This is a genomic window from Clostridium sp. SGI.024 (assembly GCF_050315195.1).
Taxonomy (GTDB): Bacteria; Bacillota; Clostridia; order Clostridiales; family Clostridiaceae; genus Clostridium.
Window position 1 is genome coordinate 57,672 of record NZ_JBNPON010000001.1, and the last position, 57,671, is coordinate 115,342.

Below are 57,671 nucleotides of genomic sequence, written 5' to 3' on the forward strand. Positions count from 1 at the left end.
TTTATTGTCAATACAAATTAGCTAAGCTTCTCTATACTTTATTAATATAAATGTTATAATATTTTATATAAAATATTTTTTAGTTTTTTATTAAGGAGTTATTATGGATAGAATCGGTATTATTGACATAGGCCCAAGCTCTCTTAGACTTATGTTAACTGAGGTTAATAAAAATGGATACTTTAAAATAATTGATGAACTTAAAACATCAATTAGGTTATGTCATGACTTAGTTAAGGATGATGGTATTTGTAACGAAAATTTTACTACTATACTTTCTACTTTAAAAGCATATAAATCATTATGTACAGTTTCTGGTGCAAGCAAAATTTTTGCCGTAGCAACTGAGTCTTTAAGAGAAGCTAAAAACAAAGATATATTGTTACCTCTTATAAAAAAAGAGTTAAATATAGACATACGAATTTTAAGCTGTGAAGAGGAAATACTATATAACTTTCTAGGTGTAAAAAGAAGCATATACATAGAAAATTCTCTTTTAGTTGAAGTAGCTGGAACTGATACTCATTTAGCTTGGGTTAAAGATAATAAGATAATTAAAAGTATAACCTTACCTATAGGTAGTGTTAACTTAAGTTATAAATTTGAACTAAATGATAGAATACTTCCTAATGCTTTAACCAGTACCTTTGAATATTTATATGATTTACTTGAAAGCATTCAATGGCTAAAAGAAACAAAATTTGAATCTATAATAGGAATAGCTTCTACCATAAGAACTATCGGTAAAATAGATAGAGTAAGAAAAAGATATCCTCTTGAAATAATTCATAATTATGAGCTTACGGATATTGATGTTAAAGAAATTTTTAATTTATTGAAATGTAAAGACTATAAACAAAGGCAAAAACTTGATGGAATAGATCCAGAACTTGCAGATATTATAGTTGGAGGTACTGCAATTTTTAAAAAAATTGCTAATATGGTGCAATGTAGTAAAATAATTATTTCTGGAAGAGGCTTACGTGAAGGTTTACTATATGAATATTTAAATGAAAATTATTCACTAGAAAAAGATATATTAGATTATAGTATTAATGGGGTATTAGACACACTAAATGGAGATAAAAGTCATGCTAAAAACGTATTTAATATAACTTATTATTTATATAATGCTTTAAAAAGTATACATCATTTAGGTGATGAATTTTATCATATTATAAAAACTTCATCAATGCTTCATGATTGTGGAATAAGTATAAATTATTACAGTCATCACAAGCACTCTTTTTATATAATTTTAAATTCCTCAATTAATGGACTTACTCATAAAGAACTACTTATGAGTGCTGCTATTGCTGCATCTCACAGATTTAATAGTTATCAAACTCCAATATCACCATTTTCATCTATAATAAATCAATTAGATTTAAAAACAATTAAATATATTGGTGCTCTTGTTAAAATTGCTGAAGGCTTAGATAGAAGTTTAGCTGGTGCAGTAAAAAATCTTAATGTTTCTTTTGATGAAGATAAGGTTATCATAAATGTATATTCTAATATAGATGTTGACTTTGAAATTCGTCAAGCTTTAAGAGCTAAGGAAATATTTAAAGAAGTTTATGGAAAAGATTTAGTTATTATAAGCTGTAGCAACAGTATCTAATTGAAAATTTATAATGTAAAATTATTTTAGGGGCTGCCTAGGCAGCCCCTATTTAAAAATTTAAAAGAATATTCCTAAAAACACTTTAGCAGTTACAAAAAATAAATTGTATATAAGCGCAACAGGATAAGTTAAAATGTAGCTTCCTAAAGCTACAACAGCTACAAGAATTAATATTTGATATTCATACATTTTACTTCCATATTTATAGAAATTCTTAGGACTAAGTTCTCTAAATAAATCGAAACCTGCAAGTCCTGGTATAGGTAATAAATTAAATATAAATAGACTTATATTTATAGTACAAATACTTCTTAACATCATTCCTATAATAGAATATGTTGAAGTTGATACTAAATTATATGCACTATTCATCCAAAGTTGAAATATAAACATACCTACAAATGCAACTATTAAATTTGCTAGTGGTCCTGCTATTGTTACCTTTATTTCATCCTTATAACCTCTTTTAAAAGCACTTGGATTAGTTTCCACTGGCTTAGTCCATCCAAATCCAGTTATTATAATCATTACAAATCCAATTAAATCTATATGTGCTAGTGGATTTAAAGTTAGTCTCCCATTAAATCTAGGTGTTTTATCTCCTAATTTATCAGCTACTTTTGCTCTTGCATAGCCCTGTGCAACAAAAGCAATTAGTATTGCAGGAATTGTTATTATCTTCATTAATATTTGATTCTGCATTTCAGTCCTCCCTTTATCGACTTTTTTTCAATTATATCATATATAATTATTATATGTTTACTAAAAAGTGGAATGAAAATACACATCATTCCACTTTTATTACTATTCTTATAAATCTTTATTTATTATTTTATGGTTGAGTTGTTTGATTTTGTTGACCTCCAGTTGCTGGATTTACTGGTGTTTCTTGACCTCCTGGTGTTTGTTGATTCTCACCTGTTCCTGCATTTCCATTTCCTTCAGTGCCTGTATTTCCACTTCCACCACTTCCAGTACTTCCTGTTCCTGTGCTTCCATTATTTCCATTTCCATCATTCCCAGATTCTCCTGTCCCTGCATTTCCATTTCCAGCATTTCCAGTTTCAGATCCTGTATTTCCAGTAGTTCCTGTTCCTCCTGTATTTCCACTATTTACAGTTCCCTGTTGACTTTGCCCCTTATTATCATCCGTTCTTGGAGGTATTGGATTTGTATCTTTTTCTTGTTGTGTATAATCTTCTGGTTTTATATTATATAAAGAATTATACCTAGCTTCTTTAGCATTATACTCTGCAGCCACATTTAATACTGAGTCCAAATCAAATTCATCTGGATTTGGTGACTTATTCTCAAATATAAATTCATGCATTATCTTTGAACTTTGTTTAAGATCTATAAGTAGGCACCAACCTCTATCTTTATAATAATAATCTCTTGCAATAAGTTCTGCTTGAGGTATTTGTAATTGCTCAAAATCTAAAGAAGGTAATTTATATATTGTATATGCTAAATTTAAAGCTTCTGGTATATCCATATTAGTTTTTACTTGCTTTGACAAAGTATTAGCAATAGAAACGTATTTTAAAGGATTAACTTCCTTTAATTTATTTGCAATTTGGAATAAAACTTTACTTTGTCTTTCACTTCTTTCAAAACCACCATTTCCAACATATCTTATTCTTGCATAAGAAAGAGCTTGTTGTCCATTTAAGGTTTGTAATCCTGTTTCTGTTATTGGTGGAGATTTTACTCCAGTAGATTCACCTATATATTTATTAACCTCATCTATTTCATAGTCTTTTATATCTGCTTCTATTCCACCAATTTCATCTATTATTTCTTCAAATCCCCAAAAGTTAACTATAACATATTTATCTAAATGAATATTAAAATTATCTTCTATAGTCTCCATAAGTAAATCTGCTCCGCCTTCAAATCCTCTTAGCTTTCCCTTATCATTCAATTCTGAAGAGCCATAGAAAAAGGCTGCATTTATCTTGTCTTCGCCATACTCTGGAATCTCTACTACTGTATCTCTAATTATAGATGTTAACTTAATTTTTTTATTGTTATTATCTAAAGTTGCAATAATTATGGAATCAGCTCTAGCTGCTTCATCTTCAGTTCTACCATCAGTACCTATTAATAAAACATTTGTAATTCCTTCAACTTCTTCATAATCAACTTTATTTTCTTCAGTAGCTTTAGGTGTAGATTTAATATAAACTCTATTTCTAATTTGAATGTAATATCCAAATATAACTGCAATTAAAATAGCTAGTACCCCTAAAGTAGAAATTAATATAATTTTCTTTTTTCGTTTTTTATTAGATTTATTTTTTTTCAATGATTCATTTTCACTCATTAATAATCCTCCCTTTACCTTCCTAATTATATAACTACTATAACAAACAATCATTAATAGAATCTTCTCTATTATACACAAATTATAAAAAATTTTCATTACAAAATAATAACAATATTATCTTTTCTAATTTCTACATTAATATAATATCCATTTTTAAAATTTTTAGATAGTTTATGTTTACTTTATATAATTTTTGTCAATAATTTTAGCAAGGAGTGATAAATATGGATAATATGAATAATAATTCTTCAAAAGAAAATTTAAATAAAAAACAAAAATCAGCTATTTTAGTTGCTATTGTAACATTATTAGCTATTTCTTTTTGTGGAAGCTATTATATTACTAATTACTTAACTAGAAATAAAAATGCTGAAGCTAAAAATAAAAATGTATTTGCAAATAACGAATATTTAAATGATGATATTTTTATAACATTAAAAACAAATGATAATGTAGATATGATAGATAATTTTTTTAATATAAAGAAGAAATTAAATTTAAAAGAAAAATTAACAGAAGGTGAATTATCTGTAGAACTTTCTAAAGAAGGCTATAAACTTTCTGAAAAAGATGAAAAAAAACTTACTTATATTCGTGATAAAGAAATAAAAAGTAATGTTTTGGAAAGTAATAAGTACTATTTAGGAGAAGATAATGGATATATTTCTATATTCAAAACTGATAATAACGGAAAAATAATTGAATCTGAAAAAAAGGTTTATACCGACTCCAAACCTATTAGTAATCTTCCAGAAACAGATCAAAGTTATATAAAAGAGCATAAATTTTCTTTTGATTCAAAAGATGAAGCTCTACAAAAACTTAGTGAAATGATATCTTAATATGCTATTTCAAAATGTAAAATTAAAGAATAAACTGCGCTAGGAGTTTCTAAAAAACATATATTTTTATTCTACATTTTTAATAAAGGAGCTGCTACCACAGCTCCTTAAATTAACATATTTTAATTCGCAATAGTTTAAAATTGTTCATTATTTTCCATTTGAAATTAATTTTATTATGAATAAAATTAGAAATCTGATAATTACTATAAATGCAGATATGAATGAAATAAATACAATTATTATTTCATAAAATCCACTCATTTGTGAATCATCCCTAAATAATCTTGAAATCTTTGCATCTGTGTATTTAACATCAATTATTGTACTTTTTTCTTCCCCACCATCTGGTGAAATAATTGTACCATGAATTACATAATCACCCAATAATATTGGGTCATTTACTACTCCATATGGTAGGTTTCCTGTTAATTCAATATAAAGTGGTTCTATATCTTTATCAGGATATTTCTCCTTTAATATCTCCTTAAGTTTAGCTTTATCTTCAGCAACTTTAAAAACTGGTCCTGTATTTCCTCCAGCCCTTTCGACTTTTATACTAATATCTTCACTTGTTAATGGAACCTTTGGTGTTATTCTCATTGGAATCAAATAGAATGTTAATATTCCTATACTAATCAGTAAGATAATAATTGAACCCTTTTTCATCTTTTTCATTTTATCAATTCCTCTCACTATCCATTAAATATATAAAACTACTCTTAAATTACTATTTATGTATTAGTTTATTTAGACCTAATACGCAATTGTTTAATATTATTCATTTGTAACTATGACTTTTATAGTATAAGATACATGTCCTTGTGTCCATTCCCCAAAGACTTCATAAATATAAGTCCCTTTTTCTTGAGGAACAATAAGTTTATCATTATCATAAGTATATTTATTCTCTTTAGATTCTCCCCAAGCAATAATTTCAACATTTTTGGGTTTTTCTGAAAAAGACAAGAGTAGTTCTGATTTTGGCTTTACTTTATTTCCACTCATAGTGTCAGCAATTTGTTCAGGACTTGCTGAATCAGCAGTAACGGTTTCTTTTTTAGAAAAACCAACATTATTAGTCCATTCATATCCACCCCTGGAAACTAATATTTCAGCCCCATCAACAGATACTTTTAAATCTGGAATATTAGTTTTTCGATTGCTATTGCAGCCAACAAATAGTAATAAGGTTAAAGAAATTAAAATATAGAATGATTTCTTCATAAAATTCTCCTATCTTAATGAATATTAAAATACAATTGCGTAATAATACATATTTTTATTATACATTCACTTGGAATATAATTCCATAAGAAATAGAAATAATATACCCTTGTTGAAAAAAGTTAATAATTATCAACATTCAAATTAAAATTATCATTTAAAAATTATTACGAATTTTCACATTTTCAGACAAATTTTATATTAATATAATATGTAAATTTTAATTTTTATTAGATATTCATAAAAAAAATATTTTTTCTAAAGAAAGTTTATTTTTTTATTTACATATTCACTTTAAGCTATTAATATATATTTATTGCCCTAAAAATTATTATTCACTTGGAGGTTTGTTTTATGAAAATAAGTATTATTGATATGCCTCTATTCTATGGATGTGATAATCCTGGAGTAGAAAAAGGCGCAAAAGTTTTAAGAGAGAACAACCTTCTAGATATCTTTAATAAAAGCCATGAAGTCTGTGATATGGGCGAAGTTCATGTAAAAAATGTTTCTTCAAATGATAAATACGCAGCAAACGCAAAAATGAAGTATTTAGATGAAGTTGTGAGATCAAATATTGGACTAGCTGATAAAGTTTATGATTCCCTAAAAAATTCTTATCTACCAATAACTATAGGTGGAGATCATGCATTAGCAATAGGTAGTATTGCAGGTTCAAGTAAATTTTTTAAGGAAGATCTTGCAGTTGTTTGGGTGGATGCTCATGGTGATATAAATACGCCGGAAACTTCCCCATCAGGAAACATTCACGGAATGCCTTTAGCGAGCTCTATGGGAATTGGATATGAATCTTTGACTAACCTTTATTTCCCAGGACAAAAGGTGAAACCTGAAAATGTATTTTTATTAGGTTGCAGAGACTTAGATTTAGGTGAACTTGAATTAATCAAGGAGTATAATCTAAATGTATGGACCATGAAAGATATTAAAACAAAGGGCATAAATACAGTATTAAAGGAATTAGTAGAAGCTTTAAATAAAAATAATGTTAAAAATATTCATTTTAGTTTCGATATTGATAGCTTAGATCCAACTTATGTACCTGGTACTGGAACTCCAGTTGAAGATGGTTTATCTTTCTCTGAAGGAAAAGAAGTTATTAAAACTATAATAAATACTTCTTTAGTTAGATCTATGGATTTTGTAGAATTCAATCCTGTATTGGATGATAACAAAAAAACTTTAGAAACATGTCTTGAATTGCTAAAAGTTATTTCTAAGTCCTTTGAAGGAAAATAATGTGGGTGTCATCACTGAATATAAAATTAATAATTAGAGGCTGCTTTGCAGCCTCTTTTGGATTTATTAAATTTTTATGTTATTATATAATTTGTAAAAAATATTTTATATTTAATTACTTTAAATGGTGCTGTAGCACTTTAAAATATTAATTAAGTAGTATATAATATACAAAAATTAGGAGGATATAATGAAGCTATTATTTTTTGATACAGAAACTACAAGTATAAAACCAGGAAATATATGTCAATTAACTTATATAGTAGTTGATGCTTCAACTAAACCACAAAAAACTACTGGTAAAAATTTTTTCTTTACTGTAGATAGCATGGATGAAGGTGCTCAAGCTATACACGGTTTTTCATTAGAAAAACTTTATGAACTATCTGATGGAAATGATTTTATAGAATTTGTTCATGAGTTTATGCCAGATTTTTTTGATGCAGATTTCATCATAGGGCATAATGTTCAATTTGATATTAAGTTTTTAAAACACGAATTACAACTGTTATGGGAAGCTGGCCTTATAGATACTACTTGGGAACCTAAAAACACTTTTTGTACTATGGCTTATTATAAATCCATATGCAATATAATTAATCCTTCTGGATCAGTAAAGAATCCTAAGCTTTCAGAAGTAATAGATTTCTTAGAAATAACAGAAGAACAAATTACAAATAAGGCAAATGAACTTTTTGAAGGAAGTGGTAACTATCACGATGCTAGGTTTGATACTGCCGCAACTTATTTAACTGTAATTCAAGGTATGAAAAAAGGATTAATTCCACCTGGATATTTTACAAAGCTTCTTAAAAAATAAATTTATTTAATTATTTTACATTTTAAATTAATATAAAAAATAAAGGAAATTATAAAAAATTTATTATCTTTTTATAATTTCCTTTATTTTATGTTAAAATTCATTAGTATTCACTAAAAAACTTATCTTTAAGTTCTTTACATAGGTCCTTATCCATAGCTGGAACACCTTCTAATCTATATTTCATTTTCATATTTTCATATTTATTTACACCTAATAAATGATATGGTAGCAACTCTACTTTTTCAACATTGTTTAAGGAGTCAACAAATTTCTTTAAAGATTTCATATAAGCTTCACTATCTGTTTTACCAGGTACAACTACTTGCCTTATCCATAACTTAGTACCAGCTTTTCTCACAGCTTCTATAAATTTATTAGTTTCATCAATTTTATTCATAGTCATATCCAAATAACCTTCTTCAGTTAAATGTTTTACATCATATAGGACTAAGTCTGTATATTTCAGTATTTCATCATAATCTCCAAAACCAACTCCTGATGTGTCTAAGCAAGTATGTATTCCTTCTTCCTTGCAGCCCTTTAAAACTTCTAAAAGAAATTCTGGTTGTCTTAGTGGATCTCCACCTGAAAAAGTAACCCCTCCATTTGATGCTTGAAAATAATTTTTAAACCTTTTTATTTTTTTTAGTAAATCTTCACTACTATATTCAATACCTTCTTTTTCACTCCAAGTATCAGGATTATGGCAATATAAACATCTTAATTTACATCCTTGAAAAAAAACTACAACTCTGATTCCTGGTCCATCTACTAAACCCATAGTTTCTATGGAATGAATTCTACCTTTTATCATATAATCTTCCCCTTTGTTTTGAACAATTATAAGAATCTTGAATTTCTTAATTTATTATAATGTGTATATAATAAATTGTCCAACATAATATATTAGTACTGATATAAGAATCCTATTTCTCTAGCTACTTTATCAGAAACTTCATATCCTGATATTTTTCTAATTATATTTACACACAACTTTATATTCCCTATTAAATTACAAGAAATCATTATCTTTCCATTATCAACAAAATCTTTATTAGCTATATTAACTCCATTTATTATATATTTAGAATCGGGTATTGAAATACCCTCCATATTTATTAAATGACTCAATAAATATACTCCATTAGAAAGTGTAGCTATATACTCACAATGACTATAAACTTTATTTAAATATTCTATAATATTTTCATTATCAAAAATATTTTCCTTTTCACTTCCACCAGGTATTATTAGAATATCAGGTAATATATTATTATATTTAATGTTGCAATCTATACCTATAAACCCATCTTTTATTTTTACAGAGTCAACATTAGATACTGAATATACATAAAAATAATCTTCCTGTAGAATTTCATTTCCTTTACTAAAAATATTACAAGCTATAGCATATTCTGTTATATCAACATTATTATATAACAAAATACCAATTTTAATCTTTTCATTAGCCTTGCAACTTATAAAATTATTTTTAGTTAGCTTATAAGTTCTTTGCTCCCTAATATTATTTAATTCTTCAAATCCAATCTTTTTTAATAAAGCTATACTTTCATCAGTCTTAACTGAATCTATGATAGCTTGTCCTCCAAATTCAAAAAAATAATACTCAAGTAATAATCTTAAAGCTTCTTCTCCGTAACCTTTTCTTCTATGTTCATAATGCACTTTTATATTAATCCTTGCAACCTTTGTAGCAGAATTATATCCATGAAAACTAACTTCTCCTATAGGATTATCATTTAAATCATAAATCAAGCAATAAAAATTTTTTCCATCTGTTGGGTTTACCATCTTTTTATAAAACATTTCCCACTTTTCTTTTGGGAATGAATATACTTCTCCAAAGTCCCCCATATTTTTTTTATTTCCCCATAACTCTTCTACAAAAGCTAATTCCTTAAAATCAGGCATTTTAATATAAATTAACTTTCCATTCCTTCTATATAAATTAATTTCACCCTTCATTATATCACCTATAATTATTTTCTTTTTTTTAAAGTAGATATATTAATAAATATCTCATAAATAACTACATTAATCAAGGAATAAGAGTCTCATATGTGAATTATGTAATTGAAAATTAATTTTTTTATTATCTATACTAATTACTTATAATAAATTATTTTTTTTCAGATATTGATTATATCTATAATCATAAAGAACAACGAATTTTCCAACAATTATTCTGTTCTAAAAAATATTTAGTATTTCTAAACTTCAAATGTTGTTTTATTAAACTACATTTTTAATAATCATGATTAACCTCAATGATATCAATGATTTTAGAAGAAATTTTTTTTGTGTTTTTTTATAAAAAATATTGATTTTTTATTTGCAAATATATATAATTACAATTGTTTGTTTAGTAATTTTAAACATAAGGTTTAGTATTAGAAAATATTGATATGGAAGGTGTAATTGTGGAAATCGGTGAAAAAATACGTAGGTTACGTATTGAAAAACAATTAACTCAAGAAGAATTAGCCAATAGATGCGAATTATCTAAAGGCTTTATATCACAAGTTGAAAATGATTTAACTTCTCCTTCAATAGCAACTTTAATAGATATATTAGAAATCTTAGGAACTAACCTAAGAGAGTTCTTTAGTGATGCTAGTGAAGAAAAAGTTACTTTTACATATGAAGATATGTTTGAAACTGAAAATGAAGACTTAAAATATAAGCTAATGTGGCTTATACCTAACGCACAAAAAAATGAAATGGAACCAATTATGATAACTTTAGAACCTAATGGGCAATATATAGAAGAAGAACCCCATGAAGGTGAAGAGTTCGGTTTTGTCTTATCTGGTACAATAATATTGCATCTAGGTAAAAAGAAATTTAAAGTGAAAAAAGGTGAAAGTTTCTATTTTAAGCCTAGATCAAATCACTATATATCAAATTCGGGAAAAACCCAAGCTAAAGTAATTTGGATAAGTACTCCCCCATCATTTTAAATCTATAGAAAGAGGTGTTTATTTTGGAACAAAATATTATAGAAATTAAAGGTGTTTCTAAAACCTTTGAAGATAATTGTGTTTTAGACAACCTTTCATTAAACATTAAAAAGAATGAATTTTTGACATTGCTAGGTCCTAGTGGATGTGGAAAAACAACAACATTAAAAATAATTGCTGGATTTGAAGAAGCAGACAAAGGTGAAATTTTATTTAATGGAAGTGATATTTCATCCTTACCCCCATATAAGAGGCCTGTAAACACCGTATTCCAAAAGTATGCTCTATTTCCTCATATGAATGTCTATGATAATGTAGCTTTTGGATTAAAAATAAAGAAAACTCCCAAAAATGAAATAGACTCAAAAGTTAAGGAAATGCTAAAATTAGTATCTTTAGAGGGCTTCGAAAAAAGAAAAATTGAGTCTTTAAGTGGTGGTCAGCAACAAAGAGTAGCAATTGCTAGAGCACTTATTAATGAACCTGAAGTACTTCTTTTAGATGAGCCTTTAGGAGCTTTAGATTTAAAACTTAGAAAAGAAATGCAAATAGAACTTAAGAGAATACAACAAAGATTAGGAATTACCTTTATTTTTGTAACTCACGACCAAGAAGAGGCATTAACTATGTCAGATACAATAATAGTTATGAACAAAGGTAAAATTCAACAAATGGGATCACCAGAGGATATTTATAATGAACCAGCTAATGCTTTTGTTGCTGATTTTATTGGTGAAAGTAATATATTAAATGGAAAAATGCTTGAAGATTGTAAAGTTGAATTCTGTAATAGAATTTTTGAGTGTGTTGATAAAGGATTTAATAGTAATGAATTAGTTGATGTTGTTATTAGACCAGAAGATATAAAAATAGTATCAGCTGAACAAGGAATGTTAAAAGGAAATGTAAAGTCAATTATATTTAAGGGAGTTCATTATGAAATAGAAGTTGAAGAAGGAGATAATATTTGGATTCTACATAATACTAAATATGCTGAAGTAAATTCTATAATAGGTTTAGATATTTATCCTGAAGATATTCACATAATGAGAAAGGTTTCAGGCAATGAGTAAATTAAAAGGATCTAGAAGAAATCTAGCTGCTTATCCATTTATATTTTGGAGCTCTCTATTTATTGTAATTCCTTTATTAATAGTATTATTCTTCGGCTTTACAGTTTCATCTCCTGATGGAAGTTATTCTTTTTCAGCAGAGAATTTTTTAAGATTAATTCAACCACAATATATTAAAGTTTTTGAAAGAAGCTTATGGCTTGCTTTTCTATCAACTTTTTGGTGCTTAGTTTTAGGTTATCCTATTGCTTATATAATTTCAAAAATGAAACCTTCAAAAGGTAATATTTTAATTATGTTATTCATAGTTCCAATGTGGATGAATTTCTTACTTAGAACTTATGCATGGCTACCTATACTAGGTAAAAATGGTTTTATCAATAATATACTTGGCTATTTAGGTTTAGGACCATTTAATTTCTTATATAATGATGGTGCCGTAATATTAGGTATGATATATAATTTCTTACCATTTATGGTTTTACCTATATATACTGTTTTAACTAAAATTGATACTGATTTATTAAATGCAGCATCTGATTTAGGTGCTAATAGAAAGCAAGTGTTTATGAAAGTTGTTCTTCCTTTAAGCATGCCAGGCGTAATTTCTGGTATTACAATGGTATTTATGCCAGCAGTTTCAACCTTTGTAATTTCTAGATTACTAGGTGGTGGTCAATATATGCTTTTAGGTAACTTAATTGAACAACAATTTACAACAATGGGTGACTGGAACTTTGGTTCATCAATTTCAATATTTATGATGGCTATTATATTAATATGTATGGCTGTAATGAGTTTATTTGATAGTTCAGAAGCTAAAGAAGGAGGTGGACAATTATGGTAAAGTCTTTAGAAAATTTTATTAAAAAGTTTTATTTAATATTAGTTTTTATCTTCTTATATATGCCTATTGCTGCCTTAATAATATTTTCCTTTAACGATTCAAAAACTATGGGAAAATGGTCTGGATTTACTTTAAAATGGTATGTTGAATTATTTAATAATGAAAATATTATAAAAGCTCTTTTCTTCACAGTAGTAATTGCTATTATTTCTTCTTTGGTAGCTACAGTAATAGGAACTTTAGCAGCTATTGGAATTAACAAAATGAAGGGGCCAAAAAAAGCACTATTATTAAATATAAACTATTTACCAGTATTAAATCCTGATATTGTAACAGGTATTGCATTAATGAGCTTATTTATATTCTTAAGACCTCTTACTAAGTTAGATTTTGGTTTTACTACAATGTTACTTGCACATATTACCTTTAATATACCATATGTAATACTTGCAGTTTTGCCTAAGCTTAGACAATTACCTGAAAATATTGAAGAAGCAGCTTTAGATTTAGGTGCTACACCATCTTATACACTAAGAAAGATAATATTACCTCAAATTAAACCTGGTATCTTTGCTGGTATGCTAATGGCCTTTACAATGTCAATTGACGACTTTGTTATAAGTTTCTTCACTGCTGGACCAGGAGTTACAAATCTTTCAATTGAAATTTTTGCTATGGCAAGAAGAGGTATTAAACCTGAAATTAATGCTCTTTCTACATTGATGTTTGTAACAGTACTAACCCTTTTATTAATAGCTAATAGAAAGGAATTTACAAGAGGTGATAAAGTTGAAAAAGCTTAAGAAGTTTGTAGCTATCTTATCTTCATTAATATTTATATCTTCAGCTTTTGTTGGTTGTAAAAATAATAATGAAAGTGGAAAAAGAACTTTAAATGTATTTAACTACGGTGATTATATAAATGAGGATTTAATAAAAAAATTTGAAGATGAAACTGGCATAGATGTAATTTATGACACTTATGAATCTAACGAAATAATGTATCAAAAGGTTAAGAATAGCCCTGGTACTTATGATTTAATCTTCCCTTCAGACTATATGGTTGAAAAAATGAAAAAAGAAGATATGTTAGAAAAAATAGATTTTAACAATATACCAAACTATAAATATATAGGAGAAGATTTTAAAAATTTATCTTATGATCCAAGCAACGAATACTCTGTTCCATATATGTGGGGTACTATAGGCATTATATATGATGCTGATAGAGTTGATGAGGTTGTAGATAGCTGGGATATATTATGGAATGAAAAGTATAAAGGCGAAATATTTATGTTTGATTCTATAAGAGATACCTTAGCAATATCATTAGTTAGACTTGGATACTCAATGAATTCTGTAAATAAACAAGAATTAGATGAGGCAGCAAATGAATTAATAAATCAAAAACCTTTAGTTCAATCTTATGTTATGGATGAAGTAAAAGATAAGATGATAAATGGTGAAGCTATCTTTGCAACTGTATATTCTGGAGATGCTATATACATTCAAGAAGAAGCTCTAGATTTAAACCTTCAATATGTTGTTCCTAAAGAAGGTTCTAATAAATGGTTTGATGTTATGGTTATACCTAAGGGAGCAAAACATAAAACAGAAGCAGAAGAATTTATAAACTTCTTATCTGATCCTGAAAACGCCAAAGAAAATGTTGAGTATATAGGATATGCTACTCCTAACTCTGGAGCTTATGCTCTTCTTGATGAAGAAACACAAGAAAATGAAACTGTTTATCCTGCTGACGAAGTCTTAGATAAATGTGAGATATTTAAGGATTTAGGAAATAGTATTAAGCTTTATGATGATGTTTGGTTAAAAGTAAAAATAAATTAGATTTTATATATCATATTAAAAGAGCTGCCTAAGCAGCTCTTTTAAATTGCTAAAAATATATTTATTTTGAAAACTCCTTATAAATTTTCTTTCTTAATTTTCCATTATTCATCATTCATTATCCATTGTTTCCAAACCATAGCTTTATTTCTCTATTAGCACTATCCATACTATCTGAAGCATGAACGCAATTTTCAGTTTTGCTACTAGAATACATTTTTCTTATAGTTCCCTCTTTAGCCTTTTCAGGATTAGTATTACCATTTATCTGCCTAATTCTTTCTATAGCATTTTCTCCTTCAAGAATCAAGGCACATAAAGGTCCACTAGTAATGAAATTTAATAGTGGTATATAAAAATCCTTTCCTATATGTTCTTCATAATGCTTACTTGCAAATTCTTCAGTAATTTTCTCCATCTTCAAAGCTATTACCTTTAGATTATTCTCTTCATACCTCCCAATAATCTTTCCTATTAAATTTTTTCTAACAGCATCTGGTTTTATAAGTACTAGTGATTTTTCCATACTTTTTCCTCCCATAAAAATCCAATATTAAATTATACCCTTTATTCACAGATTTTATTAGTATTAATTTAGTATATTAACTCTTTTTCTTAAAATTATGGTATAATTTTCTTATCAATTAATGTGAGAGGTGGTATAGTGACTAGATATTATATTGTTGTTGATGGAAGAGTTCAGGGAGTTGGATTTAGATATTATTGCCAAATGAATGCATCTAGCCTTAATTTGACTGGCTGGGTACATAATATGTCAAATGGAATGGTAGATATGGAAGTACAAGGATCTGAAAGTTCAATTCAAAAGTTTATAAGTCTTATTAGTAAAGGAAATTATTTTATTAAAGTTACATCACTTTCAAAAAAAGAAATACCTATAGTTCCTGATGAAGATAAATTTAAAATCAAATAAAAAAGGAGATAGATAATATATTCCTTGCTCCGTCGCTTCGCTCCAAGTCGCCAGAATATAATATCTATCTCCTTTATACTGAAGGTAATAATTCCTCCATAACTCGGAATTATGAAAATTCCTCTATATAACTTTATAGTCATTTAACTGTAGCTTTTCTTCTTATTATTTTCGTCGCTGGCTCCAAGTCACCGCAACCTTATATAGCACACTTCCATACTGAAGGAAATAATTCCTCACCAGTTCGGAATTATGGAAATTGCTCTTTATACTCTTTTAATAATTCAACTATTATTTCTTCGCTTAATCTTCCGTCGCTAGCTCCAAGTCGCCGTAATATAATATCTATCTCCTTATATACTACAGGTAATAATTCCTCATTTCATCCAGAATTATGAACATTTCTTGTGACCTCGGATTCGATCCAAGTGCCTGTAATTTGAAATCTAAGTATTATTATTTTCTCTCTACATTTGTATCGTAAAACATCAAGTTATTTTCTTGAATAACTCTTATTAGTTTATCTGCGTATATTAAGTTTCCTTCTTGGTCTTTTGCTGTGCTGTAACCTGCATCTTCTAGTGCTTGTGCTTGGTCTATATAGGTTTTTCCTTCAAATAATCCATTAGCTCCGTATCTTTCATTTTCATATAAAAACTTTCCATGGTCTTTAATAGAAGAATTAAGATTATCATATGCTCTAAAGTCTCCAACTATTACATCATCGTAGTTTTCTTTGGTTTCCATTTCTACTTTTTTACCATCCCATCTGCTATCAGCCTTAATCCCAAAAAGATTATTATATTTAGATGATAATGTGGATTCTCCCCATCCTGATTCTAATATTGCTTGTGATATGGTTATTGAGGGTAAAATACCGTAATTCTTATAATTATCTATTGCAACTGCAGAAATACTCTCAATAAACCCCAATTTATTTCTATCATTAATTAAGTCTTCGTTAAGATAGTTACTTTTTATTCTTTCTAAATTATCCTTTGCTAAAGTTTCTCTTTCGCTATCTAAATTTAAGCTCTTTATTGCAGCTTTAAAAGAATTAATTCCTATTATGTTTCCTTCATTATCTTTTTTAAAAAATGAATTTGCTATATTATTAATATTTTCATTATTAATTTCAAAACTTCCATTATTTAAAGCTGAATTAATTGATGCTACTTCTTGCCAATTTAATTGATATCCAACTTTACTTAATTCATCAGTTATATCTATATAACTTTTAATTTCTTCTTTTGACATAGAAATATTATTTTCAAACTTATTTAATATTTTTAATGTAGATAAAAAAAAGGTTATTATAAAAACTATAATAAATAATAAAGATAAGCTTATTCTTTTCACCCTATTTCTAGCTACCTTCCCCTTTATGTTACTTCCCCTTCTATAAGTCCCTTTATATTGCAAAGCTTCACCTCCAAGTTTACTTAATAATATTTTATAATAATATTACTAATTTATAAATCTTATTAACAATATTTTAAGTAATTTTTTTATTTCTCTATATCCTTGAATACTAAAGGAAAGTAATTTATAAAAAATTATTAACATGGTAATATTTTTATAAATTTCTAAAAATAAAAACCCATGAATTGAAGAATTCATGAGTTATGATTATAAAAAATAAATTATTTTACTTTACTACTTATATAATGGTCCGTATGTTGCACAAGCTCTATAATCTGAAGCTTCAAGGGTTTCAGTTCCAAATGCTGCCCAACTATGAGGTCTAAATATTCTATCATGTGATACATTATGCATAGAAACTGGTATTCTAAGCATAGATGCTAATGTTATTAATTCTGCACCAATATGTCCGTATACTGTTACTCCATGATTTGCTCCCCAGTTAGCCATTACACTATATACATCTTTAAAGGCACCTTCACCAGTTAAGTTTGGTACAAACCAAGTTGTAGGCCATGTACGATCTGTTCTTACATCTAATTTATTATGAACCTCATCTTCTAATACAGCTGTTTGTCCTTCTGCTATTTGAATTACAGGCCCTATACCTTCTACAATATTCACACGAAGCATTGTTACAGGCATTTCAGCTTGTGTTTTAAAATGAGAAGAGAATCCACCCCCTCTAAAATATTCATAATTTGCACGACACCAATCTGTTGCTTCTGTACAAGCTTTTATATCACTTTCAGTCATATCCCACCAAGCCTTCATACAGCCTTCTCCATTTTCATTTTTTGCTGCTCCTGTACAGTCTAATGCAGTAGCTCCTGAATTTATTAAATGTATAAAACCTACTTCTGCTACTCCTTGTGGTTTTTTTCCTGTTACTCTTTCACAAGCATCTGCACTCCAGTAAGTCCTTACATCATGAAAACAAGGTGCTTTATCAGAAACTAATGTTCCTAATAACATTGCAACTCCATTTAATGTATCATTTTCAGTTGCAAATGCTACAGGATTCTTTGCTCCATTCCAATCAAAACTAGATGCCATTATAGCTTCCATAAAGTCTCCATTTGGAAGCCAATCTGTCCACATTCTTTGTCCTTGGAATCCACCTGCTATAGCATTACGACCTAATGACTCTTCACACCATCCCATTTGTGCTAACTTCTCATTTCCAAACATAATATCTTTAACTACCATAGCCATCTTAACAACAAATTCCCAATCTTTATCTGCTGGAATAACCTTTGATTTTGTTATTATTTCAGGTAGTACTTTTCCTGCGTTGCAATCAAATCCTTCTTTACAATGTTCTTTAGTCCATGCTAATGCTTTCTCAAATTCTTCTTCATCATAAATTCCCAATGTTATACGTCTAATTATTTCTGTCATATCTACCCATTCTGGTCTCATACCTAAATACTTCTGAAATAATACAGGATCGCAGAAAGAACCAGCTATGCCCATAGACACACTTCCAAAATTAACATATGATTTATTTTTCATCATTCCAACAGAAATTGCACATTTAGCAAAAGTTAAAATCTTATCTTCAACATCTTTTGGAATACTCTTATCATCCATATCTTGAACATCATGTCCATAAATTGAAAATGCAGGAAGTCCTCTTTGTGCATGAGCCGCTAAAACAGCTGCTAAATAAACTGCTCCAGGTCTTTCTGTTCCATTAAATCCCCATACAGCTTTTATAGTATTTGGATCCATATCAAAAGTTTCAGATCCATAACACCAACAAGGTGTAACAGTTAATGTTGCACAAACATTTTCTTTTGAAAATTGTTCAGCACATCTTGCTGCTTCAGCACCTCCACCAATAGTAGTTTCAGATATAACACATTGAACTGGAGTTCCATCATAATATCTTAATTTAGATGAAATTAACTCTGCTGCAGCTTTTGCCATTCCCATAGTTTGTCCTTCTAAACTTTCTCTTACTCCACCCCATCTTCCATCAATAGTAGGCCTAATTCCTATTTTAGGATACATCATAATCATTCTCTTCCCTTCATCAATAAATTAATTTACAAAATATACTTTTTACAGTTAATTCTTTTTACATTTTAAATGTGTATTTTAATTGAACATAAAATATTGAAATTATTTTTGAATTCGTTTTCAAAATACTTATTTAATTTTTTAATTTTATTAATTCTAAAAATTTATTATATGTCTTATCCCACTCTTCTTTATCTTTAGGCTCATAAATCTTTATATCTTGTGATTTTGATATTAAATTTCTTGCAGCCTGTAGTCCTTCTACTTCTCCTGTAGCAATAAGTTGTAAAACTAAATTACCAAGTACAGTTGCTTCTACTGGACCTGCAACTACCTTTCTACCACAAATATTGGCTGTTAACTCACATAATAATTTACTTTGAATTCCTCCACCAACCATATAAATAGTGTCATAATGTTTTTCTGTACAATCTTCGATTTCTTCTAATGCTTTTCTATACTTTAAGGCTAAACTTTCATTTATACATCTTACAATTTGTGGTACACTTTCTGGTACAGCTTGATTAGTTCTTATACAATATTCTTGAATTCGTTTAGGAATATTTCCTTGAGCTACAAATTCTTGTGCATCAGGGTCTATAAAGCATTTTAAAGACTCCGTTTTACTTGCTAATTCTTCTAATTCACCAAAACTGTATTCATTTCCTTCTCTTATCCACTGTCTTCTAGATTCTTGAATAAGCCAAAGACCTATAATATTTTTCAAGAATGTAATTTTACCTTCATAACCACCTTCATTTGTTATATTATATCTTTCTGATTTTTCATTAATAATTGGACTATCTAATTCAGTTCCAATTAAAGACCATGTTCCACAGCTTAAGAAAATAAAATCTTTTTCTTCAGTGGGAACAGAAATTAGAGCACTTTGTGTGTCATGAGAAGCAACTGCTACTACATCTACTTTATTAACACCAAGTTCCTCACAAATACTTTCACTTAACTCACCAATTATTGTCCCACTTGGAACAATTTTCGTAAATATATATCTAGGTATATTTAAGGCATTTATTACTCTATCTGACCAATTTCTATTATTGGCATCAACTAATTGAGTAGTAGATGCAATAGAATACTCCGTAATTTTCTCTCCCGTTAACATATAATTAAATAAATCTGGTATCATTAAAAGAGTTTCTACTCTTTCAATTAATTCTGGTCTTTCCTTCACTATTGATAATAACTGAAAAACTGTATTTATCTCCATAAACTGATTTCCTGTAATTTTATAGAATTCAGCTTTAGGAATTCTTTCAAAACTTTCTTCTACCATTCCTACTGTTCGTTTATCTCTATAATGAATAGGATTTTCTAAAATATTCCCATTTTTATCTAATAATCCAAAATCAACTCCCCAAGTATCAATCCCAATACTATCAAATCCACCTGAATTCTTTGCTTTAATAATTCCTTGCTTTATCTCATGAAATAATCGTAGAATATCCCAATACATAATATCATTTATTATAACTGGATCATTTGAAAATCTATGAATTTCTTCTAAATTAATAGTATTTTCATCATAAACTCCTATCATAGCTCTACCACTTGATGCTCCAAAGTCAAATGCTAATATTCTTTTTTTCACATACTCATCCCCTTCTAAATATTCTATAAATTAATTTTATAAATACTAATTTCCATTTACAATTTAATATCTTACTTAAAAAGTAGAATAATTTACTTTTAAACTATAGAATACTTAGAATATACAAACTATTCTTTTTTTATCTTTACATTATTTCTCTCAAATGTATCATGCCAATCATTTGACGGATTAGAATCTGTAACAACATAATCTACATCGAAAAAATCTCCCATTCTAACAAATGAAATTTTATCGAATTTTCTACTATCTACTACTAAAATAACTTCTTTTGCAGATTTTATCATACGCTTTTTAATTTCAACATCTGCTTCACTAGAATCTGTAATTCCAATTTCCTTATCTATTCCCTTACAAGATATAATTGCTTTATCCACATGGAAATTACTAATCATCTTTTCTGTTTGTGGACCAATAAGTGCTAGAGCACCTTCCTTCATTAATCCTCCAGTTGATAATATTCTCCATCCCTTCTTATCTGATAATTCAAACATAACTTCTAAAGAATTTGTTATAACTGTTATATTTTCTTTATCTCTAATGCTTTTTGCAATATATAAAGCTGTGCTACTTGCATCTAGCATAATATGTTCACCATCTTGAATCATATTTGAAACAATTTCAGCAATTTTCTTTTTTTCTTTAATATTATTTTGTTTTCTAATGTTATATGGCAAATCTTCCTTTAAATCATCTACTAATACTGCACCACCATAAGTTTTTTTAGCAAGACCTTTTTGCTCTAATAATTCAAGATCTCGTCTTATGGTTTCTTCAGTTACTTTATAATGCTTACTTAAATCTCCAACTAATACTTTCTTTTCTTCTTTTAATTTAGATAAAATTTCATTTCTTCTTTCTATCGCCAACATTTTTCTTTCTCCTACATTCTACAAAATAGTATCCCAAAGTTCTTTATCTGGATTTGCTATAACACAACAATCTAAAAGCATTCCACTTTTTCCAACAACTTCTGTAGCTTTTTTAATTGCAGCTTCTACAGCTCCTACATCACCAGTAAGCATAAGATATGATTTTCCACTCATCCCTCTTGCTATTCTTATTTCTATAAGCTCTACCTGAGATGTTTTAGCAGCTTCATCTGCAGCTACTATTATTGATGCAGCTGAAAATGTTTCTACAATTCCAAGAGCCTGTTTATTTTTAATCTCTGATGCTCCATAAATTGCTGATAATATATCTTCATGTGGATTACCTAAAACGAAGCTATCTATAAGGTTTTCTGCATGAGCTTTTTTAGATGCTTCAATTGAAGCATTTACAGAACTTAAGTCTCCACTAAATATAACAATATATTTTCCAGGACAGACTGTTTTAGCTTCTATTATAGATACTTTAGCAGTTTTAAGAATCATATCAGCAGCTTGAACTCCTGTTGACACTGTTAAGTATTCAAGCATTCCAATTGCTTTTCCCATATTTCCCTCCTAACTACATAGTTATTGTAGTTAAACATTAATTCTATTATTTTCAATCTGTCCCTATTAAAGCTTACCTTTTACATATTATAATATATTTTTCATTTACCTCCAATACTATTCCAGCTATGGATGAATGACAAGGTACTGACAGACTATTTTCTTTTGCCTTTGAAATCATTTGACCTTCTTCCACTATATCTCCCTTTTCCACCACTGGTATGGATGGAACTCCTATATGTTGGCTTAACTTTATCTTTACTTTATTTGTAGTAATTTCATCTAAACTTAAAGGTGCTGATACATCATATTTAGAAATACCTAAACGTGATTTTAACCTATCTAAAGATATCATTCTTTCTTTTCTAAGCTTATTCATTTTTGAAAGAGGGACATCTTTTGGTGCCATAATACCATTATTTCTTAACTGTGTTCTACATTCATTTATTAATGTTTGAGGTGATAAGCATTGTTCACAAGCATACATCTCACAAATACCACATTGTGAACAAAAGAAAGTATTTAATGATGACTGTATATTTGCAGTATCTACGGACATAACATTTCTCATTAATGCATGTGGTTCAATTGGATACCCAATTGCATATCTTGGACACATTTCTGTACATTTATTACATTGACAGCAAACAGATTTAGCTCTTTTTACACTAATGGATATATTTTGACTTTTTTTCCTTACTATATATTGATCTTGTGGAAAAACTAATAATCCATTAGTTGTTTTTGTAACAACATCTATTTCTTTAACTAAAGATCCTGTCATAGGTCCCCCTTGAATAAGTGCTGGATTTTCTATGCTAGGTCCACCAGCTAATTTTAAAACTTCATCAAAAGTTATTCCTATTGGAACCTTTATGGTTTTAGGCTCTTTTACCTCTCCAGCAATTGTTATATATTTATGAGTAACTGGCTTATCTTCAAATAAAGCTTTATATATGTTATAAACAGTTTCTACATTATATACTATAACCCCTACAGATAAAGGTAATTTACCGGGTTCGACTAATCTTCCAGTTGTCTCATAAATAGTTATAATTTCATCACCTGCTGGATATATCTCAGGAAGAAAAGATAATTTCATATTTACTTGAAAAAACCTTTCTTCAATAGCTGTTTCAATGGCTTGTACTGTTTTCACATAACACTCTTTAGTTGCTATTACAACATCTTTTGCTCCAATAACACTTGCAATATAATTTAAAGTATTTACTATTTCATCAGCTTTTAAAGCAAGTAATTGTTGATGTAGCTTAAGCAATGGTTCACACTCTGCACAATTTAATATAATAGTATCAATACCTTCATTTAATTTTGCATAAGATGGAAAACCAGCTCCACCTGCACCTACAACTCCATTACTTTGTATAATATTTTTTAACTCTAATATATCCATTATTTATCTTCTCCAAGTCCTATTCCATCATCTATAATACCTACAATAAGGGCATCAACTGGTGTATCTTGATTTTTAAATCCCATACGAGCTGCACTACCAGTTACTATAAGCACTATATCACCTATCCCAGCTCCAACATTATCAATTGCAACCATACGTCCCTTATTAATCATATTATTAATAGGATCAACTATCATAAATTTAGAACCAATCAACTTTTCATTTTTTCTTGTTGCTACTACACTTCCTACAACTTTTCCTAATATCATTTTACACCTACTTTATTTTTTAATAGGTATCCAAAAGTGCCTTTAGTAACATTTGCTGCATTAGCTTCATCTATATCAATATGCATTTCTAAAGTAAAGCTATTATCAACACGAATTAAGACATTATGAAACTCTGTTTTCCTATCATTATCTATTATTACAGATACAATTTCACCATCTTTTACTCCAGCCTCTTTTGAATCCTCTTTCGACATGTGTATATGACGTTTTGCTATTATGCATCCTTCTTCTAAAAATACTGTGCCCTTAGGTCCTACTACAGCAATTGATGCTGAACCATCTATATTTCCTGAATCACGTACTGGTACCTTAATCCCAAGTTTAAAGGCATCTGTTTGTGATATCTCAACTTGGGATTTGCTTCTTGCAGGTCCTAAAACTCTAATATTTTCAATAGCTCTAAGCTTTGTTCCAACAATAGTAACTTGTTCGTTTGCTGCAAATTGGCCACCCATTAATTCTTTCTTTTTTGTTAATTTATATTTAGGTCCAAATAATATTTCTACATGTTCTTGTGTTAAATGGATATGCCTAGCTGATACTCCAATTGGAACCATAAAACCATTTGAACTTACTTCTTCTTTTTTAAGAGTATCTTTTACTACTTTTATAATGAATTCAAGGGTTTTTTCATCCATATTTTACACCCTAACTTTCTAATAGATATTTAAATAGAAGGTAATATTTTTTCTACATCTGCATGTGGTCTTGGGATTACATGAGTTGCAACTAATTCTCCAAGTCTTGAAGCTGAATCTGCTCCAGCTTCTACTGCTGCTTTAACAGCTCCAACATCTCCACGAACCATAACAGATACTAATCCTGAGCCTATTTTTTCTGTTCCTACTAATTCTACATTAGCTGCTTTTAGCATTGCATCTGCTGCTTCTATGGCAGCAACCAATCCTCTTGTTTCTATCATACCTAATGCTTGTTGTATCATTCTTTTTTCCTCCTTCTTATTTCCCTTTACTTTTTTTATTTCTTTTTTTTGCACTTTTTCTTTTATTTCTTCTTCTTTATTGACAATATTATTAGGTGCTTCTTTTTTATTGTTCTTAGCTTCTTCCATAATATATACACCTCTTAGATATTATTTATTCTTTTTGAACTCATTTCTACTATTCTTACTATTTCTTCATGTGGATTTGCTATTACAGCATGAATACATGCCTTCAATGAATTATTAACTGCACATTCTATTGCTGCATTAACAGATGATATTTCTCCTTCTATAATTATTGTTACAAGCCTTCCTCCTAATTTTCTTTCCCAGGTTACAAGCTGAACATCTGCAGCCTTACACATATTATCTAATGCTATTATTGCAGCTGTTACACTTTGTATTTCAATAAAGCCCAGTGATTTCATAACTTTCTCCTTTTCACATAAGAAGTTTATTTTATACTTGGTAGTATTTTTTCTACATCATTATGAGGTCTTGGTATTACATGAACTGCAACTAATTCTCCCAATCTTTCAGCAGCTTGACTTCCAACTTCAGTTGCTGCTTTAACAGCTCCTACATCTCCACGAACCATAACAGATACTAATCCTGAACCTATTTTTTCTGTTCCTATTAAGGTAACTTCTGCTGCCTTTACCATTGCATCTGCTGCTTCAATTGCTGCTACTAAACCTCTTGTTTCTATCATTCCCAATGCTTCTTGTGCCATTTTTTTATTCCTCCTAAATTTTTTTTTTTTACTTTAAATTTAATCTTTATCAAAGCCACTTATTTTAAATATCTTATCTATAGAGTCTTCTGGTCTAGATATTACATGTTTAGATATTACACCAGTTAATTTATTTGCTACATTTTCTGCTACTTCTATTGCTAACTTAACATTTTCTACACTTCCTCTAAATTTCACCATAACAATAAGTGGAACAGGAAGGTTATCCGCATTTGCTGGTTTATTTCTATCAAAAGCTTCAATTGTAACATCTGCGGCTTTACATCCAGCATCTGCAGCTACAAAAGCTGCTGTTAAGCCAAATACTTCTATCATTCCTACAGCTGCCGCCATACTTTTACTCTCCTATATTTTTATTCATTAATTATTGCAATCTTTAGTCCTTCCATAGCAAGATTAGTTTTATGACCTTCATTAATCTTATCTAGTGAATAAGTATGCGTTATTATCTTTTCTATTGGAAGACCTATTCCTTTAGCTCTTTTTAAGAAATCAAAAGTTGTTGCATAATCTCTTAATGTATATACCCATGATCCAACTACTGTAATTTCCTTTGCGCATATATCAAAATGAGGATTTATAGTAGAATCTCCACCATTTATAAAAAATCCTAATTCACACAGTCCCCCACCATTTCTTATAAATTTATATATATTAGAATGTGCTATAGGAGATCCTGTACATTGGAATGCAAAATCAGCTAAATAACCTCCAAAGCTATTCTTAACACCTTCTGCTAATGCTTCATTTCCTTTATAATTCTTAAAATTAACAACATTATTAGCTCCTAGCTCTTTAGCAAATTCTAATCTTTTTTCTTCGCCATCTACTGCAACAATATTTTCTATTCCCATTGTTCTTAAAACAGCTATACAAATTAGTCCTATTGGTCCACACCCTTGTACAACTACTCTGCTGTTAAATCTTAAAATTCCTGTAGTCTTTGCTCTTTCAACAGCATGAATCAATACTGCACATGGTTCTATAAGTATTCTTGAATATAAGTCTAAATCACTTACATTAAAAATAGTTGAACCTTCACGTATTACTATATAATCAGCAAACCATCCATTTAAATGAATATCGTCATCTGGTAGTAATCCATAAACATCTGCTCCACCAACATTTTGTTTGTTTAAATCAAACATCGTAATTTCTGGATTATCTTTAAATATCATGCATGATACTACCTTATCTCCAACCTTTAAAGGCTTGCCTGCACTATCTTTAGTCACATTTTTACCGATTTTAACGATTTCACCAGTGCCTTCATGACCTAATACTACTGGTATTAATCCAAATGGATCTCTTTTAAACTCATGTGCATCTGTTCCACAAATACCACAACCTTCTACCTTTACTAAAATATCTTTATCACCTATTTCAGGAATTGGATATTCTTTTATTTCGAAATTCTCTAATTTTGTAAGCATTGCAACACGACTAGTCTTTGGAACTGCATCCTTTGAATGATTGCACTTACATGATCCGTTCTTACAACCTGTACTTTCAGTTGCCATTCCTTCTAAAACTTGCTTAACAATTCTCTCTATGTCAATATTTTCCATCTATTTAATACCTCCTTATCTAATGCACAAACTATCAGACATAACACATCTTCTTTGCTTTGTAAAACTTCTTGTAGAAGTTAAACCTTCTCCTGTTCTACTTGCAATAGTAAATGTACAAAAACCTTCTCCTCCAAAACCAAGTGCTGCATAAGAAGGAGCATTTTTAACTAAAATTGCTGTATCCATTGCCTTTGCATATCTAGTTATTGTATCAATATTCTTAGAATGTATATGTGCTGAATGTCTATTTCCATGTTCAAGCCATACACATTTTTCAATTGCATCATCTATATTTTTAGCAATTACAATCCCAAGAATAGGCATCATTAATTCTTCTGCAATTAATGGGTTTTCTTTATCTCCTTCAAAAATAATACATCTTGTTCCTTCGGGAGCTTCAACACCTATCATTTTTAGTAATGTAATTGCATCTCTACCTACACATTTACGATTTAATCCATTGTCTGTAAGTACAGTAGCTGCTAATTTCTTTTCTTCTTCCTTAGAAAGAATATATCCACCATTTTCTTTTAAGTAATAAATTAACTCATCAATTATATTTTCAATAGCAACAACTTCTTTTTCTGCTATACATGGAAGATTATTATCAAAAGTACATCCATTTATAATATCTTTAGCTGCTTTTTGAATATCTGCACTTTCATCAACTAAAACTGGTGGATTTCCAGCTCCTGCACCAATACCTCTTTTACCAGATGAAAGAACTGCAGTTACTACAGCTGGTCCACCTGTTGCAGCAATTAAATTTATATCCTTATGTTTCATCATAATATTGCTTGTTTCTAATGTAGGATTATTTAGTGAAACAACTATATTCTCAGGACCTCCAGCTTCTATTGAAGCTTCATTTACAAGATTTACTGCAAAATTAGATACTTTTACAGCTGCTGGATGTGGACAAAACACAACAGTATTTCCTCCTGCTATCATCCCTATGCTATTACATAAAATAGTTTCACTAGGATTAGTACATGGTGTTATTGCTCCAATTACTCCAAAGGGTCCCATTTCAACTAATGTAAGTCCTCTATCTCCTGACCATGCTATTGTTTTAATATCTTCTGTTCCTGGTGTTTTTTCTGCAAGAAGTTGATGCTTTAATATCTTATCACCAACATTTCCCATTCCAGTTTCCTCTACAGCCATTTTTGCAAAAGTCTCTGCATTTTCTAAAGTTTTCTTACGAATATTCTTTATTATCTTTTCTCTAAAATCTAATGACATTTTCTTAACTACTTCTTGAGCCTCTCTAGCCTTCGCTATTGCAACATTCATATCATCGAATAATCCTAGTTTCTTTTCTTCATTTTTATTTGAAGCTATACTTGCTAGAACTTTTTCTATAATTAATTTAATTTCATCTTCCTTCACTGACATAACATAACCTCCTCTAAGCATTCTTGTCCGTATGCCGCTAACAAACTATCTTGTTCTTCAGATCCTCCACTTACTCCTAATCCAGCTATTAGCTTACCTTTATAAATAAGTGGAACTCCACCACCAAAAATAACTATCTTTCCTTCATTAGTATATTGAATTCCATATAAAGGGCTCCCCGGTTGACTTAATGCTTTTAGTTCCAATGTGGACATTTTTAATGCAACTACTGTATAAGATTTCTTTAATGCAACATCATAGCTAGCAATATATGAATTATCCATGCATTGAACTGAAATTGGTATTCCTGCTTCATTTGCTATAGCAATAACTACTGATAACCCCATTTTATTTGCTTTTTCTTTTATTTTTTCTGTTAATGAAATTGCCTTTGATAAATTCATCTTAGGAATTGAAATATTATTTAATATTTCTTTTACTATACTTTGTACATAGGCTTCATCCATTTTTGTCTCTCCTTTTTAGAAGCTTTATCTATTATTTAATTCTTCTATAACCTTTTTTGTAATTTGTGCTATTATGTCACTATTAGAGTCATTTTCTTTTTTATTGTTTCCATTACATAATGTACCACAAGTATGACAGCTTGGCTTTCCTGATAAAGTATTTGGGCAAATATTAGCTGGATGCTTTCCTGTCATTCCAAATTGACGTCTAAGTTCATATAATCTTTCAACTTGATCTTTTGATAATTCTTGTGGTCCTCCTAAGTGTTCTGAAATATATAATAACTTTGCATAAAATTCTAAGGACTCCATCTTCATATAAGCTGCTTCTAATGAATCGGAATAACTTAAAGCTCCGTGATTTTCTAAAAGTACTGCATCAAAATACTGTAAGTATTCAGATACTGAATTAGGAATTTCATCAGTAGATGGTGTTCCATATTTAGCAATTGGTACACATCCTAATGCAATTACTGCCTCTGGCATAATAGGTTGTGTTAAAGGTCTTCCTGCTATTGCAAAACCTGTTGCATACATTGGATGTGCATGAACTACAGATTGTACATCTGGCCTTTCCTTATAAACTCTTAAGTGCATCTTTATTTCTGATGAAGGTTTAAAACCTTTATTGGCAAATAATATATTTCCATTTATATCAACCTTACAAATATAATCTGGTGTCATAAATCCCTTACTAACTCCTGTTGGCGTACATAAGAATTCATTTTCTGAAATTTTAACAGAAATATTTCCATCATTTGCTGCTACCATTCCACGATTATAAATTCTTTTTCCAATTTCACATATTTGTTTTTTTATTTCAAACTCATTTTGCATATTTTCCTCCTCTTTTATATAAATAATTTATATTTTTAATTACATACTTAACTTTATAGAAACACATACTATTTTTATGTTTTTGTAACGCTACATATTGTAAAGCTTAATTCTTCCTTGCAATAATATATTAAAGATTTAAGAGCTACATCCACATCTGATATTGTACCTGTTATAACTAAAGTTCCACTTACTCTATCTATAAAAGCAATTTCTATTCCTGCTGATTTCAAAGAAATATCTGCTGCAATTATTGCTGATTCAGCTGGACTCATAGTTACTATTCCAATTGCAGATTTTTTATAATCACCCTTTAAATCTAAACCTAACTTTTCATACAAAGCTTTATCTGGATTTGCAATTATATGTGCTAAAGTAATTTGTTTTCCTGGTACAATTTCTTGAATTATTCTCATTCTATCTTCTAAGGAGTATTGTTCCATCTTAAACCCCCTTGATACTTTCCTTTTTAGCCACCTATTTTTCCACTAATCCCTATATTATTTACTACTTGTTGTAATTTCTTCATTTTTTCTTCTGATGGTGGTTCTATTGAATCAAGCAAATAATCTCTATTTAATCCAGTATACTTATCTCTTCCTAGTCTATGATAAGGCAATAAGTGTATTTCTTTTACACCTTTTAAATTCTTAGTAAATTTAGCAATATCTAATATTTCCTTTTCTGTATCATTAAATCCAGGAATAACAGGAACTCGAATAGTTAAATTTGATCCAAAATTAGATATTTTTTTTGCATTTTCTAATACTAATGAATTATCGCTTCCTATATATTCTTTATGTTTTATGGGATTAATATGCTTTATATCCATTAATACATAATCAACTTCTGGTAATATTTTCTCTATAACTGAAAAATTTGTACATGCTGTTGTTTCTATTGCAGTATTTATTCCTAGCTCTTTACAACCTTTTAATATTCCATAAGCAAAGTCTGGTTGAAATAAGCACTCACCACCTGAAAGGGTAACCCCACCACCACTTCTCCTGTAATATGCTCTATCCTTTTCTATTTCAGATAATACTTCTTTAACAGTAATATCTTCACCTATCCTCTTTATTTTTCCATTTACCTTCATTTTCTCTATTTCAAAATTTTGCGATTCTGGATTGCAACACCATCTACATCTAAAAAAGCATCCTTTTAAAAATATAATAGTTCTTATTCCTGGACCATCATGAACAGAAAATTTCTGTATATCAAAAATTCTTCCCTTTACATTTAAATAATCATTTTCTATATTTTTACTAATCATATTAAAACCCAACTTGTTCTGTACGGTTAATAATATCATCTTGAAGTGATCTAGATAGAGATGTAAATAATGCACTATATCCAGCAACTCTTACAACTAATGTTTTATATTGTTCTGGGTTCTTTTGAGCATCTAATAATGTTTCTCTACTAACAACATTAAACTGAATATGACTGCCCTTTTGGTCAAAAAAGCCTCTAATATATGCTACAAAGTTTTCTAATCCAGCTCGTCCACTTAATGCTGATGGATGGAATTTTTGATTAAACAATGTTCCATTTGATGCTATTGAATGATCTAACTTAGATACAGAATTAGCTGCTGCTGTAGGTCCTTTTACATCCTTACCTGCTGTTGGTGAAACTCCATCTGCTATTGGTCTATAAGCTAATCTTCCATCAGGAGTTGCTCCTGTTTGAGCCCCTAAAGGTACATTAGCTGATACTGGATATAATCCTGCTTGATACTGACCCCCTCTTGGATTTTTATATTTTTCTAAAGGCTTTGTATAAGTATAAGCTACATCTCTTGCAAAATTATCAACCTCTTTGATATCATTTCCAAACTTAGGTATATCATTTATCTTATCTAATAACTCTTCATATTTTTTCTTCTTTTCTTCTGAAACAGTCATTAACTTTTTCACTATATTTACAACCTTTAAAATTTCATCTTCAGTAAGTTTAATATTTTTATTTAATAAATTCTTAACTATTTGCATAGTAATATTTTCTATCTTATTCTTTGAAATTCCCTTACCGTAATTATCACGTAAGGCTTCTCTATATTCTTCTAAAGTTAATTCTTTTTTATTAAATACTAACTCATTTATCGCATATAAAGAATCAGTAACATTTGCTATTCCAAAACCTTGAGGTCCAGTAAAGTTATATACGGCTCCACCCTCTTGTACTGACTTTCCTCTTTTTATACAATCATCTATCATAGAAGAAAGGTAAGGAAGTGGACAACGTTCTTTATGTGCCATATCTATAGAGTTGCAAGCATTTACTAATAATTCTATAAAGTAATTCATTTGTTTTTTATAAGCCTCATAGACTTCTTCAAAGCTATTCATTTTAGTAATATCACCTGTAGATATTCCTATTAACTCACCATTATCTATACCATTTTCAAATACTAATTCTAATGGTCTACACATATTAAAGAATGCTGCATCATGCCATCCTTCTGTTTTACCTGCTTTTTGTGGTTCAACACATCCAATTATGTTATATTCTCTAGCATCACTTAAAGTTAAACCTCTGTTTACTAATGATGGTATAATAACTTCATCATTATAATAAGCTGGTAACCCTATTCCAGTTTTAGTTAATGTAACTGCCTTTACTAAAAAGTCATGTGGTGTTTTATTCCAAACTCTAACAGATAATGAAGGTTGAGGTAACATTATATGCAAAGATGCTTCTATGCACATATAAGATAAGTCATTTGTAACATCTATACCTTCTCCATTTTGGCCTCCAACAATTAAATTTTGAAATAATCCATAACCTGCAAAACCTTCTGCTGAAGCTGCATCTCTAACCTTATTAAGTTCATTTAATTTAACCCAAATACAATCTATAAGTTCTTGTGCTTCTTCCTTATTTAGTTCTCCTTTATTAATACTTAATTCATAATAAGGATACATATATTGATCAAATCTTCCTGGTGATATAGAGTGTCCACTTGATTCTAATTGAAGAAGCATTTGAACAAACCAAAAAGACTGACATGCTTCATAAAAATTCCTTGCTCCTTTTTCTGGAACTCTATCACAATTTTTAGATATTATTTCTAATTCTTTTTTTCTTTTTTTATCAATACATTTTTCTGCAAGCTTTTTAGCTAAAACAGAATAACGTTTTGCATAATTAATAACTGCTTTGCAGCTTAAAATAACAGAATTTAAAAACTGACTTTTACTTACATAGTCCATATCTGAAACTCTACAAAGCTTTAATTCATCTTGTGCTTCTTTTATAATACCTTCATATCCTATTTCTAGGATTTTGTCATAACATACTGTTACATGACCAACCCCATTATAATAATAGTTTCCTGGAGTAAATATATTGTATTCTATTGCTTTTATTGTATCTGGATTCATATAAGAAGTAGCTAACTCACTAGTGGTTTTTCCATGCCAATATTTATAAGCATTTTTTAAAGCTACCTTTGTTTCTTCTGAAATGTAAAATGGATCTGCGCTTCTTTTTTCAATAGTATCGAATTCACTTTCTAACCAAGAGAAAGAGAATTCCGGAAACACTTGGCATCCTCTTGGTGATTTAGTTGTGCTTCCTACAATAAGTTCATTATCTCTAATTACAATTGGAATATTCTCTAAGATATGGGCAAATGCTTCTGCACGCCTTGTAATAATAGGTTTGTCCTCTGTTTTCATATAAGATTCGGTAATAAGAATACCTCTATCTGCTTCAATTTCTGGTATTTTCTCAAATAGTGCATCTATTAATTTATTTATCCTAGTGCTCTTTGGAATACTATAATTACTCATAAATAATTCCTCACTATTTCAAATTTAATTGTTCCATTACCTTTTTTGTTATTTCTGATACTATATCTGAACTAATATCTTCATTTTTTTCGTTATTCTTTAATATTGCTTCTCCAGGATGTCTTCCTGTTAATCCATAAGCTTCACGCATATTACATAACTTTCTTACTTCATCTTGTGGCAATTCTTTAGGTCCACCTAATTGTCTTGATATATATAATAACTGTGCATAAAACTCTACTGATTCCATCTTGTGATATGCTCCAAGTAATGAATCTCCATAAGTTAATGCACCATGATTTTCTAATAAAACTGCATCATAATTTTGTAAAAACTTTGATACGGCATCTGGTATTTCCATTGTAGATGGTGTTCCATATGCTGCTATTGGAACTTCTCCTAAAGCAATAACTGCTTCTGGCATAATAGGTTGATTAAGGGGAATTCCTGCAATTGCAAATCCTGTTGCATACATTGGATGCGCATGTACTACTGATTTAACATCTGGTCTTTCTTTATAAACACGCATATGCATCTTTATTTCTGATGATGGCTTAAAATTACCATTTGCTCTAATTACATTTCCTTCTTTATCTACCTTACAAATATAATCTGCTGTCATAAAGCCTTTACTAACTCCTGTAGGTGTACATAGAAACTCGTTATCACTAATTTTTACTGATATATTACCATCGTTAGCTGCAACCATGCCCTTATCATAAATTCTTTTTCCAATTTCACAAATTTGTTTTTTTATTTCATATTCTGATATCATACTATTCCCTCCTGAAGGCTTGTCTATTTATAATTTATAAACAACCTTTTATTTATGTTGTTTTTATTTTTATTTTCTTTGTTTAATTTGATTTTACCATTAACAAGTAAATAAATCAACTAAATATTTACATTTTTTATTTTTATTTCCTTTGTTTTATTTTGTTTTATATGTTATTTATTACGTAAAGGGAACTGTAGATTTTGAATGTAGAATTACCACATCAATTTTACATTCTTTATTTTGCATTTTACATTTCAACCCACTATTCCTTTAGTTAATAAAATATTAGCATAAACAGCTTTTTCTCCTGTAGCAATTATAGCGTAAGCTTCTTTTGCATAATTATAAAACCTAAATCTTTCTATATAATCTATATTAGGTCTTTGACTATAATGCTCATCCAATATATACTTATATTCATCCCAAATAGTCGGAACAATTGTATCGCCTTGTACTACCTCCATTAATCCAACCGGTGTTTCACTATATTTAACATCTAATGGACATAACTCTAAAATAGCATCTAACAATTCTGGAACTCCATGACCATCTGCTCTTATAACTTTTTTACCGTAGGTCTCTGAAGGAAAATTTCCATCTGCTATTACAATAGTATCTCCATGCCCCATTTCCATAAGGGTCTTAACTAACTCTGGTGATAATATTTTAGGAATCTTATTTAACATTATTATTTCTCCTTTCAAAAAGGAGCTGTCTAAGCAGCTCCCTAATTAAAAATGTAAAATTTAGAAATTTTCTTAGTCATATAAATTTGGTGCTATTTTTGGATCTGTCATATTTTTAGCTGTATACCATTGGCATCCTGTATCAACATCAGATACTGATTCGCCTTTTGCTGCTTTAACAGCTAACTCTACTGTTTTACGTCCAATTGAAAGTGGATCTTGTGTAACAGCTCCAGCTAATCTACCATCTTTAATAGCTCCCTTTATTAAAGAACCTGAATCGAAAGCAATACCTACAACATCTTTTCCTAATTTTTTTAAGTTACCATCTGCATTTATTAATGCTTCACCTGAGAATTGATTTGAACCATAAATACAAATAGTATCTTGTTTATTTAATAAATTAATACCATCAGTTGTTGCTTGTTCAGCATTAACACTTGCAGGAACTGCTACATCTATTATTACATTTGCTTTATCAGCTTTCTTAGTCCATTTGTCATGACCTTCAACAGAAACAACTTTTCCATCTGCTTCTGCTAAAGCTTTTATCTTATCAATAAATCCACTACCACGGTTAACTATAGATTCAGAAGTTGCATCTTGATTCATTACACCTATTCTTACTGGTGCAGTTGCTTTTGCAATTTTATCTTTAATTAATGGATAAGTGTTTTCTGCAGCTAATTGTCCTGCTTTATAGTTATCTGTAGAAGCATTTGCATAAACTGCTCCTTTTGGAGCACCAGGTACACCTGAATCAAAACCTATTATTGGGATTCCAGCATCTTTAGCTGTTTGAATTGCTTCTAAACATGCTTCTGTACTAAGGGCTGCAAGTCCTATAGCGTTTGGCTTCAAGTTAATAGCATTGTTTAACATTTGAACTTGATCTGCTATATCAGATTCTGTATTAGGTCCTACAAACTCAATTTTTGCACCAAGTTCTTTTGCCTTTTCTTCAGCCCCTTGCTTAACTGCTTGCCAGAATTGATGTTGGAAGCCTTTAGAAACTAAATAAACATAAACTTCCTTATCTTTACTACTTTCTTCTTTTGTAGTTGTTCCTGATTTACTACATCCTACTAACCCTGTTGCTAACATAGATGCACAAAGCACTAACCCTAATAATTTTTTCTTCATACTTCTTACCTCTCTTACATTTTATTTTTTTTTCTTCTATTCATAACATCCGCAAATACGGCTGCAACTAGAACAAATCCAGTGATAAATTGTTGATAATGTGGCTGTAAGCCAATTAAAGGAAGTCCTGTTTTTAAAACAGACATAATAAATACACCAATTAGTGTACCAGCAATAGTTCCATATCCCCCACTCATAGATGTACCACCAATTACAACACCAGCAATAGCATCTAACTCAAATCCACCACCACCACCAGGTAGTAATACTGAATATGTTGAAGCATATGCTACACCTGCAATTCCAGCAAATGTACCTGAAATTATATAAGCTAAAGTTTCCCATTTCATAACGTTTACACCAGATAATCTAGTAGCTTCTTTATTACTTCCAAGTGCTAAAATGTATCTACCAGGTCTTGTATTAGATAAGAAAATTGACATTATTATAGCTAAAACAATTAATAAAATGAAACCTGTTGGAATTATAGTAGCATCTTGTCCACTTCCTATTGTCATTTTAAATATTTTACGGTACCAACCTTCTCCAGTTGTTGCTGCAGGCCATGTTACACTTTGTGCCTTTGTAAAAATAGATCCAAAGCCTTTGGAAATCATCATTGTGCCTAAAGATGCTATAAATGGAGGAAGTCCCATTTTAGAAACCATAATACCATTACATAAACCAAAAAATGTTCCAATTAAAACACCTATAATTAAAGATAACCATATTGGAAAACCGCTATTAACCGATAGAGAACCAGATATTAAGGCTGAACACACTAGCACAGTTCCGATAGATAAATCTATTCCGCCAGTTATTATAACGAATGTAACTCCTATAGCCATAAATCCTATATAATATGATGCATCAAATATACTTACTAAAGTTGTATATTGACGAAATGCTGGACTCATAAGTGAGAAAAATACAAATAATACTATTAATGCTAATAATGCTATTAACCTCTGAGTTCCAATAGTCTTTATAAATTTATTTTCAAAAATAGAACTTTTAGATATACTTTTTTCTTTCTTCACAACCTTTTCCTCCTAAATTAATTTCTAACTGTTGCTTTATTCATTATAGATTTCTGAGTTGCTTCCTCAATTGGAATTTCTCCAGTTATTTTTCCTTCATTCATAACAATAATCCTATCACTCATTCTAAGAATTTCACTTAATTCAGAAGAAATCATAATGATAGATTTACCATGAGCAACAAGTTCATTCATTAAACTATATATTTCACTTTTAGCTCCAACATCAATACCTCTTGTTGGTTCATCAAAAATTAATATATTACAATTCTTAACTAACCATTTTGCAATAACAACCTTCTGCTGATTACCACCTGATAGTTTAATAACAGGAGTTTCTGTAGAAGCTGTTTTCGTTTTCAATTTTTGAACAAACTCTTTAGCTACTTCTTTTTCTTTCTTTTTATTTATAAATATTCCATTTATAAAATCACCTAAAGAAGCCATTGTAGAATTTTCTGTAATAGTTTTATCAACAACTACACCATATCTTTTACGATCTTCTGATAAATATCCTATTCCTGCTTTTACTGCATCAATTGGACTTTTAACCTCTACTTTCTTATTATTAACATAAATTGATCCACTCTCTATCTTATCTGCTCCAAAAATAGCTCTTGCTGTTTCAGTACGACCTGATCCCATAAGACCTGAAAAACCTAGTATTTCACCTTTTTTAAGTTCAAAACTTATATTTCTTACACTTTTTCCAGCATTAAGATTTTCCACTTTTAGAACAACTGGTGCTTCCTTTGGTACATTACTTCTTTCTTTCGGTGCTTCATATATTGTACGACCTACCATCATACTTATTATGTCTTCTTTAGTGCATTCTTTTGATATTAAAGTTCCAACATATTCTCCATCACGCATAACAGTTACTCTGTCAGTTATTATTTTAATTTCATCCATTCTATGTGAAATATAAATTATTCCAATCCCCTTTGATTTTAAATCATTAATAATTTTAAATAATTCTTCAATCTCAGATTCAGTCAATGCTGCAGTAGGTTCATCAAAAACTATTATCTCTGCCTTTTGCGAAATAGCTTTTGCAATTTCACACATTTGCTGCTTACCAACTGTAAGATTTCCCATTACTTCGCTTGGATTAATATTAATATTAAGCTTATCAAATAATTTCTTAGCTTCAATATTCATTTTATGGTCATCAATAAACTTCCCTTTCATCATTTCTCTTCCAATGAAAATATTTTGAGCTACAGTTAAATGATTCATCATATTTAATTCTTGATGCACAATTACTATACCAGCTTCTTGAGCTTCACCTGCACTAGAATATGCTATTTCTTTATTTTTGTAAGTAATAATTCCACTATCTTTACTATAAATACCAGTAAGAACCTTCATAAGAGTTGATTTTCCGGCACCATTCTCCCCCATAAGTGCATGTACTTCACCTTTTTTAAGTTCCAAACATGCATCCTTAAGAGCATGTACACCAATGAAAGACTTATTTATATCCTTCATTGTTAATATCGTTTCCCCCACTTATATCACCTTCCATTTCTTATTTGCACTTCTATTTGGTATGTTAAGTATATCATAATTGTTACTACCATTTAATGGAATATATTACAATTAATAGTTAATAAAATACTGTTTTTTATTTGTTTTGTATTTAATTTAATCAAAATCCAAACTTATTAAAATATAAACAAAGTAAATAATCATTCTGAAACTTCTCTAAATTGTCTTCCTAAAAAAGGAAATAGCATTTTTTGATTTTCCTCGGTATACATATCTTCTTTTATTATTAATTCAGATCCACAGTCTAAATATTTAATATAGTTTTGCCCTTTAACAATATTAACAGCTTGTTCAATACCAAAATACCCCATATTAAAAGGCTTTTGTATTACAATTGCATTTATAACACCCTCTTCTAATAACTTTACCTCCTCTATAGAATTATCAAATCCAATAATTACTATTTGTTTTGACAATCCAAGTTCCTTAATAGCTTTTGCTGCCCCTATACTAGAATACTCATTTAAAGCCGCTATAATATTAATGTCTGGATGTTCTTCTATAAGTTGTTTAGTTAAATTATATGCCTTATCATATTTTGATTCACAAAATACAACATCTACTATTTTGTCTTCGTCATCTCCTAATGTATCTCTTAATCCATTTTCTCTATCTATAGCTGTTGATGATTCCTTAACATGGCTAACTATTGCTATCTTAGTTTCTTTATTTATAAGATTTTTCATATAAATCCCCATTTTTTCTCCTGCATCATAATTCCCTGTTGAAACAATGCTATCAGCCAAATCAGAATCAATTGTGCAATCAATTAATATTAATTTAATTCCATTTTCTTTTATTTTTTCTGCCATATCTTTAGTTTCTGTATAACTTGAAGGTGAAAGTAAAATTGCATCAGGCTTTTTCTTAATTGCTTCACTTATTAGCTCATTTTGTTCTTTATAATTAGCTTCATCACTTGGAGCAACTACAGTTAAATTCACATTATACTCCTTAGAAGCCATTTTGGCTCCTGAAGTTAACGCCATCCAAAATTCATTATTTTGATCTACACTTTTAGATATATATATCATTTCTAAGGGCCTATCTTTATTAATATTTCTAAGTGAAATTACAATTAAGATAACTAAAATAATAGCAAATGTAACTATTATTTTACCTAAAAAATTATTTTTATTTCTCATACTCTAGCTCCTCCTTTTTGGGAATCCTAATCTTTACAGTTGTTCCTTCTAATTTTTTACTTTCATAAGTCAATCCATATTTTTCTCCATAAGCTAATTGCAATCTCATTTGCACATTATATATTCCAACCCCAGTATTTTTTTCGCTTTTTTTACATCTATCAAATATATGATCAAGTTGGTCTTTATCCATACCAATTCCAGTATCTTTAACTATGATTTCTATATCATTACCACAATTAAAACCACTTATTAATATTAAGCTTTTACCTTCCTTATACTTGACTCCGTGATAAATGGCATTTTCTACTATAGGTTGTAATATAAGTTTGATTATTTTTACATTATATATGCTTTCTTCCACATCTATTATAAATTCAAGCTTATCTTTATATCTCATTTTTTGAATAGTTAAGTAATTTTCTATATGATTTATTTCTCTATTTATTGTAGTAACTTCTTCTTCATTACTGATACTTTCTCTTAATAATTTAGCAAGAGAAGATGTCATTATTACAACTTCTTTTGTTTTATTACACTCAGCCATCCATATTATAGAATCTAATGTATTATAAAGAAAATGTGGATTTATTTGAGCTTGTAAAGCTTTTATTTCGCTTTTTCTTTTTTGTTTCTGCTCATTTATATTCTGTTCCATTAATTTTTTAATTTCTGATATCATAATTTTAAAAGAATTGCTTAAACTTGATATTTCATTTTCTCCTGAAATTACTATATTCACATTTTCAAAATCACCTTTTTCAACTTCTCTCATAGAATTCTTCAATTTCTCAAGTGGCTTAGTTATTTCCTTAGATATCCTTATTGAAATTATTATGGCCAATCCAAAAATAATACATAGTACTACTGCATAAACTTGTATTATTTCATTATTATTTTTTATTAATTCATCCATATAAGCTACTCCAACAACTGTCCATTTAGTTTTTTCAGATTTACTAAATGTGTATACACAACTATCTCCTCTTACATCAGCAACAAAATAATTATTATCATTATTAATAATCTTTTCTATATTTTCTTTTATTAATCCGCTATATATAAGTTGTTGCTTAGGATGATATATTATCTCTCCTTTTTCATCTATAATAAATACATATCCTTTCTTTCCTAAGGCATTTTTTTCACATAAATCGCTAATTGCATTGTAATTTAAATCAATAAAAAAAGCGCCTTCTTGCTCATTAGTATTAGGATTTATTAAAGTTCTACATAAAGTAATAACCCATCTATAGTCATCCTTAATTACATTTTGAACATGTGAAGACGAAATATAAGTTTCTCCCCTCTTTAAAATAGAGTTCTTATACCAAACTGTGTTTTGTATAGAAACATATTCTGAAGGTTCATCCCTTCCATCATTTATAATATACTTATCTTTTTTGTCTATTATAGCTATATTACATATATCTTCTCTTGTTTCCCTTACAGTTTTAAATAACTTTAATATTCTTTGCTTATATAAATCATAATTTTTATTGGATTTGTTATCAAATAAGTATTCTTGAACCTCGAAATCTTTTGAAACTAATGTTGATATGTTATCCATAGATACAATATATGAATCAATATCATTATTAATTTGTTCTATAATTTTTGTTGTATAATCTACAGAATTGTTTCTTACTGTATTTTCAGTATATCTGAAGGAAATAAAACTTATTACTAATAATGTTGTCATAATTAATATGGAAAAAGAGATTAATATAGATGTTCTTATATTTAAGTATTGGAAAACTTTATATATTTTCTTTGTTCTTTTCATACTAATTTTTCCTCATCTCCTTTGCATATTCCTTTGGACTTTTACCTGTTATTTTTTTAAAGGCTATACTAAAATAATGAGGATCTCTAAAACCTACCTTATCTGAAATCTCATAATTTTTTAAATTTGTATTTTCTAATAATTCCTTTGCCTTATCCATTCTGGTTCTTATTAAAACTTCCATAAAAGTATATCCTGTATAATTTTTAAATATTGTACTAAAATAGCTAGTACTTATACAAAGATAAGAACAAATAATATTTAAATTTAAATCATAATCATTGTAATTCTTTTCAATGTAATCAAGTGCTAATATAGCTAATTTATTTGAATAAGAATTCTTTTGAATATACATTTTTTCACATGACATAAAACAAAATTCTTTTAATATAACAATAGCTTCACTTAAGGATCTTGATTCTGTTATTTTAGTAATAGAATTTTCTTTTATTTTGTATATAAACTCTTCTGCTATATTACTTAATCTTAATAAATCACAGGTTTGCGAAATTATTTCAAATAAATATAAGCACATCTTATCTTTTTTTATATATCCTTCTCTAAATAGTTCTTGAATTTCAAAAATATTTTCTTCTATTTGTTTTCTCTCATTTAACTTAATTGATAGTATTAACTTATCTATAATTCCATCTAGATTTAATGATGCATTTAACTTATTTTTTAACTTTTCTCTATCAAAGATTTGATTTTCATTCCATAAATACTTATATAAAAGTAATTCCTCTGCATCTTTATAAGACTTATGTAAATCTGATAGTGAATAAACATTTTCTCCAATACTAATTGTGATAGTTAACTCTGAAAATTTAAAAACTTCTTCTTGTATTTCCTCAAAAATTTTACTTATTATATTTGAAAATTCTCTTGGAGAGTTTGTCCATAATAAAATAAAAGCTCTATTATTATCTCCTTTACATACTTCACCTGCATTATATCTTTTTATTATTTCATTACTAATGTTATATATAACAAAAGATTTCATATCACCTTGTTTAATTTTATCTTTATCTGTATTATATGAATCTGAATATATATCTATTTCAATAATAGCAACTCTATAGGATAAATAATCTATATTGATTCCGTATTCTTCTATTTCTTTACGACTTTCCTCTAGCTCATTTCCCATTATTAAATTCTTAATAATTTTGGATTGAATTAAAATTAAATTTTTAAAATAACTTTTGTTTATTTTTTTAAATTCATTCTCAATTTCTTTCTTCTTGTCTAGTCTTTTTTTTAGATTTATTAATACTTCTGAAAGTTCATATGATGTAATTGGTTTTGAGAGATATTCAGATACCCCATACCTAATAGCTTTTTGAGCATATTCAAATTCGTTATATCCGCTAAATATAATAACATCAATTTCAAGATTATTAATGTGAATATATTTGCTTAACTCAATTCCATCTATAAATGGCATACATACATCTGTAAGAACTACATCAACTTTATTCTCTTTAATGTATGTTATTGCTTCTTTACCATTTTCACAAGTTGATACTAGCTCATATCCAAGTTCTTTCCAATGAATATTCCCAGCAATTGCTTCTCTAACTAAAATCTCATCATCTACTAGCAATAATTTATACACAGTTTAACCTCCAAATATTGTATATTATGTTAATTCAATATTACATTTACAATAATTTACTGTCAATTATTAAAATGAATTTATTTTTGTAAATTGAAAAAGTAATTTGGTTTTTTACTTAAACAGAAGTTAGTTTTGCAAAGTATCTGATATAATTAATTTGATATTTGTCCATAAAGAAATATCTTTCAATTCTAACAAATAAAAAAAGCCTATATTCAAATTTAAAAGGCTTTTTTTATTTTATATATTTATTCTAATTAATCTATTTAATTTTAAAACTATATCAATAAAAAAATATTAAGCTGAAAGTACATTTTTTTCACTTTCCTTTAAATCTTCAAAGTATTGTTCTGTTTCTTCAATTATTACTTTCCTTAGTCCTATTAATCCTACTAAATTTGGAAATGCCATAAGACCATTTACTATATCTGCTATTATAAAAATCATTTCCAATGGTAAAAAAGGTCCAACTCCCACTAATGCTATAAATAATATCTTATATGGTTTTATTCCTTTTATTCCGAATAGATATTGAATACATCTTTCTCCATAATAGTTCCAGCCTATGATTGTTGTAAATGCAAAGAACATAAGCCCTATATTAACTATGTATTTTCCTACAACTGCTATTGGTAATCCATTTTCAAAAGCTGCAGTTGTTAAAGCTGCTCCTTCTAAGCCTCCACTATAGTTTCCAGTTAGAACTATTACTATACCTGTAATTGTACAAACAATTATTGTATCTAAAAATGTTCCTGTCATTGAAATTAATCCTTGTCTTACTGGTGAATTTGTTTTTGCAGCAGCAGCTGCTATTGGAGCGCTTCCTAATCCAGATTCATTAGAAAATATACCTCTTCCAATCCCTCTTTGCATAGCAATTGATACTGTTATTCCTGTAGCTCCACCTAAAGCAGCCTTAGGATTAAAAGCACTTTCTATTATTAATAAAAGTGCTGAAGGTATTTTATCATAATTAAAGAATAATACTAATAAAGCACCAATAATATATAAAATTGCCATAAAAGGAACTACCTTTTCAGAAACACTTGCTATTCTCTTTATTCCACCCAAAGTTATTAAAGCAACTATTACTGTAATAATTATTGTTGTAGCCCCTATAGGTACGTTAAATCCTATTTTTGCAGCATCTGCAATAGATTTAACTTGTCCAAAAGTTCCTATTCCAAGTAAAGCTACTCCAACTCCAAATATGGCAAATAATTTTGCTAACCAATTTAAGCCTAACCCATTTTTTATGTAATACATTGGTCCTCCGGCCATTTCTCCATTCTCATCTACTTCTCTATATTTAATAGCAAGTAACCCTTCAGCATACTTTGTTGCCATTCCAAAAAATGCTGCAAACCACATCCAAAATAATGCTCCAGGTCCTCCAGCAGTAATAGCTGTTGCAACTCCAACTATATTTCCTGTTCCAATAGTTGCTGATAAAGCTGTACATAATGCACCATAACTCGAAACATCACCTTTTGCATTTTCATCATTATCTTCTTCCTTAGAAAATATATACTTAAATGCTAGTGGTAATCTAAATACTTGAAGTAATTTAAGCTTCCATGTTAAGTAGATACCTGTACCAACTAATAAAATAAGTAATGGTGGTCCCCATATAATGCTATTTACAGCACTTAAAATAGATTGAATTTTGTTTAACATAAAAAATCCCCCTTAAAATATATTTTACGGAGGAGAATAGATAGTAAAACTATAACAATAAAATTATAGCTCTATCTTATCCCCTGTCCTTTTACCTGAGAGTTTCAATAACTTAAATATAAGTTATCTTGCTCCTTCGGTGCTCTTTTTCTTGAGTCTCTCCAGAGGTTCGTCCAATAGCGGTCCTAATACCTGAAAGATTTACTTCTTCGGTGGATTACTAAAAATCACTCTCCCACTACCTTCAACCGAACATTATTAAATTTTAACTTTATTATATACGCATTATTTTTGCATTTCAAGAAGTATTTTAGTAAATATTTAATATTTTTTTATTAATTTATTAATATTCTTCTTTGATAAATAATATAAATTTTCATTTGTATAATATATGACGTAATTATTTCATTTTTTATATTTTTTGCAGGAAATAATTGATTTTTTATTTTCTATCTATATACTAGTAATAGACAATTAAATGTAAAAGGAGACTGCAATGGACATAACTTTAGAAAAGGACTACTTAAAAAAACTTTATGGAAGAATAAGCCCTTTCGAATTTAAAGATAAATTAATAAGTTTAGCTAATTTAAACAAAGAAAAATTTAATGGAACTGTATTAGATGCTGGAAGAGGAAACCCTAACTGGATTTCTGCTACTCCTAGACAAGCTTTCTTTACTTTGGGGCAATTTGCTGTTTTAGAATGTCAAAGAACTTTAACTATAGAAAATTTAGCTGGAATGCTAAAAAAAGAAGGAATTTATAATAGATTTTTAAAATACTATAATGAAAATATAAATTTACCTGGTATAAAACTTTTAAAGGATATAATAGATTTTTGTATAGATGAATTTAATTTTAACAGTGATGAATTCTTATTTGAAATTTGTGATGGTATTATAGGAGATAATTACCCCTTTCCAGATAGAATGCTTCTACATATAGAAAAAATAGTTAATAAATATTTATTAAAAGAATTATGTAATGATAATAAATATAACAACCAATTCGATGTTTTTGCTGTAGAAGGTGGCACCGCTGCAATGTGCTATATTTTTGATTCTTTAGCTGCAAATAAATTATTAAATAAAGGTGATAAAATAGCACTAATGACACCAATTTTCACACCTTATTTAGAAATACCTCATTTGCCTGAATATGATTTTAATGTAATTAGAATTCATGCAAATGAATTAGATGAAAATAATATTCCAACCTTCCAATACCCATTAGAAGAGTTAGAAAAACTTAAAGATACTGACATAAAAGCTTTATTTATAGTTAACCCTAATAATCCTGCTTCTATTGCTTTAAATGAAACTACAATTAATAACTTAATAAATGTAGTTAAAAATTATAATCCTCATTTAATGATTATAACTGATGATGTTTACTGTACCTTTATAAAAGATTTCAAATCAATTATCTCTTATTTACCTTACAATACTATAGGTGTTTACTCATTATCTAAATACTTTGGTGTAACAGGTTGGAGACTGGGTACTATAATACTTAATAAAAATAATATATATAATGATAAAATTAAAAATTTATCAAATGTTGAAAAAGAAAAACTAAATGCTAGATATAAACATATGAATTTAAACCCAGAAGAAGTTCCATTTATAGATAGATTAGTTGCAGATAGTAGACAAGTTGCTTTGAATCATACTGCTGGACTTTCTACACCTCAACAAGTTCAAATGGCTTTATTCTGTGGATCAGCTCTTATTGATATAAAAAATAATTATAAAAAATTAACTATGGAAATATGTAAAAGACGTAAATCCATATTATTTGAAGGCTTAGAATTAAATCTTGATGAAAATCCTATGGATGCATCTTATTATACTGAAGTTAATATTATATCTTGGGCTAGAACTTTATATAATGAAGATTTCTCAAATTATATTTCTTCTAATTATACACCTTTTGATATACTTTATACCTTAGCTAGAGATTATTCTGTAGTTTTATTAAACGGTGATGGCTTTGCCTCTTCTGAATGGTCCTTTAGAATTTCATTAGCTAATTTAAATGATAATTGCTACTATATTATAGGAAAAGTACTAAGAAAAATGCTAAATGAATTACTTCTTCAATGGAAAAAAAACAAATGGAATAATTCTAATTTAATCCAAAAAGCACTATAATTATTAAATTGGAGCTGTTAAATCAGCTCCAATTTAATAATTCTACATTCTACATTTCTTTATATAGTCTATTTATAGCACTAAAAACTGCTTTAATAGAAGCTATAGTAATATTACTATCTACTCCTACACCAAAGGTAGTGGTTGAGTTATCTAATCTCTTCATCTCAACATAAGATGCAGCCTTTGCCTCTGAACCTTCTCCAAGTGAGTGTTCTGCATAATCTAAAATTGTAGTTTCTACTAATTTACTATTTACTAAAGCCTTCTTTAATGAGTTTATTGGTCCATTTCCCTTGGCAACAAAATTTTTCTCTTCTCCATTATATAAGAACTTAATATTTATTGTAGTATTATCTTTAATATCATCTTGTGCTTCAATATCTTCTATCTTAAATTTAATTAATTTAAATGGTCCTTTTACATCTAAGTATTCTTCTTCAAACTTGTCCATTATTACCTTTGGTGATATTTCACCAACTTTTTCTGTTACTTCTTGAATTATTTCTCCAAATTCCTTATGCATCCTCTTCGGCATCTTATATCCATAATGACTTTCTAAAACAAAGGCTACTCCACCTTTTCCCGATTGGCTATTTATTCGAACTAAGGCTTCATATTCTCTTCCTAAATCCCTAGGATCTATAGGTAAATATGGCACTTCCCAATATTTGTTATTCCTTTCCATATATTTTTTCATTCCCTTATTAATAGCATCTTGGTGAGATCCCGAGAATGCAGTAAATACTAATTCCCCCGCATAAGGATGTCTTATATGAACAGGTATTTTACAACACTTTTCATAAATATCTATAACTTTATTAATATCATCAAGTTGAAGTTTTGGATCTACACCGTGAGAAAACATATTATAAGCTAAATTAATAATATCCACATTTCCTGTTCTTTCCCCATTACCAAATAAAGTTCCTTCCACTCTATCTGCACCTGCTAACATAGCTAATTCTGCTGCTGCAACTCCAGTTCCTCTATCATTATGAGGATGTACACTTAAAATTACTCTTTCTCTGTTAGAAAAATGTGTACTCACCCACTCTATTTGATCTGCAAAAACATTTGGTGTATCCATTTCTACAGTTGAAGGTAAATTAATAATTACTTTTTCTTCATTACTAGCTCCCCAAGCATCTAATACTGCTTCACAGACTTCTAAAGCATACTCAACTTCTGTGCCTGTAAAACTTTCTGGAGAATACTCTAAATATATCTTACCATTAAAGTCTTTACTATATTCTTTAACTAATTTAGTTCCTTCTACTGCAATATCTTTAATTTCATTCTTACTCATATTAAACACTACATCTCTCTGAAGTACTGATGTAGAATTATATATATGAAGGATAGCTTCCTTAACACCTTCTAAAGCTTCAAAAGTCCTTTTAATTAAATGAGGTCTTGCTTGAGTTAAAACTTGTACCTTAACTCCATCTGGTATTAAATTATCATTAACTAACCTTCTTAAGAAATCAAATTCTATTTGTGATGCAGAAGGAAATCCTATTTCTATTTCTTTAAAGCCTAATTCTATTAAAAGATTAAACATCTTTATCTTTTCTTCAACAGTCATTGGATTAATCAAAGCTTGATTACCATCTCTTAAATCCACACTACACCAAATTGGTGCCTTTTCAATTTCTTTATTTGGCCAAGTTCTTTCATTTAACTTTATAGTTTGAAACTTCTTATATTTTTTGTAATTCATTTAAATATGCCCCCTTGCTTATTATATAATTTATATTAACTGGGAAATAAAAAACCGCATAAATCCCCCATTATTTGGAGCGACTTACGCGGTACCATCCAAGTTTTTAACTTAATTTATTTAACGGTATACTATACCGACAAGACCTACCTTCCCCATTCAGTCTTGTAGCTCCTGAGCGAGTTCAAAAGCGATTATATGTAGGCTCTCACCTTTTCCTACTCTCTTTAATATCTCATACTTTTTACTACTCTCATTCTAAGCTTTTATTTTATTCAGAAATTTATTAAATTAATTAGTAATATACTATATTTTTTATATATTGTCAAACTTTTCGTTAAATACTTAATATTATTACAATTCTACTCTTCCTCTAATTTCTCCATTATAAAATGCTTTTATATTATTTATAACTTCTTTAAATAATCTATCTCTAGCCTCTACACTTGCCCATGCTATATGAGGAGTTAATACTAATCTATCTTTGTTTTTAACCATAACTAAAGGATTATCAGATTTTATAGGCTCTACTTCGAATACATCTAGTGCAGCACCTGCTATTAATTCTTCATCTATGGCCTTAGCAAGGTCACTTTCAACAACTATAGGTCCTCTTCCCATATTAACTAATATTGCTGAATTCTTCATCTTTTTAATTACATCATAATTAATTAAACCTTCAGTTGCATTATTTAATGGTGAATGAATAGAAATTATATCTGAAATTCTAAGTAATTCATCAAATTCAACTCTTTTATAATCAGCATTTGAATTTTTACCTGAAGTAGAATAATAAATAACATTAACCCCAAAAGCTTCTGCTACCTTTGCTACCCTTCTTCCTATTGCTCCTAATCCAATTATTCCCCAGGTTTTACCTTCTAACTCATAAAAAGGCTTACTTACATCTGTGAATAATCCACTCTTTGCATATTCCCCCGATTTCACATATTCATCATAATAGAAAAGTTTATCATATAAAGATAAAACCGTTGCAAATGTATGCTGAGCTACTGTATTAGTTGAATAACCTGCAACATTAGTTACAGCAATATTATTATTTTTTGCATAAACTATGTCTATATTATTAAATCCTGTAGCAGTTTCACAGATTAGCTCTAAGTTTTTTGCTCCCTTTAAGTTATCTTCATTTAAAACAACCTTATTAGTTAAAACTATATGAGCATCTTTTATTCTTTCAGCAACTTCTTCAGGCTTAGTTATATCATAATAAACCACCTCTCCAAAGGCCTTCAATTCATCAAATTCTAACTCACCTAAAGTCTTCCCATCTAAAATAACTATATTTTTCATATTCTCCCCCTAATTACTAAAGTAAATTTAAAATATCTTCTGGTTCATCTATAAAATAATCTGGCTTAGATGATTTTAAAGTATCTAATCCAATAAATGTATAATTTACGCCACATGTTTTACACCCTGCAGATTTACCACAGTAAATATCATAAATACTATCACCTACCATTATAGCTTCACTAGGCTCTATACCTAAATCACTGCAAGCTTTTAAAGCTGGTTCAGGATTTGGTTTATGAAGTTCTGTAGATTCTGGTGTTATAATTACATCCATATAATCATGAATTCCTGCTATCTTCATTCCTCTTACTGCAAGTTCTTCTCTCTTAGAAGTTACGATTCCTGTCTTTATTCCTTTTTCTTTTAGTCCTTCTAAAAGTTCTTTTACCCCCTTAAATGCAAAACACATTTTATCGTGAATATCTTCATTATATTTTCTATAATAAGCAACTAAATCATTAATATCTTCTTCTCTTGCATGTTTTTTGAAAGGTTCTCCTAAAGGTTTCCCAAAAAAATCTAAAATTTCTTCTTTCTTAAGCTCTATTCCTAATTTATCTTTAAAAGTTTTATCAAAAGAATTATATATTAATTCATTTGTATCTAATAGTGTTCCATCTAAATCAAATAATACTGCTTTTATCATGTTTCCTCCTAATGTGAAGTTATTACTTATATCTAATAAACTTTATACTTATAATAACACATAAAATATGCTTGTACAAAATTTACTCCTTAAAAATATAAAAAAAGAAAATAGAAATTATATACTTTACCATAAGCAAATATACTTATCTAAAATATAATCTCTATCTCCTTCTATAATAATTGTTATGTTCATTTTAATTAAATAGACTTATCTAAAGCTTTTAACTATATGTCAAATAAACTTAGTTGTTGATTATTATATCCTTTTTTATAGCTATTTATTATATCCCTCATTTTATAGAGTATTCCTAGTCTGTTGCATTCATTAACAAATGTATTATTAAGCTTTCTAGAATTAGGACTACTACACATATAAGAATTGCCAAAGCTCTTAATATATTTTTCTTTTATTCCAGGAAAATTCTTATCTAACATATTAAAAAAGTAATCTCTTTGATTAGCCCTTAAAGTAACGCCAAAGGCAGGATAAATAAATTTAGCTCCATTTTCTTTTGCAAGTTTTACAATATTAATTATATTTTCTTCAGTATCATTTATAAAAGGCAATATAGGCATTAATAATATTCCTGTGTATATACCTTCATCAGATAATTTTTTTATAGCTTCAAACCTCTTAGATGTAACTACTACATTTGGTTCAATCATCTTGCATAACTTATCATCTGCTGTTGTAATTGTAATTTTACAAAGTACTGGCGAATGCTCTTTAATTCTTTTTAAAATATCAATATCTCTTACAATTAAATCACTTTTTGTTGCTATAGCTACTCCAAATCCGAAGTTATCAATACTTTCTAATGCATTACGAGTTAAAGCAAACTTCTTTTCAAAAGGATTATAAGGATCACTCATAGCTCCAGTTCCAATAACACCTTTTTTTCTTTTAGATTTTAATTCTCTTCTTATAATTTCTGAAGAGTTTTCTTTGGCTCTAACACTATCGAAGTTATCTATACCATAGCATTCACTTCTACTATCACAATATATACATCCATGACAGCATCCCTTGTATATATTCATATTATAATTAGTTCCAAACCAATTATTATTTTCTTTATATGCTGATATAATACTTTTTGCTGGTATAAGCTCCATACCTATCTCTCCTAAATAAGACCGTTTTCCTTAATAAATTTATTAAACTTACTTTCTCCTAACAGGATGCCTTATAACAGTTTTCATTCTTTCAATGTTACACCTTCTAGGATCTGATAAGTAAATTTCATGATGTCTTCTAACTTTTCCATCTTCATTAATTCCACTAATATCATTAACTAAGTTATTTTCTATAATATACTTATCAATTTTTCAACAGTTAACTTTTCATTATCAAAGGGACCAATATGCATACATTGAACACATAAGCCTTCATCAAACCCCTCAAACCTTGCCTTACTTATATCTATATGTGGTTTTTTCTTTTTAACTTCATTACAAGCTAGTTCAAAAACTTCCTTATCTTCTCCAATCAAATGAGGTTGCTTTTTCAATATCACTTGAGTACTACCTTGACTTAAAATTAAATTAATATATCTTTCTGCATTACATTTTTCAGTAATTTTATATAAATTTAATTTTTCCTAAAGCTTCAAAAACTTCCTCTGCTTCTGAAATCATAGCTTCTATAGCTTCTTCCACAGATGTAATTTTATTTATTATCCCTGATATTTGTCCTGTCATTACAGATCCATTTTCTATATCACCATCTATAGCTGCTTTTCTAAGTGCTCCAGTTCCTAATTCTTCAAATTCATCTCTACTAGCTCCTCTTTTTTCTAACTCTAAGAACTTTATTGTCATAGGGTTTTTTATTCCTCTTACCGGAGCTCCTAGTGTTCTACCTGTAACTACAGTATCTGCATCTCCACAGTTTAAAACTGCATTTTTAAAATTATCATGAACAGGACATTCATTTGTTGCTATAAATCTTGTTCCTATTTGAACACCTTGTGCTCCTAAAGCAAAGGCTGCTGCTATTCCTCTTCCATCTGCTATTCCACCAGCAGCCACCACTGGAATATTAACAGCATCAACAATTTGTGGAACAAGAGCTAAAGTAGTACTTTCTCCTACATGTCCACCTGCTTCAGTTCCTTCTGCTACTAATGCATCAGCACCTATTGCTTCCATTTTCTTTGCAATCTTTACATTTGGTATTACTGGTATAACAATTATTCCAGCTTCCTTCCACATATTCATATATGGTGCTGGTGAGCCTGCTCCAGTTGTAACTACCTTAACTTTTTCTTCAACTACAATTCTTGCTATTTCCTCTTTATTAGGATGCATAAGCATTACATTTACTCCAAAAGGCTTGTCTGTTAACTCTTTACACCTTCTAATTTCTTCTCTTATTCTATCTGGTGAGAAACCTCCACTTGCGATAATTCCTAGACCACCAGCATTTGATACTGCAGCTGCTAGATCTGCTGTAGCTATTTGAGCCATTGCACCTTGAATTATTGGATATTTAATTCCTAATACCTCTGTTAAATTCATTTATATTTCCTCCATTACATTAAAACTATCAACATAAAATTAATACTAAAATTTTATAATAATAATTCTTATGTAATAGTTATAATTTTTTATCTTCATTATAGCACATATTAATCTTTTATCTCAACTTATGAGTTATTACTTTTTAATTGTCATATATAAAATGTGGAGCTGTTAAAACAACCCCACACTAAAAATTTTGTTTTTTATAGTGACAATCACATACTTTTCCACTACTTGCAATTGTTGTATTTCTTGAAAAAATAGTATTAGTATGTTTCGCCATTTCGTAATCATATGCACATAACGCAGGAACTATATCAAATATTCCTAGCTTTTTGAATAAATAGCATATTCCACATTTGTCAAAGATAGCATCAAAACTGTCTATATTTTCTCCATAATAAAATTTATATCTCCATGTATATGGGTTTGTTGCCTTATTACTTTTTATAGACTGTTTCAATTGATTTTTTTGATATTTTTTTGTGAAATTCTTAGTATTTTTTAAAATAATCATCATTCTTTTATTATCATTCATTGACTTACTATAAAATTTTTCAACCACTTTAACATCAGCTTTTTGCGGTAATGAAAGATAAATTGCTGCAAGTTGAGCTGCACTAAGAATATTAACTAAAAGAACATCATTCTTTTCAAACCTTGGAATTTCCCTGATTATTTCTTGATATTTAAACTTTGCAGATTTAATTAATTTTTTAGAATCATCTATATGAAACATCCATAAATTATTACGAAAACTTTTTTCAAATACATTCCATATTAACATTGGCATAGGATAATAATTCATACAATCATTCCCTTTCAATAAATTACTATTTATTCCTTCATTTTAATTATATCATATTGCATATGAGTTTCTCTAAAAAAGAAAAAAATCAATCATAAGATTGATTTACTATTTATTTTCTTTAATTTTATACTTTTAATTCTAGCTTATTATACTATGGTGCAGATGGCGGGACTTGAACCCGCACGAGGATTCCCCCGTCACCCCCTCAAGATGATGCGTCTGCCATTCCGCCACATCTGCAAACAAATATATAATATATATTTTAATTTATTATATCATATTTTTCAATATATAATGATATAATCATTAAAGAAAATTATTAACTAGAAAAAGGAGAACATATTGATGAAATGCATATCAATTTCTGGTCCTGCTGGACATGGTAAAGACACACTTGCAAATAAACTAAAAAATCTTCTTGAGGCAAAAGGAAAAAAAGTATTTATACTTCATTATGCTGATTACTTAAAAATGGTTGCTACCCAAGTTTATAATTGGAATGGCATTAAAGATGAAGTTGGAAGAGATATACTTCAAAAATTAGGTGACAAAATGAGAGCGCAAGATGAATTCTTCGTAATCAATGAGCTTCTTAGAATACTTAACCTAGTTAAAGATGATTTTGATATTGCTATTATTCCAGATGCAAGATTTCCAAGAGAAATAGAATGTTTAAAAAATATAGGTAAAACAATATCTATACATATAACTAGAGTTGATTATAAGAATAATTTAACATCTGAACAAAATAATCATTCAACAGAAAGAGCTCTTGATAATTATTCTTATGATTATGACATCATTACATATACAGATAAAGAAATCTCTGAAATAGATTTAATTATAAAAGATATTTTACAAGATTAAATTAAATAATGAAGGAACTTATTTAAAGCTCCTTCATTATTTCATTTTCCACTAATTATGCATTATCTATTACACATTTTGAATCATTAATTTAGGGAACGCCGAAGGAGTTCCTTCCTTAATTCAACATTCTTAATTTTTCATTCTTCATTCCATACTAGTGTCCTATTAGACCACTTTCATTTAATTTTTCTACAAATCTTCTACTTGCTTTATTAATAGGTCCCTTTAAGAATAACCCTATTAATACAAATATTACTCCATAACTTAAAAGCATAATTATATCCCTAGTTAAGTTTGATTTAACAATTCCAGCAACAGCTTCTCTCATGGCTGAAATTGCATATGTAAAAGGTAATAATGGATTTACTTTCTTAAAGAAACTTGGCATTACTTCTACTGGGAATGTTCCACCAGCACCAGCTACTTGTATAACTAAAAGTATAACAGCTATTGCTTTTCCAACATTACCAAATATTGATACTAAGGTATACACTATCAATATAAATATTATACTGCTTAAAAGGCTTACACCTATAAATAGCCCTTTGTTTAATACATAACATTTCAATAAGAAAATATCTCCTAATGTCAAAATTAATGTTTGGCATATTCCTATAAATCCAAAGGTTAGAAACTTTCCAAAATACTTTTCATAAGGTTTAAAGGCAATTTCCTCCTTAAAACCATGAGGCTCTGTGGTTAATAAAGAAACTAGAATTAATGCTCCTACCCATAAAGCAAGGGTTGAATAAAATGGAGACATTGCTGATCCATAGTTAGGTATAGGAAATAATACTTCTTCCTTTATTTCAACAGGACTTCCTAAAAAACTGCTAACTGCTTCCCAATCATTTTTTAATAAAGATAATAACTTATCTATTGCCTCATCTTTATTTATTGAAGATAACTTTGAAGAAATATTGCTTAAGCTTGCTTTAATCTTAGGCATTTCATTATTTAATTTTTCTATATCCCCCTTACCAAGTTTTAATGCATTATCTAAATTATTTAATAAACTTTCTATATCTGGAATAGCTGATTTTGCTTCATTTACTAAGGTAATGGAATTATCAGATATATTAGTTAATTCATCTATAGCTTTATTTATAGCAGGTATATATAAAGAATCATAATTATTTAATATATTTGATACTATATTTTTATTAGCTTCTATTAGTGATTTAATTTCTTGAAGTTTACTTTTATCAACTGGACTTGCATTATTAACTGTATCACTTACTTTAGCAATTATATCTATAGCAGAATTTAATTTTGTGCTCACTGTATTTAATTCATTTATTATTTCTTTTAAGTTATTATTAAATTTAGACAATGGCTCTAAGGATTTTATTATTCCATTAACTCTACTATTAATATCACCAAGTTTAATACTAATATTATCAAGACCATTTAAAATCGAATTCTTATCTATATTTATATTAATTACAGTATTAATAAGGCCTTCTAAGTTACCAAGCTCTCTATTTATAACTTCTAAGTCTGACTTAATAACTGGTGCTACATCTCCTAATGCTCCCTTAGACTTTTCTAAGGCATTTTTAGTATCAACTAATAAGTTATCACTAGAATTTAATGTATCTTGTAGTAATGGTAAATTATCCTTAGCTTTAGTAATTAAATTTTCTGCACTAGAACTTCCATTATTTATTTCATTTATTATATTCTCTATTTCTGGAACTTTGTTGTTTAAGTCAATAACTCCATTTATTAGCTTTAATATTTTATCCTTAGATCCTTCAATACTTACTCCCATCTCATTAAATACCATAAAAATTAATCCGTCTACTGTTTCAATAATATTACTATCAACTTGTGATTTTATAGTAGTAATTCCTTTGTCAGTAATTTTAGGAGCAATTGCGTTACTTTTTTCATTTACTCTATATATTAAAGTAGGTCTTTTTATATTATTATTAATTATTGATAAGGTTTCACTTGTGAACTCTTCTGGTATTATTATTGTTGCATAATACTTTCCCTTATGAACTCCATTATTTCCTTCTTCTTCAGAAACAAATTCCCAGCCTAAGTTAGTATTCTCCTTAAGCTTAGCTATAAGTTCATCTCCTACATTAATAAATTTATCTTGAAGATTTCCTCCCTTATCATTATTAACTATTGCAACCTTTATTCCTCCTGTATTTCCATAAGGATCCCAACTTGCTCTAATGTTGAACCAAGCATATAATGAAGGCAATATCATAAGCCCTACAATAATAATTAAAGCAACCCAGTTTTTTATTATACTTTTTATATCTCTTGTAAATATTTTTAATATATTTTCCATATTTTCCTCCATATAAGGCTTATCTTTAGTTATATCTTTATTCTCTTCTTAAAGGATTAAAATTATTTATATTTTCTTCTATTTTCTTTAAGAACTTTTAAAG

56 protein-coding genes, 1 tRNA gene, 2 riboswitches and 1 other annotated feature (1 of these 60 only partly in view) are annotated in these 57,671 nt (G+C 28.7%); of the genes, 12 read left to right on the forward strand and 45 right to left on the reverse strand.

What is annotated here, in order from left to right; genetic code table 11:
• The first annotated feature begins 103 nt into the window (after positions 1-103).
• A complete protein-coding gene (locus tag ACQRD5_RS00300; RefSeq protein WP_294362736.1) occupies positions 104-1,624 on the forward strand; it encodes a Ppx/GppA phosphatase family protein in 1,521 nt (506 codons plus the stop codon).
• Between the two features lie 60 nt (positions 1,625-1,684).
• On the opposite strand, the gene ACQRD5_RS00305 is transcribed toward ACQRD5_RS00300, so the two are convergent.
• Positions 1,685-2,329, reverse strand: coding sequence for a site-2 protease family protein (locus tag ACQRD5_RS00305; RefSeq protein WP_294166830.1), 645 nt, complete (start codon positions 2,327-2,329; stop codon positions 1,685-1,687).
• A gap of 130 nt (positions 2,330-2,459) precedes the next feature.
• Entirely contained in the window at positions 2,460-3,953 is a 1,494-nt protein-coding gene (locus ACQRD5_RS00310; RefSeq protein ID WP_294166829.1) for an LCP family protein, read from the reverse strand.
• A 227-nt stretch (positions 3,954-4,180) separates the two neighbouring features.
• On the opposite strand from ACQRD5_RS00310, the gene ACQRD5_RS00315 reads away from it, so the two are divergent.
• Entirely contained in the window at positions 4,181-4,798 is a 618-nt protein-coding gene (locus tag ACQRD5_RS00315; protein ID WP_294166828.1) for a hypothetical protein, read from the forward strand.
• Between the two features lie 150 nt (positions 4,799-4,948).
• Here ACQRD5_RS00315 and ACQRD5_RS00320 read toward each other — a convergent pair whose 3' ends face one another.
• Together ACQRD5_RS00320 and ACQRD5_RS00325 are read right to left on the reverse strand one after the other, a co-directional pair.
• Positions 4,949-5,476 carry a hypothetical protein gene (locus ACQRD5_RS00320; RefSeq protein WP_427746392.1) on the reverse strand — a complete coding sequence of 176 codons (528 nt, stop codon included), beginning with the start codon at positions 5,474-5,476 and terminating at the stop codon, positions 4,949-4,951.
• 99 nt (positions 5,477-5,575) lie between these two features.
• Positions 5,576-6,025: a hypothetical protein gene (locus ACQRD5_RS00325; RefSeq protein WP_427746393.1), complete on the reverse strand. Its 450-nt coding sequence runs from the start codon at positions 6,023-6,025 to the stop codon at positions 5,576-5,578.
• Positions 6,026-6,379: 354 nt separating this feature from the next.
• On the opposite strand from ACQRD5_RS00325, the gene rocF reads away from it, so the two are divergent.
• Complete coding sequence (rocF, locus tag ACQRD5_RS00330) at positions 6,380-7,285, forward strand: arginase (RefSeq protein WP_291629048.1); 906 nt, start codon at positions 6,380-6,382, stop codon at positions 7,283-7,285.
• 190 nt (positions 7,286-7,475) lie between these two features.
• Positions 7,476-8,105, forward strand: a complete 630-nt coding sequence (locus ACQRD5_RS00335) for an exonuclease domain-containing protein (RefSeq protein WP_427746394.1) — start codon at positions 7,476-7,478, stop codon at positions 8,103-8,105.
• Between the two features lie 103 nt (positions 8,106-8,208).
• Here the strand turns inward: ACQRD5_RS00335 and pflA are convergent, their stop codons facing one another.
• A complete protein-coding gene (gene pflA / locus ACQRD5_RS00340; RefSeq protein ID WP_294362742.1) occupies positions 8,209-8,922 on the reverse strand; it encodes a pyruvate formate-lyase-activating protein in 714 nt (237 codons plus the stop codon).
• Between the two features lie 92 nt (positions 8,923-9,014).
• A complete protein-coding gene (locus tag ACQRD5_RS00345) occupies positions 9,015-10,094 on the reverse strand; it encodes a GNAT family N-acetyltransferase (protein ID WP_294362744.1) in 1,080 nt (359 codons plus the stop codon).
• Positions 10,095-10,549: 455 nt separating this feature from the next.
• Here ACQRD5_RS00345 and ACQRD5_RS00350 point away from each other — a divergent pair, with 455 nt between their 5' ends.
• From ACQRD5_RS00350 to ACQRD5_RS00370, 5 genes are read left to right on the forward strand one after another with little or no spacing between them, the layout of a single operon-like run.
• A complete protein-coding gene (locus tag ACQRD5_RS00350) occupies positions 10,550-11,089 on the forward strand; it encodes a helix-turn-helix domain-containing protein (RefSeq protein WP_291629110.1) in 540 nt (179 codons plus the stop codon).
• Between the two features lie 23 nt (positions 11,090-11,112).
• On the forward strand, positions 11,113-12,162 hold the full coding sequence (gene potA / locus ACQRD5_RS00355; protein ID WP_294362746.1) for a spermidine/putrescine ABC transporter ATP-binding protein: 1,050 nt from the start codon (positions 11,113-11,115) through the stop codon (positions 12,160-12,162).
• Positions 12,155-13,009: an ABC transporter permease gene (locus ACQRD5_RS00360; protein ID WP_294362748.1), complete on the forward strand. Its 855-nt coding sequence runs from the start codon at positions 12,155-12,157 to the stop codon at positions 13,007-13,009. The genes potA and ACQRD5_RS00360 overlap by 8 nt, the downstream gene beginning before the upstream one ends.
• Positions 13,003-13,812: an ABC transporter permease gene (locus ACQRD5_RS00365; RefSeq protein WP_291629060.1), complete on the forward strand. Its 810-nt coding sequence runs from the start codon at positions 13,003-13,005 to the stop codon at positions 13,810-13,812. The genes ACQRD5_RS00360 and ACQRD5_RS00365 overlap by 7 nt, the downstream gene beginning before the upstream one ends.
• Positions 13,799-14,860: an ABC transporter substrate-binding protein gene (locus ACQRD5_RS00370; RefSeq protein WP_294362754.1), complete on the forward strand. Its 1,062-nt coding sequence runs from the start codon at positions 13,799-13,801 to the stop codon at positions 14,858-14,860. Before ACQRD5_RS00365 ends, ACQRD5_RS00370 begins: the two co-directional genes overlap by 14 nt.
• A 118-nt stretch (positions 14,861-14,978) precedes the next feature.
• On the opposite strand, the gene ndk is transcribed toward ACQRD5_RS00370, so the two are convergent.
• A complete protein-coding gene (ndk, locus tag ACQRD5_RS00375; protein ID WP_291629064.1) occupies positions 14,979-15,386 on the reverse strand; it encodes a nucleoside-diphosphate kinase in 408 nt (135 codons plus the stop codon).
• 138 nt (positions 15,387-15,524) lie between these two features.
• Here ndk and ACQRD5_RS00380 point away from each other — a divergent pair, with 138 nt between their 5' ends.
• Positions 15,525-15,794: an acylphosphatase gene (locus ACQRD5_RS00380; protein WP_294362756.1), complete on the forward strand. Its 270-nt coding sequence runs from the start codon at positions 15,525-15,527 to the stop codon at positions 15,792-15,794.
• Between the two features lie 456 nt (positions 15,795-16,250).
• Here ACQRD5_RS00380 and ACQRD5_RS00385 read toward each other — a convergent pair whose 3' ends face one another.
• From ACQRD5_RS00385 to ACQRD5_RS00520, 28 genes are all read right to left on the reverse strand, one after another.
• On the reverse strand, positions 16,251-17,216 hold the full coding sequence (locus tag ACQRD5_RS00385) for a glycoside hydrolase family 73 protein (RefSeq protein ID WP_427746395.1): 966 nt from the start codon (positions 17,214-17,216) through the stop codon (positions 16,251-16,253).
• A 234-nt stretch (positions 17,217-17,450) separates the two neighbouring features.
• Positions 17,451-19,235: an L-fucose isomerase gene (locus tag ACQRD5_RS00390; RefSeq protein WP_294363369.1), complete on the reverse strand. Its 1,785-nt coding sequence runs from the start codon at positions 19,233-19,235 to the stop codon at positions 17,451-17,453.
• 139 nt (positions 19,236-19,374) lie between these two features.
• On the reverse strand, positions 19,375-20,850 hold the full coding sequence (locus ACQRD5_RS00395) for a rhamnulokinase (protein WP_291629072.1): 1,476 nt from the start codon (positions 20,848-20,850) through the stop codon (positions 19,375-19,377).
• Positions 20,851-20,978: 128 nt separating this feature from the next.
• Positions 20,979-21,740, reverse strand: coding sequence for a DeoR/GlpR family DNA-binding transcription regulator (locus tag ACQRD5_RS00400; RefSeq protein ID WP_294363371.1), 762 nt, complete (start codon positions 21,738-21,740; stop codon positions 20,979-20,981).
• A gap of 18 nt (positions 21,741-21,758) precedes the next feature.
• On the reverse strand, positions 21,759-22,307 hold the full coding sequence (locus ACQRD5_RS00405; RefSeq protein ID WP_291629076.1) for a BMC domain-containing protein: 549 nt from the start codon (positions 22,305-22,307) through the stop codon (positions 21,759-21,761).
• A 73-nt stretch (positions 22,308-22,380) separates the two neighbouring features.
• Positions 22,381-23,721: an SLBB domain-containing protein gene (locus tag ACQRD5_RS00410; protein ID WP_291629078.1), complete on the reverse strand. Its 1,341-nt coding sequence runs from the start codon at positions 23,719-23,721 to the stop codon at positions 22,381-22,383.
• On the reverse strand, positions 23,721-23,993 hold the full coding sequence (locus tag ACQRD5_RS00415) for a EutN/CcmL family microcompartment protein (protein WP_291629080.1): 273 nt from the start codon (positions 23,991-23,993) through the stop codon (positions 23,721-23,723). The genes ACQRD5_RS00410 and ACQRD5_RS00415 overlap by 1 nt, the downstream gene beginning before the upstream one ends.
• Complete coding sequence (pduL, locus tag ACQRD5_RS00420) at positions 23,990-24,652, reverse strand: phosphate propanoyltransferase (protein ID WP_291629082.1); 663 nt, start codon at positions 24,650-24,652, stop codon at positions 23,990-23,992. Before pduL ends, ACQRD5_RS00415 begins: the two co-directional genes overlap by 4 nt.
• A 29-nt stretch (positions 24,653-24,681) precedes the next feature.
• A complete protein-coding gene (locus ACQRD5_RS00425) occupies positions 24,682-24,957 on the reverse strand; it encodes a BMC domain-containing protein (protein ID WP_291629112.1) in 276 nt (91 codons plus the stop codon).
• A gap of 143 nt (positions 24,958-25,100) precedes the next feature.
• Positions 25,101-25,385 carry a BMC domain-containing protein gene (locus ACQRD5_RS00430; protein ID WP_291629084.1) on the reverse strand — a complete coding sequence of 95 codons (285 nt, stop codon included), beginning with the start codon at positions 25,383-25,385 and terminating at the stop codon, positions 25,101-25,103.
• A 26-nt stretch (positions 25,386-25,411) separates the two neighbouring features.
• On the reverse strand, positions 25,412-25,690 hold the full coding sequence (locus ACQRD5_RS00435; protein WP_291629085.1) for a BMC domain-containing protein: 279 nt from the start codon (positions 25,688-25,690) through the stop codon (positions 25,412-25,414).
• 39 nt (positions 25,691-25,729) lie between these two features.
• Positions 25,730-26,044, reverse strand: coding sequence for a BMC domain-containing protein (locus ACQRD5_RS00440; protein ID WP_294186014.1), 315 nt, complete (start codon positions 26,042-26,044; stop codon positions 25,730-25,732).
• A gap of 20 nt (positions 26,045-26,064) precedes the next feature.
• Positions 26,065-27,279, reverse strand: coding sequence for a zinc-dependent alcohol dehydrogenase (locus ACQRD5_RS00445; RefSeq protein ID WP_427746396.1), 1,215 nt, complete (start codon positions 27,277-27,279; stop codon positions 26,065-26,067).
• A 15-nt stretch (positions 27,280-27,294) separates the two neighbouring features.
• Positions 27,295-28,680, reverse strand: a complete 1,386-nt coding sequence (locus ACQRD5_RS00450; protein WP_294168092.1) for an aldehyde dehydrogenase family protein — start codon at positions 28,678-28,680, stop codon at positions 27,295-27,297.
• On the reverse strand, positions 28,671-29,147 hold the full coding sequence (locus ACQRD5_RS00455) for a GlcG/HbpS family heme-binding protein (RefSeq protein WP_291629091.1): 477 nt from the start codon (positions 29,145-29,147) through the stop codon (positions 28,671-28,673). Before ACQRD5_RS00455 ends, ACQRD5_RS00450 begins: the two co-directional genes overlap by 10 nt.
• 24 nt (positions 29,148-29,171) lie before the next feature.
• Positions 29,172-29,984, reverse strand: a complete 813-nt coding sequence (locus tag ACQRD5_RS00460) for a class II aldolase/adducin family protein (protein WP_291629092.1) — start codon at positions 29,982-29,984, stop codon at positions 29,172-29,174.
• A 74-nt stretch (positions 29,985-30,058) separates the two neighbouring features.
• Positions 30,059-30,427: a BMC domain-containing protein gene (locus tag ACQRD5_RS00465; RefSeq protein ID WP_291629093.1), complete on the reverse strand. Its 369-nt coding sequence runs from the start codon at positions 30,425-30,427 to the stop codon at positions 30,059-30,061.
• Positions 30,428-30,453: 26 nt separating this feature from the next.
• Entirely contained in the window at positions 30,454-31,260 is an 807-nt protein-coding gene (locus ACQRD5_RS00470) for a glycyl-radical enzyme activating protein (protein ID WP_291629095.1), read from the reverse strand.
• A gap of 1 nt (position 31,261) precedes the next feature.
• Complete coding sequence (locus tag ACQRD5_RS00475) at positions 31,262-33,784, reverse strand: glycyl radical protein (protein WP_427746397.1); 2,523 nt, start codon at positions 33,782-33,784, stop codon at positions 31,262-31,264.
• A gap of 13 nt (positions 33,785-33,797) precedes the next feature.
• Positions 33,798-34,559: a class II aldolase/adducin family protein gene (locus tag ACQRD5_RS00480; RefSeq protein WP_294168085.1), complete on the reverse strand. Its 762-nt coding sequence runs from the start codon at positions 34,557-34,559 to the stop codon at positions 33,798-33,800.
• Between the two features lie 257 nt (positions 34,560-34,816).
• Positions 34,817-35,248, reverse strand: a complete 432-nt coding sequence (locus ACQRD5_RS00485) for an RbsD/FucU family protein (RefSeq protein WP_320628230.1) — start codon at positions 35,246-35,248, stop codon at positions 34,817-34,819.
• Between the two features lie 72 nt (positions 35,249-35,320).
• The gene (locus ACQRD5_RS00490; RefSeq protein ID WP_291629101.1) at positions 35,321-36,391 is read right to left on the reverse strand and encodes an ABC transporter substrate-binding protein; all 1,071 of its coding nucleotides are present in this window, start codon (positions 36,389-36,391) and stop codon (positions 35,321-35,323) included.
• 14 nt (positions 36,392-36,405) lie between these two features.
• Positions 36,406-37,431 carry an ABC transporter permease gene (locus ACQRD5_RS00495; RefSeq protein WP_367112562.1) on the reverse strand — a complete coding sequence of 342 codons (1,026 nt, stop codon included), beginning with the start codon at positions 37,429-37,431 and terminating at the stop codon, positions 36,406-36,408.
• Between the two features lie 17 nt (positions 37,432-37,448).
• Positions 37,449-38,942, reverse strand: coding sequence for a sugar ABC transporter ATP-binding protein (locus ACQRD5_RS00500; RefSeq protein ID WP_291629102.1), 1,494 nt, complete (start codon positions 38,940-38,942; stop codon positions 37,449-37,451).
• A gap of 179 nt (positions 38,943-39,121) precedes the next feature.
• The gene (locus ACQRD5_RS00505; protein WP_291629103.1) at positions 39,122-40,126 is read right to left on the reverse strand and encodes a substrate-binding domain-containing protein; all 1,005 of its coding nucleotides are present in this window, start codon (positions 40,124-40,126) and stop codon (positions 39,122-39,124) included.
• Positions 40,116-41,912, reverse strand: a complete 1,797-nt coding sequence (locus tag ACQRD5_RS00510) for a sensor histidine kinase (protein WP_427746398.1) — start codon at positions 41,910-41,912, stop codon at positions 40,116-40,118. Before ACQRD5_RS00510 ends, ACQRD5_RS00505 begins: the two co-directional genes overlap by 11 nt.
• A 1-nt stretch (position 41,913) precedes the next feature.
• Entirely contained in the window at positions 41,914-43,530 is a 1,617-nt protein-coding gene (locus ACQRD5_RS00515) for a response regulator (RefSeq protein WP_291629106.1), read from the reverse strand.
• A 300-nt stretch (positions 43,531-43,830) separates the two neighbouring features.
• On the reverse strand, positions 43,831-45,213 hold the full coding sequence (locus tag ACQRD5_RS00520) for an alanine/glycine:cation symporter family protein (RefSeq protein ID WP_427746399.1): 1,383 nt from the start codon (positions 45,211-45,213) through the stop codon (positions 43,831-43,833).
• An 80-nt stretch (positions 45,214-45,293) separates the two neighbouring features.
• Positions 45,294-45,381: riboswitch (glycine riboswitch) on the reverse strand.
• 2 nt (positions 45,382-45,383) lie between these two features.
• A riboswitch (glycine riboswitch) is annotated at positions 45,384-45,461 on the reverse strand.
• 248 nt (positions 45,462-45,709) lie between these two features.
• On the opposite strand from ACQRD5_RS00520, the gene aspD reads away from it, so the two are divergent.
• A complete protein-coding gene (gene aspD / locus ACQRD5_RS00525) occupies positions 45,710-47,368 on the forward strand; it encodes an aspartate 4-decarboxylase (RefSeq protein ID WP_291628433.1) in 1,659 nt (552 codons plus the stop codon).
• A gap of 49 nt (positions 47,369-47,417) precedes the next feature.
• On the opposite strand, the gene leuA is transcribed toward aspD, so the two are convergent.
• The 8 genes from leuA to ACQRD5_RS00565 form a co-directional block, all read right to left on the reverse strand.
• Positions 47,418-49,091, reverse strand: a complete 1,674-nt coding sequence (leuA, locus tag ACQRD5_RS00530) for a 2-isopropylmalate synthase (protein ID WP_308779872.1) — start codon at positions 49,089-49,091, stop codon at positions 47,418-47,420.
• 72 nt (positions 49,092-49,163) lie between these two features.
• Positions 49,164-49,361 (reverse strand) — a binding site (T-box leader).
• 84 nt (positions 49,362-49,445) lie between these two features.
• Positions 49,446-50,405, reverse strand: a complete 960-nt coding sequence (locus tag ACQRD5_RS00535; RefSeq protein ID WP_294363595.1) for a D-2-hydroxyacid dehydrogenase — start codon at positions 50,403-50,405, stop codon at positions 49,446-49,448.
• Between the two features lie 16 nt (positions 50,406-50,421).
• Positions 50,422-51,054, reverse strand: coding sequence for a pyrophosphatase PpaX (ppaX, locus tag ACQRD5_RS00540; protein WP_291628439.1), 633 nt, complete (start codon positions 51,052-51,054; stop codon positions 50,422-50,424).
• A gap of 227 nt (positions 51,055-51,281) precedes the next feature.
• On the reverse strand, positions 51,282-52,172 hold the full coding sequence (locus tag ACQRD5_RS00545) for an SPL family radical SAM protein (RefSeq protein ID WP_294363596.1): 891 nt from the start codon (positions 52,170-52,172) through the stop codon (positions 51,282-51,284).
• Positions 52,173-52,363: 191 nt separating this feature from the next.
• Positions 52,364-52,567 (reverse strand): hypothetical protein, encoded by a 204-nt coding sequence (locus ACQRD5_RS00550; protein ID WP_427746400.1) that lies wholly within the window; start codon positions 52,565-52,567, stop codon positions 52,364-52,366.
• Between the two features lie 70 nt (positions 52,568-52,637).
• A complete protein-coding gene (locus ACQRD5_RS00555; RefSeq protein ID WP_291628444.1) occupies positions 52,638-53,576 on the reverse strand; it encodes a DUF561 domain-containing protein in 939 nt (312 codons plus the stop codon).
• 190 nt (positions 53,577-53,766) lie between these two features.
• Positions 53,767-54,387: an L-2-amino-thiazoline-4-carboxylic acid hydrolase gene (locus ACQRD5_RS00560; protein WP_321128999.1), complete on the reverse strand. Its 621-nt coding sequence runs from the start codon at positions 54,385-54,387 to the stop codon at positions 53,767-53,769.
• A gap of 157 nt (positions 54,388-54,544) precedes the next feature.
• Positions 54,545-54,630 (reverse strand) — tRNA-Leu (locus tag ACQRD5_RS00565).
• Between the two features lie 105 nt (positions 54,631-54,735).
• Between ACQRD5_RS00565 and ACQRD5_RS00570 the strand changes: the two genes are divergently transcribed.
• Positions 54,736-55,257, forward strand: coding sequence for a hypothetical protein (locus ACQRD5_RS00570; RefSeq protein WP_291628448.1), 522 nt, complete (start codon positions 54,736-54,738; stop codon positions 55,255-55,257).
• Between the two features lie 157 nt (positions 55,258-55,414).
• Here the strand turns inward: ACQRD5_RS00570 and ACQRD5_RS00575 are convergent, their stop codons facing one another.
• Positions 55,415-57,568, reverse strand: coding sequence for a YhgE/Pip domain-containing protein (locus ACQRD5_RS00575; RefSeq protein ID WP_291628450.1), 2,154 nt, complete (start codon positions 57,566-57,568; stop codon positions 55,415-55,417).
• A 62-nt stretch (positions 57,569-57,630) separates the two neighbouring features.
• Positions 57,631-57,671, reverse strand: the 3' end of a protein-coding gene (locus tag ACQRD5_RS00580) for a potassium channel family protein (RefSeq protein WP_321128998.1). Its footprint extends 748 nt past the window's final position; the window shows 41 of its 789 coding nt (coding positions 749-789); its start codon lies beyond the right edge, outside the window — the gene reads right to left on this strand; its stop codon occupies positions 57,631-57,633.

What these genes read in the sequence shown, in the direction of transcription:
- ACQRD5_RS00300 (WP_294362736.1), top strand. Translation starts at nt 104, where the DNA reads ATGGATAGAATCGGTATTATTGACATAGGCCCAAGCTCTCTTAGACTT.
- ACQRD5_RS00305 (WP_294166830.1), bottom strand. Translation starts at nt 2,329, where the DNA reads ATGCAGAATCAAATATTAATGAAGATAATAACAATTCCTGCAATACTA.
- ACQRD5_RS00310 (WP_294166829.1), bottom strand. Translation starts at nt 3,953, where the DNA reads ATGAGTGAAAATGAATCATTGAAAAAAAATAAATCTAATAAAAAACGA.
- ACQRD5_RS00315 (WP_294166828.1), top strand. Translation starts at nt 4,181, where the DNA reads ATGGATAATATGAATAATAATTCTTCAAAAGAAAATTTAAATAAAAAA.
- ACQRD5_RS00320 (WP_427746392.1), bottom strand. Translation starts at nt 5,476, where the DNA reads ATGAAAAAGATGAAAAAGGGTTCAATTATTATCTTACTGATTAGTATA.
- ACQRD5_RS00325 (WP_427746393.1), bottom strand. Translation starts at nt 6,025, where the DNA reads ATGAAGAAATCATTCTATATTTTAATTTCTTTAACCTTATTACTATTT.
- rocF (WP_291629048.1), top strand. Translation starts at nt 6,380, where the DNA reads ATGAAAATAAGTATTATTGATATGCCTCTATTCTATGGATGTGATAAT.
- ACQRD5_RS00335 (WP_427746394.1), top strand. Translation starts at nt 7,476, where the DNA reads ATGAAGCTATTATTTTTTGATACAGAAACTACAAGTATAAAACCAGGA.
- pflA (WP_294362742.1), bottom strand. Translation starts at nt 8,922, where the DNA reads ATGATAAAAGGTAGAATTCATTCCATAGAAACTATGGGTTTAGTAGAT.
- ACQRD5_RS00345 (WP_294362744.1), bottom strand. Translation starts at nt 10,094, where the DNA reads ATGAAGGGTGAAATTAATTTATATAGAAGGAATGGAAAGTTAATTTAT.
- ACQRD5_RS00360 (WP_294362748.1), top strand. Translation starts at nt 12,155, where the DNA reads ATGAGTAAATTAAAAGGATCTAGAAGAAATCTAGCTGCTTATCCATTT.
- ACQRD5_RS00365 (WP_291629060.1), top strand. Translation starts at nt 13,003, where the DNA reads ATGGTAAAGTCTTTAGAAAATTTTATTAAAAAGTTTTATTTAATATTA.
- ndk (WP_291629064.1), bottom strand. Translation starts at nt 15,386, where the DNA reads ATGGAAAAATCACTAGTACTTATAAAACCAGATGCTGTTAGAAAAAAT.
- ACQRD5_RS00390 (WP_294363369.1), bottom strand. Translation starts at nt 19,235, where the DNA reads ATGATGTATCCTAAAATAGGAATTAGGCCTACTATTGATGGAAGATGG.
- ACQRD5_RS00400 (WP_294363371.1), bottom strand. Translation starts at nt 21,740, where the DNA reads ATGTTGGCGATAGAAAGAAGAAATGAAATTTTATCTAAATTAAAAGAA.
- ACQRD5_RS00405 (WP_291629076.1), bottom strand. Translation starts at nt 22,307, where the DNA reads ATGGGAAAAGCAATTGGAATGCTTGAATACTTAACAGTGTCAACAGGA.
- ACQRD5_RS00410 (WP_291629078.1), bottom strand. Translation starts at nt 23,721, where the DNA reads ATGGATATATTAGAGTTAAAAAATATTATACAAAGTAATGGAGTTGTA.
- ACQRD5_RS00415 (WP_291629080.1), bottom strand. Translation starts at nt 23,993, where the DNA reads ATGATATTAGGAAAAGTTGTAGGAAGTGTAGTAGCAACAAGAAAAAAT.
- pduL (WP_291629082.1), bottom strand. Translation starts at nt 24,652, where the DNA reads ATGGATGAAAAAACCCTTGAATTCATTATAAAAGTAGTAAAAGATACT.
- ACQRD5_RS00425 (WP_291629112.1), bottom strand. Translation starts at nt 24,957, where the DNA reads ATGATACAACAAGCATTAGGTATGATAGAAACAAGAGGATTGGTTGCT.
- ACQRD5_RS00430 (WP_291629084.1), bottom strand. Translation starts at nt 25,385, where the DNA reads ATGAAATCACTGGGCTTTATTGAAATACAAAGTGTAACAGCTGCAATA.
- ACQRD5_RS00435 (WP_291629085.1), bottom strand. Translation starts at nt 25,690, where the DNA reads ATGGCACAAGAAGCATTGGGAATGATAGAAACAAGAGGTTTAGTAGCA.
- ACQRD5_RS00440 (WP_294186014.1), bottom strand. Translation starts at nt 26,044, where the DNA reads ATGGCGGCAGCTGTAGGAATGATAGAAGTATTTGGCTTAACAGCAGCT.
- ACQRD5_RS00445 (WP_427746396.1), bottom strand. Translation starts at nt 27,279, where the DNA reads ATGGAAAATATTGACATAGAGAGAATTGTTAAGCAAGTTTTAGAAGGA.
- ACQRD5_RS00450 (WP_294168092.1), bottom strand. Translation starts at nt 28,680, where the DNA reads ATGTCAGTGAAGGAAGATGAAATTAAATTAATTATAGAAAAAGTTCTA.
- ACQRD5_RS00455 (WP_291629091.1), bottom strand. Translation starts at nt 29,147, where the DNA reads ATGGATGAAGCCTATGTACAAAGTATAGTAAAAGAAATATTAAATAAT.
- ACQRD5_RS00460 (WP_291629092.1), bottom strand. Translation starts at nt 29,984, where the DNA reads ATGCAAAATGAGTTTGAAATAAAAAAACAAATATGTGAAATTGGAAAA.
- ACQRD5_RS00465 (WP_291629093.1), bottom strand. Translation starts at nt 30,427, where the DNA reads ATGGAACAATACTCCTTAGAAGATAGAATGAGAATAATTCAAGAAATT.
- ACQRD5_RS00470 (WP_291629095.1), bottom strand. Translation starts at nt 31,260, where the DNA reads ATGATTAGTAAAAATATAGAAAATGATTATTTAAATGTAAAGGGAAGA.
- ACQRD5_RS00475 (WP_427746397.1), bottom strand. Translation starts at nt 33,784, where the DNA reads ATGAGTAATTATAGTATTCCAAAGAGCACTAGGATAAATAAATTAATA.
- ACQRD5_RS00480 (WP_294168085.1), bottom strand. Translation starts at nt 34,559, where the DNA reads ATGATATCAGAATATGAAATAAAAAAACAAATTTGTGAAATTGGAAAA.
- ACQRD5_RS00485 (WP_320628230.1), bottom strand. Translation starts at nt 35,248, where the DNA reads ATGTTAAATAAGATTCCTAAAATATTATCACCAGAGTTAGTTAAGACC.
- ACQRD5_RS00490 (WP_291629101.1), bottom strand. Translation starts at nt 36,391, where the DNA reads ATGAAGAAAAAATTATTAGGGTTAGTGCTTTGTGCATCTATGTTAGCA.
- ACQRD5_RS00505 (WP_291629103.1), bottom strand. Translation starts at nt 40,126, where the DNA reads ATGAGAAATAAAAATAATTTTTTAGGTAAAATAATAGTTACATTTGCT.
- ACQRD5_RS00510 (WP_427746398.1), bottom strand. Translation starts at nt 41,912, where the DNA reads ATGAAAAGAACAAAGAAAATATATAAAGTTTTCCAATACTTAAATATA.
- ACQRD5_RS00520 (WP_427746399.1), bottom strand. Translation starts at nt 45,213, where the DNA reads ATGTTAAACAAAATTCAATCTATTTTAAGTGCTGTAAATAGCATTATA.
- aspD (WP_291628433.1), top strand. Translation starts at nt 45,710, where the DNA reads ATGGACATAACTTTAGAAAAGGACTACTTAAAAAAACTTTATGGAAGA.
- leuA (WP_308779872.1), bottom strand. Translation starts at nt 49,091, where the DNA reads ATGAATTACAAAAAATATAAGAAGTTTCAAACTATAAAGTTAAATGAA.
- ACQRD5_RS00535 (WP_294363595.1), bottom strand. Translation starts at nt 50,405, where the DNA reads ATGAAAAATATAGTTATTTTAGATGGGAAGACTTTAGGTGAGTTAGAA.
- ppaX (WP_291628439.1), bottom strand. Translation starts at nt 51,054, where the DNA reads ATGATAAAAGCAGTATTATTTGATTTAGATGGAACACTATTAGATACA.
- ACQRD5_RS00545 (WP_294363596.1), bottom strand. Translation starts at nt 52,172, where the DNA reads ATGGAGCTTATACCAGCAAAAAGTATTATATCAGCATATAAAGAAAAT.
- ACQRD5_RS00555 (WP_291628444.1), bottom strand. Translation starts at nt 53,576, where the DNA reads ATGAATTTAACAGAGGTATTAGGAATTAAATATCCAATAATTCAAGGT.
- ACQRD5_RS00560 (WP_321128999.1), bottom strand. Translation starts at nt 54,387, where the DNA reads ATGAATTATTATCCTATGCCAATGTTAATATGGAATGTATTTGAAAAA.
- ACQRD5_RS00570 (WP_291628448.1), top strand. Translation starts at nt 54,736, where the DNA reads ATGAAATGCATATCAATTTCTGGTCCTGCTGGACATGGTAAAGACACA.
- ACQRD5_RS00575 (WP_291628450.1), bottom strand. Translation starts at nt 57,568, where the DNA reads ATGGAAAATATATTAAAAATATTTACAAGAGATATAAAAAGTATAATA.